The sequence below is a fragment of the Dehalococcoidia bacterium genome (assembly GCA_035310145.1).
Lineage (GTDB): Bacteria > Chloroflexota > Dehalococcoidia > CAUJGQ01 > CAUJGQ01 > CALFMN01.
In genome coordinates this window covers 1-53402 of record DATGEL010000084.1, presented here as the reverse complement: position 1 = coordinate 53402, position 53402 = coordinate 1, and the positions used below count along the sequence as shown (strand labels likewise).

Sequence of the window (53402 nt, the reverse complement as noted above, 5' to 3'; positions counted from 1 at the left end):
CCCAGCGGGGGTGACAGGGGGCGTGTCCCCTACGCCCAGCGGAGCTGGCCGGCGAAGGGCGGAAGCCCGACGGTGCAAGCACCGCGGCCACCGGCCGCGCCAGATTTGGGGGTGACAGGGGGTTCGCCCCGTACGACCAGCGGAGCTCTTCGAGGCAAGCGTGAGGCCCGCAGTGAAATCATCGTCCGCGCAGCGGACTTCACATTCGGGGGTGACAGGGGGCGTGCCCCCTATGACCAGCGGAGATCTCAAATGAAACTCGTCACGAGCGAGCAGATGCGCGGGCTGGAGCAGGCCGCCGAAGCCGCCGGCGTCTCTGCCGCCGAGCTGATGGAGAACGCCGGCCTGGCCGTGGCGCAGGAGGCGTGGATGCTGCTCGGCTCGCTGGAAGAGCGGCGCATCGTCGTGCTCTGCGGGCCGGGCAACAACGGCGGCGACGGCCTGGTGGCCGCGCGACACCTGGGCGACTGGGGCGTCAATGTCGGCGTCTATCTGCTGAAGCCGCGCGAGGACGACCCGCTGGTCGAGGCCGTGCGCGGGTTGGAGGTGCCCGTTACCAGCGCCGAGGACGACGCCGATCTGGCGACGCTGCGCTCCTGGCTCACCGGCAGCGACCTCGTGATCGACGCGCTGCTCGGCACCGGCCGCGCCCGGCCGATCGAGGGCGCACTGGCCGGCGTGCTGGACGCCGTGCAGGCCGCGCGCGCAAGCGTGCCGCCGCCCAAGATCCTCGCCGTCGATCTGCCCAGCGGTCTCGATGCCGACAGCGGCGCCGTCGATGCGCACACCGTCGCCGCCGACCAGACCGTCACGTTTCAATATCCCAAGCTCGGCCTCTACACGCCCGAGCGCGAGGTAGCCGGCCGTCTGCAGGTCGTGGAGATCGGCATTCCGCCCGCGGCGGCGCAGGAGCTGCCGCTGGAGCTGCTGGAACGCTCGTGGGTGCGCAAGCACCTGCCCGAGCGGCCGGCGAGCGCCAACAAGGGCACGTTCGGCAAGGTGCTCTCGCTCACGGGCTCGTTGCAGTACGTCGGCGCGGCCTATCTCTCGACGGCGGCGGCGGCGCGGGCCGGGGCCGGGCTCGTCACCTTCGCCTGCGTGCACTCGATCCTGCCGATCCTCGCCGCGAAGTTCTCCGAAGGCACCTTTCTGCCGCTGCCCGAAGAGGACGGCTTTCTCGCCGTGGGCGCCGCCTCGCGCGTGATCGCGGAGCTTGAGCGCTACGACGTGCTGCTGGCCGGCTGCGGCCTCTCGCACCGCGACTCGACCTCCGTGGCGTTCACCGATCTGCTCGGCCGCATTCCCATGAACTTGAAGGGCTTCGTCTTCGATGCCGATGCGCTCAACATCCTCAGCGAGGTCGACGGCTGGTCCGCGCTGGTGCCGCCGGGCGGCGTGCTCACGCCGCACCCCGGTGAGATGGCGCGCCTTCTCGGCACGAGCGTGGCCGAGATCCAGGCGAAGCGCATGGAGACGGCGGCGAACGCCGCGCAGCGCTGGCAGCAGGTCGTGGTGCTGAAGGGCGCCGGCACGATCGTCGCCGCGCCGGACGGCCGCACCTGGCTTTCGCCGTTCTCGAATCCCGCGCTGGCCAGCGCCGGCACCGGCGACGTGCTGGCCGGCACGATCGCGGGGCTTTTGGCGCAGGGGCTGCCGGCGCCGGAAGCGGCGGCCTGCGGCGTCTTCCTGCACGGCACCGCCGGCGACCTGCTGCGCAAAGAGCTGGGCGACGCCGGCGTGCTCGCCTCCGACGTGCTGGAGGCGCTGCCGCGCGCCCGCCAGGACGTGCTCGGCCTGACGCCGGCGCCGGCCGCGCCCTTCCCCGGTCTTGGCGGAGGCATGGGCGCAATGGGCGGCATGGGCGGGCTTGCGGGGCTGGGTGGACTCGGCGGGCTCGGTGCGGGCGGCGCGGCGGGCGGGGGCGCGTGGCCCTCATAACCCCGACCCCCTTCTCTTGCTACCACATGACACATGAAACACATGAATCGTGTACACCGCGGGACCATAGTGGCCAGCACGGGGAGAAGGGGGCGATCGTTGGCAGGAACAGCGCACTGCAGCCGGGTCGCCTCGCTTGCAGAGACGGCCGGCCGGCAAGCGGCAGATCGCTCACACGGGTTCCGCGGCGCTGCGCGCCGCGAGGAATGGCGAGATGCGGCGCGGTCTGGTATATCTGCGCCAGCGTGTGCTGCGCTGATATAACCTTGTGCACCGTGCGGGCGACTATTCAGTGGAAGCTTCTCAGCACCTGGGAGCCATGACAGCGACAGCCGCGGCGGCGGACAGCACACTGGTGCGTGCTGCGCAGCAGGGCGACCGGGGGGCGTTCGGCGTGCTCGTCGGGCGCTACCGGCCGATGACGCTTGCGCTTTGTGCCCGGCTGCTCGGCGACCCGGACGAAGCTGAGGATGCGGCCCAGGAGGCGGCGCTTCAGGGGCTGGTGCATCTCAACTCGTTGCGCACGCCGGGCCGCTTCGGCGCCTGGATCACGGGCATCGGGTTGAATATCTGCCGGCGCTGGCTGCGGCAACGGGCACGCGCGGCGCTGTCGTTAGAAGCGCTGTTCGCCGCCGGCCGCCTGCACGAGCCGGTGGCGCCCTACGCCACGCCGGAGGAGGAGGCCGTCGCCGGTGACCTGGTTGAGCGCGTGCGCCGCGCGATCGCGACCTTGCCGCGCGGCCAGCAGGCGGCGGTGCAGCTCTACTACCTCGCCGGGCTGACGCTGGCGGAGACGGCGGCGCAGCTTGAAGTGGCGCCGAACGCGGTCAAGGCGCGGCTGCACCAGGCGCGGGCGAAGCTGGGCCGGCAGTTGCAGGAGCTGTGGCAGGAGATCGAAGAGGCGATGTCCAACTGGGCCGCGGCGCAGGGCGAAGAGGCCGACGCCTGAGCGGGCCAGTGCCGCGATGAAGCGTACGTACGGCTGTTTCTGTCCGCGCACTGCTGGGACAACGGCGGCGAACTGCCGCTCGACGTGCCGCACTTGCGGATCGACACCAGCGATCTCAGCGCCGAGACCACGGCCCGACGCATCCGCGAGCACTTCGCCCTGCCGTAGCCGCACCGAGGAGCTACCCTAGCCACCCGCCCCGCTCACCCCGCGGATCTATCGAAAGGTTTACGAACGGGCAATCCTCTGTGACAATGACGTAAAGCAGCGTCCGCGGCCGGGCGGCCGGCCATATCCCGGAAGGAGACTCGATGGCTACAACCAGGCGCGTGGTGCTCGTGCAGCCACGCTCGACCGGCGGCAACTTCGAGTATGTCGCCATTCCCCGGCAGGGCATGCTCTTCCTCTCGCGGGCGCTGGAGATCTGGAGCAAGCGCGACGGCGCGCCCTACCGCTACGAGCGCGAGATCTGGTTCGAGGACCGCAGTGGCAAGATCGACCCCGACAAAGACCTGGTCGATGCCGATATCCTGCTGGTCACCGCCCTGATCAACGAGACCCCCCGCGCCTACGAGATCGCCCGGCAGGCGAAGCTCTATCACCCGAACATCGTGGTGCTGGGCGGCGGGCCGCAGATGGGGCCGCTGCCAGAAGAAGCGATGCGTCTCACCGGCATGGACGTCATCGTGCAGCGCGAGGGCGAGGACGTGATTGGCCCGCTCTGCGACCTGCTAATGACCTATGACGGCGCCGATCGGGCGCGCGAGCTGCACAAGCTTGACGGCCTCGCCTTCTTAGCGGACGGCCGCCTGGTGCAGCGCCCCTTCCGGCGCATGATCAAGTCCGACTACGTCGAGCTGCCCGATTACGAATCGATCCGCGACCTCAACCCGCAGAACCCGATGGCCGCCGGCGTGCTGGAAACCTCGCGCGGCTGCACGGAAAGCTGCACCTACTGCGAGGTGATCGAGCAGTTCGTCGGCTACCGCATGGTCGAGCCGGAGACCGAGCTGAAGCGGCTGATGCAGCTGCAGCGCATGGCCGCCGACGGCCTGATCTACAAGTGGCCCGACGGCAACGTGCGCGTCTTCGTCTCCGACGACCTGCACTCACCGCCGAAGCGGGCGATCAAGTTCCGCAACGACCGGCTGCAGCGCGCCCGCGGCTGGAGGAGCCTGACCGAGGGCATGCGCTTCATCACGCAGAACCGCGCCGAGCTGGGCTCCGACCCCGAGCTGGCCGAGGCCTTCCGCGAGGCGGGCATTGAGATGCTTTACGTCGGCGTCGAGTCCTCCTCCGCCGAGAACCTGAAGGCGATCCACAAGCGGCAGGAGCCCGACCAGATGCACAAGGATCTGATCGCGCTCAAGGAGTGGGGCTTCCGCGTCGTGGCGATGACGATCATCGGCTTGCCCTTCGACACGGAAGACTCGATCATGCAGCTCGCCGAGTGGGTCACCGGCGTCAGCCACTACCAGACGGCGAACCTGCTTACGCCGTTGCCCGCTACGATCAACTGGCCCGACGGCCACGGCGGTGGCCTGGCGCTGCTCGACCGCGACGGCAGCCTGCTGCCCGAAGGCAAGCTGCCGCCCTACGACCTCTTCACCGGCCGCCAGTTCGTGCACCACGACAAGCGCTGGACGATGCAGGAGTCGCGCGAGATCTATACGCGCTACACCGACCGCCTCAAGCCGATCGACCGGCTCTACGAGGCGATCTTCCGCCGCATGGAGCAGAAGAGCCGGCGCGGCGGCGGCGCGATCCCGGTGCGCGTGTAAGCGGCACGCCCGCCCCTGGCCCTGCGCACGTAGGCCGTCTCCGCAAGGCTCCGCTGGTTGTATTGCCCTCTGGCCCGCACCGGGAACGCATCCCCGGCGCGCGCTTCACTCGCCGCGCGAGGGGAGCGGTATCCGAGTGCGCGCGCGATCCACGGCGCGGCCCACGCCGTGCGGTCGTCGCTCCCTCAGGCGAGCCAGTCGGCAAGCTCGGACAGCGATGAGCATTCGTGCACCGGCCGCGCCGTGCCTGCTGCTGCTTCGCGCGTGCGGTTGACCCAGGCCGCGGAAACGCCGAGCGCCGCGGCCGGGGCGATGTCATGAAACCAGCTCTGCGCCACGTGCAGCCAGGCGCGCCCGCCGATCCGCTCGCGCGCCGCGAGGAAATGCCCCGGCGCCGGCTTGTATGAGCCGACCTGCTGCGCCGTGACGACAAACTCGAACGGCACACGGAGCTGCTGGCGCGTGCCGGCGAGCAGATCGTCGTCCACGTTGGAGAGGATGCCGAGCCGGCAGCCGGCGGCGGCCAGCCGCTCAAGCGCCGGGTTCGTGTCGGGGAAGACGGGCCAGCGCGGCAGGCTCTCGGCGAGGAAGCCGGCGCGATCCTCCGCGAGCGGCCAGCCGAGCCGCGCCGCCACGCGCCGCGCCGTCTCGCCCAGCACGGCGCGGTAGGAGCGGAACGCCTCGGCCTCGACCTCCGGCTCGATCGCGTGATAGGCCGCGAGCACTGCCGCGCCGTCGAGGGCGCCGCCGTCCCGCCGCGCCGCCTCGGCGAAAGCGCCGGCGATGCCGCTGTTCCAGTCGATCAGCGTGCCGTAGCAGTCGAACGTGACGACCTCGTACGGCCTCGCGCGCGTGCTCGTCATGGCGGGGCGATCGTAGCACGGCCGTGCTTGCCGGGCCGCGAACCGCGCCGTTGGTGTGCCCGGGATCGAGCCAAACGGCGCCGCGAAGGGCGCACGCGGTGCGGCCCTATGCCCGGCAGGGGACGCGCCCGAGCGCGCGCTTGACAGGGCCGCTACGCTGTTCATACCCTACCCGGAGGGGATGGGTTTACTTCGGGAGGCGAACCATGCAGGCAGAGCGCGGCGAGGTGCTCAAGCGCCTCGCCTACATCGAGGGGCACATCAAAGGCATCCGCAAGATGGTCGAGGAAGACCAGTACTGCGTCGACATCCTCAAGCAGACCTACGCCGTCAAGCGGGCGCTGGACAAGTTCGACGCGCTGCTGCTGCGCACGCACCTGGACGGCTGCGTGCGCGAGGGCTTCGCCGAGGGCCGCGGCGACCAGGTCATCGCCGAGCTGGCCGACCTGTTCGCGCTCTCGCAACGCTAGCCGAGCGCACCATCGCAAGCGAACGCCGCACACGCCGTCCCGGCATTATCTAGAGAGAACAGCAGCCATGACCGCAGCACACCAGCACGCACCGCCGCAGCAGCACGGCGCGCCAATAACCGGGGCCTTCCACGCCGATTTCGCCTGCCTGGAATGCGCCGAGGCAGCGGGGCGTGCCCTGCGCGCCAACCCGCAGATCACCGGCGTGCACGTCGATTACGCCGGCAAGACCGTCCACGTCACCTTTCACGCGGGCAGGATCGACGCCGGTCAGATCAGCGCCCTGATCTCGCGGAGCGCCCGCGGCTGCCGCTGCGCGCCGGCCGGCAATACAAACGCCGGCACGGGCGGCGGGCTGGAAGCGCTTGCCCACCACGCCGATATGGCCGCCGTCACCATGAATACGGCCGCCGACCGCATGCAGTACGAGTTTCCCTCGACCGCGGCCGGCGCCCGGCACGCCGCGGACCATGCAGGCCACGCGGATCATATGCAGCGCGAGGGCCATGCCGCCGCGGCCGTGATGGCGCCCGAGCACGCCGGTCACGCAGTGGCTGAGCACGCCGGCATGCCGATGCCGGCGATGGACCACGGCGCACACGCGGCGCACGGCGGCATGGGCCACGACATGTCCGACCCGGCGATGGCGAAGGCGATGGAGGCGGACATGCGCCGCCGCTTCTTCGTCGCTCTGCTGCTCACGATTCCCACCGTGCTCTTCTCGCCGCTGGCGAAGAACACCTTCGGCATCGAGATCGTGCGCATGAGCGCGGCCAACTGGCTGGCCCTCGTCTTCTCCACGCCGGTCGTCTTCTGGGCGGGCTGGCCCTTCATCGGCGGCGCGGCCAGCTCGCTGCGCTACCGGCAGCTCAACATGAGCGTGCTGATCGCCACCGGCGTGCTTGCCGCCTGGGGCTTCAGTCTGCTGATCACCGTGCTCGGTCAGGGCGAGACCTTCTACGAAGCGGCGGCGATGCTCGTCACCTTCGTGCTCTTCGGCCACTGGATGGAGATGAAGAGCCGCCGGGGCACCACGGATGCCCTGCGCGCCCTCTTCGACCTCGTGCCGCCCAGCGCGATCGCCCTGCGCAACGGTGAAGAGCAGGAGGTGCCGACCAGCGAGCTGGTCGCGGGCGACCGCATCCGCCTGCGTCCGGGCGCCAAGGTGCCGGTCGACGGCGTGTTGGTCGAGGGCAGCACCAGCATCGACGAGTCGCTGGTCACGGGCGAATCGGTGCCCGTGGAGAAGCAGCCGGGCGACACGCTGATCGGCGGCTCGATCAACCGCGCCGGCTCGGTCGTGATGGAGGCGACGAAAGTCGGCAGTGAGACGGCGCTGGCGCAGATCGTGGCGCTGGTGCAGCAGGCGCAGGCCTCGAAGGCGCCGGGCCAGCGGCTGGCGGACAAGGCGGCGGCCTATCTCGTGGTGCTGGCCGTGGGCGCGGGGCTGCTGACGTTCATCCTCTGGTACACGCTCGGCGGCGCCTCGGCGCTCACGGCGCTGACTTTCGCCATCTCCGCCGTGGTGATCGCCTGCCCGGACGCGCTGGGGCTGGCGACGCCGACCGCGGTGGCCGTGGGCACGGGGCTGGGCGCCAGGCACAACATCTTGATCAAAGATGCGGCCACGCTGGAGGGCGTCTCGGAGATCAATGCGATCGTGCTGGACAAGACCGGCACGCTGACCGAGGGCAAGCCGGCGCTCACGGATGTCGTCGTCTCCGGCGCCGGCCCCTGGCAGCCCGGCCGCGAAAACGACCTGCTCGCGCTTGTAGCGTCGGTGGAGCAGGGCTCGGAGCACCCGCTGGCGGCCGCGATCGTGCGCGGCGCAAGCGAGCGCGGCCTGGCGCTCGCCTCGGCGCAGAACTTCACCGCGATTGCGGGCAAGGGGCTGCGGGCGGAGGTCGGCAGCCGGCAGCTCCTCGCCGGCAACGCGGCGCTTCTGGCCGACGCGGGCATTGCGCCCGGCTCACTCGCAGAGACAGCGGCAACCCTTGCAGCGGCGGGCAAGACGCCGATGTACGTCGCCGTCGACGGCGCGGCCGCTGGGCTCGTGGCCGTGGCCGACACGATCAAGCCGAGCGCCCGCCGGCTGATCCCGCTGCTCAAAGAAGCGGACATCGAGGTGGCGATGCTGACGGGCGACAATCGCCGCACCGCCGAGGCCGTGGCCGCCGAGCTGGGTATCGCACGCGTCTTCGCCGAGGTTTTGCCCGAGCAGAAAGCCGGCTACGTGCGGCAGTTGCAGAGCGAGGGCAAGCGCGTGGCGATGGTCGGTGACGGCGTCAACGACGCGCCGGCGCTGGCGCAGGCGGAAGTCGGCATCGCCATCGGCGCGGGCACCGACGTGGCGATCGAGACGGCGAAAGTCGTCTTGATGAAGAGCGACCCGCTGGACATTATGCGGGCCTGGCGCCTCTCGCGCGCCACGGTGCGCAAGATGAAACAGAACCTCTTCTGGGCGAGCATCTACAACCTGGCCGCGATCCCCGTGGCCGCTGGCGTGCTCTTCCCGCGCTTCGGCATCATGTTGCAGCCGGAGTGGTCGGCGCTGCTGATGAGCGCCAGCTCGATCATCGTGGCGACGAACGCCGTGCTGTTGAAGCGCGAGGACGGCGATTTGGTGCGCGTCGGCCAGGCCGCGGCCTGAGCGGCGCCCCGCCGGGCATGGCGAAGCGGGCGCTCTCTGTGCTATGCCGTGTGTGGCCTTCAGGCACGGGACCAAGACATGGTTTCAAAACCTGCACGCATACCGGCGGATGCGCGTGCGGGAGCGCGAGACTGCCGGTTTTGAAACCATCTGTAGGACCGGCTGTTGTGGACCGCCGCGCGGTCCGCGGCAGATCGCAGGAGCAGCAGATGCACCGCAGCAGCGACCGTATCCTCACCACCCACCCCGGCCGCCTGCCCAACCCCGACAACCAGGCCGAAGTGCTCGCCGCGCGTCAGCGGGGCGATCGGCAGGCCTTCGATGCCCAGGTGCAGAGCGGCATCGCCGCCATGGTGCGCCGCCAAAAGGAGATCGGCGTCGACATCCTCAGCGACGGCGAGTTCTGGAAGGTGCGGGACCAGGGATACTACGACAGCCGCGCCTCCGGCATCGAGACGCGGGAGGCGAAGCCCGGCGAGCCGGCCTCCGTGCTCGTCTTCCAGCGGGAGCGGCGCACGCCGGAGTTCCGGGCCTTCTGGGAGATCTACGACCGGGTGGGCAACACGCCGATGCCCGGCGCCGAGATCCGCGGCTTCGGCATCCAAACGCAGCGCTCGGCGATCACCGGACCGCTCACGCCTCGCGCGGCGGACGACATCGGCACGATCACGCACGAGATCGCGGTGTCGAAGGCGGCGATGACGGCCGCCGGCGCCCGGCTGGAGGACTGCTTCTTTCCCGTGCTCAGCCCGAACTGGCTCAGCCACTTCGTGCTCAACGACTACTACAAGAGCGAGGAGGAGTACATTTACGCCCTGGCGGCGTTCTTCAAGAACGACTACCGCGCCGTCGTGGACGCCGGCTTCATCCTGCAGATCGACGACCCGGCGCTGGTCACCCGCTACGGGATGCTCGAGCCGGCGCTGAGCATCGAAGAGTACCGCCGCTTCGTGCAGCCGCGCGTCGAGGCGCTCAACTGGGCGCTGGAAGGGATCCCCGAGGACCGCGTGCGTTACCACACCTGCTGGGGCAGCTGGCACACGCCGCACACCACCGACATCCCCTTTGAGCACGTGATCGACCTGATGCTGATGGTGAAGGCCGGCGCCTACTCCGTCGAAACGGCGGACGCGCGGCACGAGCTGGACTGGCACGTCTGGGAGACGCATAAGCTGCCGGAGGGGAAGGTCTACATTCCCGGCGTGATCTGCCACAAGACGACGACGATCGAGCCGCCGGAGCTGGTGGCCGACCGCATCATCCGCTATGCGAAGCTGATGGGGCGCGAGAACGTGATCGCCGGCGTGGACTGCGGGCTGGGCGGCCGCTGCTACCCGGACATCGGCTGGGCGAAGCTCAAGTCGCTGGCCGATGGCGCCGCGCTCGCCAGCCGGCAGCTCTGGCAGTAGGCGACGCGCGCCGGCCGGCAGCAGTCGTGACGGTGTGTAGACCGCCCGTCAACGCACCCCGGCCGTCTCGTGGCGCGCGGCGTCGGGATCCATCTCCGGCAGCAGCGCGTCGCGCCAGGCCGTGCCGCGCGGCAGGATCGCCTCCCAGGCGCGCAGGGCGTAGTAGCTGTCGCCCGTACCGGGCGGGTCGCCGCCCTCGCGCACCATGCGCACGGCCTGCAGAAGCAGTTGGCGCATGGTGATGATCGCGCGGTCGGCCGGGCCGAGGTGCTCGCGGCTGCGATCGACGATCGGCCCCATGCTCTCCTGCACGGCGCGGTCCTGCTGGTTGATGCCCTCGATGCCGGAGAAGTTGACCGTGCGCTGGCGGGCGCGGTCGATGCCCCAGTCGTTCCAGCGGCCCTGGCGCGAGCGGTAGTCGTTGGCCGCGTCGACGAAGTCCGGGCCGTTGCCGGTGCCGCGCTCCAGCCGCTCCTCGTCGGTCAGCGGCTCCTCGCCCACAACGAGCAGCCAGTTCCAGACCATCGTGTTCTCGTCGTCCATCGGCACCCACATGTGGCCGGCGATCATCGGGTGGCGCGGGCCGCCGCCGAGGCCGCGGTTGGGCACCTGCTGCGGCCGCAACTGGTGGAAGGGCATCACGTAGTGGTAGCCGCGCACGTAGATCTTGTCGCCGTCCAGCTCGCGCACGCCGGCGTAGCGGAAGCCGTAGTCCGTCGTGTCCACTTCGAGAATCGGCGCCTTGCCGCGCACGAAGGGCGAGTCGGGGGAGATGCCGGCGCCGTTGGCGGCCAGCGCCCGGTGCAGGATCGGCGCGTGCGAGGTGTCGATGCCGCCTTCTAACGCCTGCACCCAGTTGCATTCCTGCCAGACCTTGGAGACGTGGCGTTGCGTGGCAGCGGCCCGCGCCCATTCGAAGTGCGGCGGCGGCGGCATCGCCTCGCGCGGGCCGAGGTAGGCCCAGACCACGTCGCCGGCCTCGCAGGTGGGGTAGGCGGTGAGGCGGATCTTTTCGGCGAAGCTCTCCGGCTCGTTCATCTGCTCCAGGCAGTCGCCGTCGGCGTCGAACTTCCAGCCGTGGTAGATGCAGCGCAGGCCGCAGCCCTCGTTGCGCGCCAGCCAGAGCGAGGCGCCGCGGTGCGGACAGTATTCGTCCACCAGGCCGACGCGGCCGCTCGTGTCTCGAAACGCGACCAGCTTTTCGCCGAGCAGACGCACGCGCACGGGCGCGCCGTCCGGCTCCGGCAGCTCCGCGCGCATGGCGACGGGCAGCCAGTAGCGGCGCAGCGTCTCGCCCATGGGCGTGCCCGGTCCCACACGGCTGATCAGCTCGTTTTGCTCGACGGACAGCATCGCTCTGCCTCCCGTGGCGAACTGGATGCGCATCGGCGTTCGGCGTTCATCCTACTCCCGTGCGACGGCGGCCGTGCCTCAGCCGGCCTCCATGCCCATCGCCTGCCGGTAGGCGCGCATCACCTCCGGCGGCTGGCCGGCCTGGAAGACGAAGTCGCGGCCGTAGAAGAGACCGGCCACCTGCTCGTTCAGCAGCTCCGCCTGCGAGAAGCCGTTGACGTAACGCTCACGGTCGATGATCGGCAGCCGTACGCAGGCGTTCTCGGCCGGATCGCGCACCAGCCCCTTCGGTTCGCCGCCGTCGGCAACGCTGCGCGCCTGCTCCAGCAGCTTCTTGCGCATCAAGATGATGCCGCGGTCGCTCTCGCCCAGGTGTTCTTGCGTACGGTCGGCGATTGCGCCCTGGCCAACCCAGGCGATGAAGTCCTGGTTCATCACGTGCGAGCTGATCCAGCGGCCGGTCTTCTCGTCCTTGATCGGCCCGTACCAGTAGGGGATGCGGTCTTGAACGAACGGCTCCTGCTCTTTGGGCACCCGGTTGAAGAACCAGCCGACGCTGAGCATGTGGTCGTCGTCTATGGGCACGCGCCACTCGAAGTGCTCGCCGGTGAACAGCGCATTGGGCCAGAGACAGACGCGGCCCACGGTCCAGAGCGGGTCCGCTTCGGTCGTGTCCTCGCGTACGCGGCGGTAGGTGAAGCCGTACTCGAACTCGTCGAAGCCGAGCTTGAGATGCGTGGGCGAGTAGGCGCCGTGTTCGCCGCGCAGCCGCGCACCCCAGTTGGAGTGCAGCCATTCGAAGTGCACGGGGTCGATCGAGTTCTCCTGTCCCTGGAACCAGCTGCAGGGGACTTCGGCGAAGACGATCTGCACGAAGCCGTTCCGCCAGGTGAACGGCTCCCAGGTGGGCACGAGCGGCGCCGGTGGCGGGCCGAGATAGGCCCAGAGCAGGCCCGCTTTCGCCTCCACGGGGTAGGCCTTGATCGTGACGCGCTCCTTGAAGCGCGCCTCCGGCCGGGCGACCTCCTCGAAGGGCTGCTGGCGGCAGGCGCCGGTTTCATCCCAGAGCCAGCCGTGGTAGTTGCAGCGCAGGCCGCCGTCTTCTGGGATGCCGTAGGAGAGATCGGCGCGGCGGTGCGGGCAGTGCTGATCGATCAGGCCGTACGTCCCGCTCCTGTCCTTGTAGAGGACGAGGTCTTCGCCCAGCAGGCGCACGTTCTTGATCGGCTGGTCGTCCAGCTCGGCCACGGCGGCGATCGGCTGCCAGTAGCGGCGCAACAGCTCGCCCATCGGCGTGCCGGCGCCGGTCTCGATCAGGGCGCGGTTCTCCTCTTCCCTGAGCACGGCCGTGCCCTCCATTCGCAGAATGCTGATCCGTGTCCCCGATTGTACGCCCGGGCTCGCCGGTGAGCCGATCGTCTCGTAGGCGGGCCGCGCCGGCGCAGCACTTCAGGGCAGCCGGGCGCTGACGGCGGGCAGTTGAACGATGACCCTCGTGCCCTCGCCCGGGGCGCTCTCGACCCGCAGGTGCAGCCCGACGGCCGTGGCTCGCTCGCGCATCGAGCGCATGCCCTGCCCGCCGCGGGCGCCGTCGGCTGACGGCACCACCGGCGCGCCCGGGTCGAAGCCGCCGCCGTTGTCAGCCACGCTTACCCGCAGTCCCGACTCGTCCATCGCCAGCTCGACGGCGACTTCGCTCGCCTGGGCGTGCTTGGCCGCGTTGCTGAGCGCCTCCTGCACGATGCGGAAGACGGCCAGCTCGATGTCCGGCGAAAGCCGGAGCGCCTCGGTCGCGCGGTAGCTGATCGCCAGGTTTGTGCGGGTTTGCACCGCCTCCACCAGCTTGGCCAGGGCGCCGACGAGCCCCTCTTCCGAGAGGCTGGTGGGGCGCAGTTCGAACAGCAACGCCCGCATCTCGACCAGCGCCTCCCGCGCCAGCGTGGCGACCCGGTCCAGCGTCTCGCCCAGCTTCGCCGAGCGCTGCTCGTGCTGCGCCTGTGCCGCGCGCGACAGCATCCCCAGGCTGAAGACCGTTTGCGTCACCGAATCGTGCAGGTCCTGGGCAAGGCGGGTGCGCTCCTCGAGGGCGGCCTTCTCGCCCGCGGCGTCGAACAGCCGTGCATTCTCCACCGCCACCGCCGCCTGGTCAGCGATCGCGGTGAGCAGGGCGAGCTCACGCTCGTCCGGTTCCTCGCCGGCGCGGTAGTAGGTCGCCAGCGTGCCCACGGGGCGCTCGCGGGTGACCAGCGGCACCAGCGCGATCGAATCCCAGCTCACCTGCTTGGCGAAGGGGTGAATGGGCCGGTACGCCGGCCGCTTGAGCAGCCCCCGCCACACCTTGCGCGAGACGCGGGGCCGGCGCTCCAGGAAGACGCTCACGTTATCCGAGGGTTCCTCGCCGCGCACGATCCGGTTGTAGGCCGCCGCATAGCCCCCCGGCAGGCCGTGACTGCCGGCGATGCGCAGCCGCGGCGGATCGCCGTCCGCCAGCAGGACCGCGCAGGCAACGGCGCCGCTCGCCTGCACCACGCGGCCTGCCAGCGCGTCGAGCACCGTGTCCAGCGCCCCGCCCAGCGCGACGCTGGCGGCGATCCGCGCCAGGGCCGTCGCTCGTCTCACCGCCTCCTGGGTTTGCTCGTACAGCCGGGCGTTGTCGATGGCGACGGCGGCGTGATTAGCGATCGCGGCGGCGAAGCTGGCATGCTGTGCGGTATAGAAGCCGGGGGTGCCATGCGAGAGGGCGATGAAGCCGGCCACCTCCCCGCGGGAGATCAGCGGCACGGCCATCCAGGCGCGGATCGCCTGCAGCCGCTCGCCCAGCAGCCGGCCAACCACGGCCCGGTAGGCGCGCGAGTAGGTCGTGTCCTCCTGCATGTCCGCGACCAGCACGGGCTTGCCGCGGCTGAGCGTCCGCCAGATCGCTTTGCCCCGTGACAGCGGGATGCGTCTCCCTTCGATCTCCGCGCCCAGCGAGCTGCCCGCCCGCGATCCGGCGCGGTTGGCGAGCACGACCAGCACATCGCCGTCGCGCCGGGCGACGGTGGCGCCGGCATAGTCGGCGACGTGGCGCAGCTCCTGGAGGATGAGGTCCAGCAGCCGCCGCAGGTCCAGGGTCGAACTGAGGCTGCGGGCGACCGACAGCAAGGTCGTCAGGTGCGCCGCCTGCTCGTCTTCGCCGCGCGGCGTGCCGAGGTCGCGGATCAGCGCGATCAAGAACGCGCCGCCGGCCGCATCGTCGCGGCTCAGGGTCACGTCCACGGGCAGATCGACACCGGAGGCATGACGCATGACCAGGCGGAGCGGCTGGCCTTCCGGCGTTCCTCCATCCTGGCCGGCCGTCGTGGCGCCGGTCAGCACGGCGCGAACCAGTGCCGGGGTGCGCCCGGGAAAGAGTGCGGAGAGACGCAGGCGGGCGGCTTCCTCCGTCGCGTAGCCAAAGAGCGCCGCGGCCGCCGGGTTCCAGAGGACGATGCGACCCCTGGGCGCGGTGGTGACGACGATGGCACCCCGGCCCTGCCACAGAATGCGTCCGATGCCGAGCAGATCCAGGCCGGATGGCCCGGCAATCGCCGCCGATCGGCGCGAGGATGAGCCGCTCATGGAGCCTTCCACGCAGCACAGAACATATGCGCCATTATCGCGCCCGCTGCCTGCATGATAAAGCGGTTCGTCAACTGGCTGTGCCCCTCGCGCCAGCATCGCTCTGCTGAGCGCGGCCTGCCAGGAGAAATCGCCGTTTCCGGCCGCTGGAGTGAGTCTGAGGCAGCATTCAGGCAGGATCGTCGAGCTCAGTGGCGCTGAGCACGCTGGAAAAACGGCGCCGGCTGTGAGACCATTGATCTTACCGAAGGCACGGCGACGTGCCCGAGGGACGAAGCCCGGAGCGGCCGCGAGGTTGCTTCGGGCTTTTCGTATGCCTCGCGGGATGCCGCCGCCCGCCTCGACCAGCCCTTGCGGGCCTCGATCGGGCGCGGCGGGACCAGCACGGGTGCAGATCGGCCGGCGCGCCGTCTTCATCCAGCCGGACGAAGCTTGCGGTGTGAGGACCAGGCGCTTGGCGGGCCGCGCCAACAGACTCGCCATCTGCTGACGCGCCCCAGGAGATCGCCCCGCTCCCTCCCTATTCCTGGGGGAAGGAGCGGGGCCGCGCCGCCCGGCGTCAGTGGCCGACGGCCTGATTGTACTGCTGAATCTCGCCCGTCACCGTGCCGGCCGATTTGTCCAGCGCCTGCTGCGGCGTGGCCTGGCCGGCGAAGACCGACTCAAAGGCCGACTGATTGTCCTGCCGCGCCTGCACGAAGATGCCGAGCAAGGCTCCCTGCGTCGCCGGGTTCAGCGGGCTGGCGTGCAGTTGGTCGATCGCCGTCTGGAACTGCGGGTACTTCGCCAGCCAGTCCTTGTCCGACTGCACGTCGTAGGCGGCCTTATTCGGCGGATAGTAGCCGGTGCTCACGTGGAAGAAGGCCATCTGCTCCGGCTGCATCAGCCACTTGATGAAGTCCCAGGCGGCGTCCTGCTCCGCCTGCGGGTGGTCCTTCATGATCCAGAGTGAATTGCCGCCGATGATTGTGCCCGCGGCCTTCGGGTTGTTGGCCGGGCGTGGGTAGAAGGTCGTGCCCACCGGGAACGTGCCCTGCGTCGAATCGATCACCTGGCGCAGCGCCGCGGTCGAGTCCACGACCATCGCGATCTTGCCGGCGAAGAAGGCGGCCTTGGTGTCGCTGGAGTTGCGGCCCAGGTTCGCCGCCGTGCCGTCCTTGATCATGTTCGCCCACCAGGTGAGAAAGGCGACGCCCTCCGGCCCGTTGAAGGCCGCCTTGTCCGCCGGCTTGTCGCCGCGGCCGTTGCTCGGGTCGGCGAAGTAGGCGCCCTGCGTGGCGAGGCTCTGCTCCATGTACCAGTCATCGATCGGCAGGGCGATGCCCTTGACGTCGCCCTTGGTCAGCCTCTTGGCGGCGTCGGCCACCTCTTCGAACGTCTTCGGCGGCTTGTCCGGGTCCAGCCCGGCCGCTTTGAACATGTCCTTGTTGTAGTAGAGGATCGGGTTCGACGTGGCCATGGGCATCGAGTAGAGCGTGCTGCCGACCTTGTAGTAGCCGAGCACGTTCGGCTCGAAGGTCGAAAGATCGAACTTGTCCTTGTCGACGAAGGTCTGCACCGGCGTCACGTCCTTGCTGTCGACCATGAAGCGCGTGCCGATGTCGTAGATCTGGATCAGGTCCGGCGTGGTCTTCGTCTGCAGCGCCTGGCGCAGTTTGTTGATCGTGTCGTCGTAGCTGCCCTGGAAGACGGCATCGACGTGCACCTTCTGCTGCGAGCTGTTGTACTTGTCCACCAGCGCGTTGAGCGCGTCGCCGTTGGTGCCGCTGAAGGCGTGCCAGAAGCTGATCTTGACGGCGCCGGGCGCGGCGGCCACGGTGGGCCGCGGCGTGCCGCTGGGCGAGGCGGCCGCGGCGGCGCCGCTGCTCGCGGCAGGGGCTGCCTGCGTGCTGCTGGCGGCGGCTGCCGGCGCCGTGCTGCCGCCGGCCCTGCTGGAGTTCGTCTTGTTGTTGTTGCTCGAACAGGCGACGGCCAGCAGCGCCGCCAGCAGTACAACGATTCCGAAACGGTGTTTCATCGAGTTCGCCTCCTCACTGATTCGAGTTCCGCCGGGCGCTCGCGGCGTACGCTCACCCCTTCACCGCGCCGCCCGTCAGGCCGCGCACGATGTGGCGCTGCGCCAGGATCAGCAGCAGCATCGTCGGCAAAAGGGCCATCACCGTGCCGGCCATCGCCAGGCCGGGATCGGACGCCTCGTTGCCGACAAGGGCCTTCAGGCCGATCTGCACCGTCTGCATGCTTGGCTTGTTCGTGGCCAGCAGCGGCCACAAATACTGGTTCCAGGCGGCGAGAAAGGCGTAGGCGGCCAGCGTGGCGAAGGCCGGCCGCGAGAGCGGCAGCACCACGCTCCACAGCGTGCGCAGGTGGCCGCAGCCGTCCACGCGCGCCGCGTCGAGGATCTCCTTCGGCAGGCTGAGGAAGAACTGGCGCAGCAAGAACGTGCCGAAGGCCGTGGCGGCAAAGGGCACCGCCAGCCCTTGATACGTGTTGATCCAGTGCAGGTGCAGGATCGTCTGGAAGTTGGGAACGATCGTCGCCTCGGCCGGCACCATCAGCGTGGAGAGGAAGAGGAAGAACAGGATGCGCCGGAAGGGGAAGCGCAGGAAGACGAAGGCGTAGGCCGCCAGCGCCGCCGTGGCCATCTGCGCCAGCGTGATGCAGCTGGCCACGACGGTGCTGTTCAGCAGGAAGCGCCACATCGGCACCACGCGAAAGACGTGGCGGAAGTTGTCGAAGGTCGGGTGCAGCGTGACGAAGTGCGGCGGCACCGTCGCCACTTCGTTGGCCGGCAGGATGCTGGTGATCATCGCCAGGTAGACCGGCAGGATGATCACCAGCGCCGCCAGCGTCAGCGCGAGGTAGCGCAGCAGCGTGCCGACCCGCAGGCGGCGGCGCGCCGGCCGCCGCAGCGTTTGTGTCTGGATGGCAGGAAGCGCGGCCGTCATCCGTAAAACACCTTGCGCTCGGCCACGCCGAACTGAACCGCCGTGAACAGCAGGATGATCACGAACAGGACGACAGCCTGCGCCGACGCGACGCCCGTGGCGCCGAAGTTGAAGAAGGCGTTGCGGTAGATCGCGTAGACCAGGGTGAAGGTGGCGTTGTTCGGCCCGCCCTGCGTCAGCAGATCGATCTGGCCGAACGACTCGAAGGCGCGGATGCTGGCGATCACGATCACGAAGAAGAGCGTGGGCGAGAGCATCGGCAACGTAATGCTGAAGAACTGGCGCACGGGGCCGGAACCGTCCACGCGGGCGCTCTCGTACAACTCCTCGGGAATGCCCTGCAGGCCGGCGAGCAGCACGATCGTGTTGAAGCCGAGCTGCAGCCAGATCGTGGCGATCGAGACGGAGAACAGCGCCCAGTGCGGCGAGGTCAGCCAGTTGATGCGGGCGATGTGCAGCAGCGAGAGCGCCCAATTGAGCACGCCGATGCTGGGGTTGAACAGCAGAATCCACATCAGTGAGGCGACGGCGACCGAGGTGGCGATCGTCGAGGAGAAGATCGTGCGGAAGATGAAGATGCCCCGCAGCCGCGCGTTGGCGAGCAGCGCCAAAAGCAGCCCCAGGACCACGCCGCCGGCGACGGTGTAGAGCGCGAACAGCGCCGTGGTCACCAGCGCCGTGTGGAACTGGTCGGAGCTGAGCACGCGGCGGTACTGGTCCGTGCCGACGTAGACCTGGCCGGTGCCGAAGGGGTTGCTCACATAAAAGCCGAGATAGACCGACTTGACCAGTGGATAGAAGACGAACGTGCCGAAGACGAGCAGCGACGGCGCCAGGAAGAGGTAGCCCGTCGCAGCCTCGGCGGCGTAGGACAACCGCCGGCGCAGCGCCGCGCCCAGCGCCGGCCGCTCCGGCGCCGCCACCGTGGCGATATTGGACACGCCGCCTCCCTGTTCCGGTCCGCTTCGCTCCGGTCGCTCGCCCGCGGCCGGCCGATCCTGCCGCCCGACCACCCCGCGGCAGTATATCCGCGAGGTGTTAGCGCATCATAAACAGGGCGTCTGTTGCTGGCAACGGCAGCACGGCGCCGCAACGCCGCCCGCGGTTCGCTCGCGCTCCGATATCTCTGTTCCCTATTTCCTGACCCCGATACCCTGAGCACGTGGCGCCGCTTGTCTACATCCTGATCGTGCTGCTCGTCGCCGTGGCGGCGGGGCTGCTCGGCTCGCTGCTGGGGTTGGGCGGCGGCATCATCGTCATTCCCGCGCTCACCACGTTCCTCGGCGTCGATATCCGCCTGGCGATCGGTGCCAGCATCGTCTCCGTGATCGCCACCAGCTCCGGCGCCGCCGCGGCCTACGTGCGCGACCATCTCTCCAACATTCGCGCCGGCATGTTTTTGGAGCTGGGCACGACGACGGGCGCGCTCAGCGGCGCCTACCTCGGCGGTGTGCTGGCCGGACGGGCGCTCTACCTGATCTTCGCCGTTGTGCTCGGCTACTCGGCGCTGGCGATGTTCCGCAAGCGCCGGGAAGAGGCGCCGGCGCCGTTCGTGCCGGATCACATCTCGCAGCGCCTGCGGCTGGCCAGCAGCTACGAGGACAAGGCGCTGGGCCGCGTGGTCAGCTATCAGGTGACCGGCGCCCTGCCGGGGCTGGGGTTGATGTACATCGCCGGCGCCGTTTCCGGCCTGCTCGGCATCGGCAGCGGCGCGCTGAAGGTGCCGGCGATGGACCTGGCGATGCGCTTGCCGATCAAGGTCAGCACGGCCACCAGCAACTTCATGATCGGCGTAACCGCGGCGGCCAGCGCCAGCGTCTATTTCGCCCGCGGCCAGATTCACCCGGTGCTGGCGGCGCCGGTGGCCGTGGGCGTGCTGCTGGGCGCCACGGCGGGCAGCAAGCTGCTGGGCGGCCTGCGCGGCCGCACCGTGCGCAAGGTCTTCCTCGTGATTCTGCTGATCATCACCGTGCAGATGTTTCTCAAGGGCCTGGGAGGCTGACCGATGCCCGACGCCGAGCGGCCGGCCCCTATCCCCCGAGCCATCGCTTCGCCCCCAATACCAGGGGAAGGGGAGATCGATCGCGGGGCGAGTGAGGCTGCGGGCGGGGCTGATGCAGCAGTTGTGGACGCGGACGGAGCGCAACGCGACCGCCAGGGCCCGCCCGTGTTGCGCCCGCCCGGCGACAGCGCCGTCGAGTTGATCATCTCCTGGTTGCTGCGCATCGGCGTCTGGAGCAGCATCGCGATCATCCTCTTCGGCTTCGCGTTGCTGGTCGGGCAGGACCACGCCGCGCTGCTGCGCGCGCACAAGGGTGGCCTCGAAGGGCTGCTGAAGGACGGCCTGCCAGGCGAGCCGCTGCCCGCCGCGAGCTACGGCGGCGTGCTCGACTCCGTGCGCCGCGGCCAGGCGTTCGGCGTGATCTCACTGGGTCTGCTGGTGCTGCTGTTCACGCCGGTGATGCGCGTGGCGATCTCGATCGTCGCCTTCGCCGTTGAGCGGGACCGGCTCTATGCGCTGCTCACCAGCGTCGTCCTGCTGCTGCTGCTTGCCGGCATCGTGCTGGGCAAGGCCGGCGGATAGGGGATAGGGAACAGAGGGAGGAAGGGCCAGGGTTCGCGGGCGTTCGCAGCGCCTGGCACATTAGCACACTCGCGCGCCGCACGTGGGGTGGGGCGGCCAGGCGCTGCACACCCGGCAAGCGTGCGCGCCTCATCCGCCCGTCCCCCTCACCGGTCCCCTGTTCCCTGTTCCCTCGTCCCTCATCCCTGCAAAGATCTGACACCGATCCGACGGTTATGCAAATTTTTAGGGCAAACCCCTAATCACAACCAGGGGAGGCCGCGCAGACAATCGGGAACGAGGCCGAATCGGTGCGCCGCTGCCGAAACACGACAGGAACGGCGATCGACGCACCGGGTCCGAGGCAGGAGCGGTATGGATACTGCAACGATCCGCGTCGTCCCGATCACGTCCCCGGCACCGCCCACACGAGAGACCCTGGACGCCGAAGACGCCGCCGCGCTGAGCGCCGCTGCCGATGCCCTGATCGCCGCCGCGGACGCCGGCGCCGATCCTGATGCCGACGCCAACGAGTCCGAAGCCGGCACGACCATCGCCGAGAATGCGCCGGCGCGGCGCCGCGCCGAACGGTACGCGCGCATCGCCGCCCTCAGCCCGCAGCAGCAGGCCGAGCGCCAGGCGATGATCGCCCGACATCTGCCGCTCGCCCGCTACGTGGCCAACGCGATGTCGCGCCACACGGGCCAGAGCGTGCTGCTCGACTACGACGATCTGCTTTCGTACGGCATCGAGGGGCTGATCGCCGCCGTCGATACCTTCGACGCCGATCGTGGCCTCAAGTTCAGCACCTGGGCGGTGATGCATATCCGCACCACGATCCAGGATGCGCTGCGCACCCTGGACCCGTTGCCGCGCAGCCTGCGTGCCAAGGGCAAGGAGATCGACCGCGTGGCCGCCGACCTGGCGCACGCCAGCGGCCGCTGGCCCGAGCTGCCCGAGCTTGCGGAGGCGCTCGGCCGCCCGCTCGACACGCTGCGCCGCACCATGCAGGCGCTCGGTCACACCGTCGTTTCGCTCGAACAGGTAGACGACGGCCACAACGGCGCCGCGACCGGCGGCGACGAGGCCGGCTTCAGCCTGTTGAACCTGCTGGCCGACGAAGACCCCGACGTCAGCCCCAGCGAGCGGCTGGAGCAGCGCGAGCTGAGCCGCCTGCTGATCGACGCGATTCGCTCCCTGCCGCCGCGCGAGGAAGTGTTGATCGACGCGCACTACTGCCGGGGCAAGAGCATGCGCGAGGTCAGCCGCATGCTGTTCATCAGCGAGTCGCGTGTCAGTCAGCTGCACGCCCGCGCGATCAAGCTGCTGCGCGAGTTCATGCAGCGTGCCCTTGCCGTTGATCCGGCGCCGGCGGCCGCCGCGAAGCGCGGCCGGCGCGCGGCGGCCCAGCTCGCCGCCCGGCGGCCGGAGATGCTGCCCGTCGCCGCCACGCTGGACAGCCGCGCGGCGTAAGCACTCCACGGGGCGTCTCCGCATTCCGCTGCAGGCCGCCGGCAATGCTGCCGGCGGCCTGGTTTGTGTCCACGTTCCGCGGCGCGCCCGCGCAACTGTCCGCCAGCCGACAATGCCACCGTCCGCCGGACGACAACCCGCCGCGCCGCCCGGCCGCACACTCAACACAGCGGTAGGCAGGCGCGGCCGCCAGGCGGCCCGCGCGGTTCGCAGCGATACCGGAGGACGGCCATGAACTTCTACGATGTCGAGTGCCGCCAGCTGGAACACCAGCTCCTGATCGCGCGCATGAGCCGTGAGCTGACCGCCTCCGAGATCGAAACGGGGCGGCTCAAGAACCGTCCACTCGTGCGCCTGCCGGCCCGCCTGCGCTCGCTGCGGCTGCCGCGGGCGGTGCGCGGCCTGCCGCTCGTTGGCCGGCTGGCGTAGGCAGCGTCTCTCGGCCCCGCCAACCCTGCGCCGCTGGAGCAAGTCGCTCCAGCGGCGCTTTTCGCGCGCTGCGCCGCCGGCGCCTCTGATCACTCCCATGGTCAGGCGAAGCCGTTTGCTTCGCGCTGTAACATGAAGATGGCGCGGCGCTACTGGGCAGGTATGTCATGCGCCTTGCGGCGCTGAGCGGTACGATCATCCGGGCGCGAAGCGAATCGCGCATACTGGTAGGCAGCGTACACACGGCGAAGCGAACAGACGGGCGCCCAGGCGCCGGGGCAGGAGCGACCGTGGCAACCGCGACGAGCATCGACCAGCTCTGCATCAATACGATCCGCGTGCTTTCCGCCGACGCGGTGCAGAAGGCCAACTCCGGCCACCCCGGCCTGCCGATGGGCGCCGCGGCGCTGGCCTACGCCCTCTGGCAGAACCACCTGCGCCACAACCCGAAAGATCCCAACTGGCAGGGCCGCGACCGCTTCGTGCTCTCCGCTGGCCACGGCTCGATGCTGCTCTACAGCCTGCTCTACCTGACCGGCTACGACCTCTCGCTGGATGACATCAAGCAGTTCCGCCAGTGGCACTCGAAGACGCCCGGCCACCCCGAGTACGGCGACACGCCCGGCGTCGAGGTGACGACCGGGCCGCTCGGCCAGGGCTTCGCCAACGGCGTCGGCATGGCGATGGCGGCGAAGCACCTCGCCGCCGTCTACAACCGCCCCGGCCACGCGATCGTGGACGACTACATCTACGGCATCGTCTCCGACGGCGACCTGATGGAAGGGATCTCGCACGAGGCCGCTTCGCTCGCCGGCCATCTTGGCCTGGGCAACCTCATCTACCTGTTCGACGACAACCACGTGACGCTGGACGCCCCGGCCGACTGGTCGGTGAACGACGACCAGCCGAAGCGCTTCGAGGCCTACAACTGGCACGTGCAGTGCGTGGACGGCATGGATGCCGACGCCGTGGACGCGGCGATTCGCGCCGCGCAGGCGGTGAAGGACAAACCGTCGCTGATCGCCTGCCGCACGATCATCGGTTACGGGGCGCCGCACGTGCAGGGCACGAGCGAGGCGCACGGCAAGGCGCTGGGCGAGGACGAGCTGCGGCTCGCCAAGCAATTCTTCGGCTTCAACCCCGACGAGCATTTCGCCGTGCCCGCCGAGGCGCTGGCGCACATGCGCCGTGCCGTCGATCGCGGCGCGCAGCTGGAAGCCGAGTGGAACGAGAGGTTCGCCGCGTACGAGAAGGCCTTCCCCGAGTTGGCGGCGCAGTTCAAGCGCGTGATGGCGGGCGGGCTGCCGCGGGGCTGGGATGCGGATGTGCCGCTGTTCACGCCGGCCGACGGCGCCATGGCGACGCGCTCGGCGCAGGGTAAAGTGCTGAATGCGCTGGCGCCGAAGCTGCCGGAGCTGTTCGGCGGCTCGGCCGATCTCTCCGGCTCGACCGACACCGACATGAAGGGCATGGGCGTCTTCCAGAAGAGCAGCCTCGACGGGCGCAACATCTACTTCGGCGTGCGCGAGCACGCGATGGGCGCCGCGCTCAATGGCATGACGCTGCACGGCGGCGTGCGTCCCTTCGGCGCGACCTTCCTGGCCTTCTACGACTACATGCGCCCGCCCGTGCGCCTGGCCGCGCTGATGGGCATCCCCGCGACCTTCGTCTACACACACGACAGCATCGGCCTCGGTGAAGACGGCCCCACGCACCAGCCGGTCGAGCAGCTCGCCGGCCTGCGCTCGGTGCCGAACCTGGTGATGCTGCGCCCCGGAGACGCCAACGAGACGGCCGAGGCCTGGAAAGTCGCGCTGCAGCACAAAGACGGCCCCTGCGCGATCGTGCTGTCGCGGCAAAAACTGCCGATCATCGACCAGGCGCAGTATGGCAAGGCGAGCGGTGTGGCCAGGGGCGCCTACGTGCTGGCCGAGGCCGACGGCGGCCCGCCGCAGGTGATCCTGATCGCCACCGGCTCGGAGGTGCAGCTTGTCGTCGAGGCGCGCGCGAAGCTGGCGGCCGAGGGCATCCGCGCCCGCGCCGTCTCGATGCCGAGCTGGGCGCTGTTCGAGCGGCAGCCGCAGAGCTACCGCGACGAAGTCCTGCCGCCGCCGGTCACGGCCCGCGTCTCGATCGAGGCCGGCTCGCCGCAGGGCTGGCGCCGCTGGGTAGGCGACCGGGGCATCGTCATCGGCCTCGATCACTTCGGCGCCTCCGCGCCCGGCGAGATCGTGATGGCGCAGTTCGGCTTCACCGCCGACCACGTCGTCGCGGCCGCAAAGAGCCTGGTCCGCGCACCGTAGCGCGGCGGCGGCTACTGGAGGGCGCACTATCATGGCTGTGGAACAGGCATCTCCAACCAACTGCGCCCTTCGCGACGAGAGCCTCGACAGACGGCGCCCCGGTCTGTAGATCCAGAAGGAGCAAACCCGATGGCCGCGAAGAAACTGAACCCGCTGCAGCAGCTCGCCGTGCACGGGCAGGGCTTCTGGTACGACAACATCCGCCGCAAGTTTCTGCAAGACGGCACGCTCGCCGGCCTGCGCGACAACGACGGCCTGCGCGGCGTCACCGCCAATCCGACGATCTTCCAGCACGCGATCGCGGCGGGCGACGACTACGACGACCAGATCCGCGAAATGGCGCGCAAGGGCGCCGATCCGAACGCGATCTACGAGCGGCTCGCCACGGACGACGTGCGCACGGCCTGCGACATCCTGCGCCCCGTCTACGACGCGACGCACGGTGAGGACGGCTTCGTTTCGCTCGAAGTTGCGCCCGGCCTGGCGCGGGATACGGACGGCACGATCAAAGAGGTCAAGCGCTTCTGGCAGATCGTGAACCGGCCCAACCTGATGGTGAAGATTCCCGCCACGCGCGAGGGCGTGCCCGCGATCGAGCACTGCCTGACCGAGGGCATCAACATCAACATCACGCTGATCTTCGCCGTCGAACGCTACATCGACGTGGCCCGCGCCTATGTCCGCGCCCTGCGCCTGCGCGCCACGCGCGGCCAGCCCGTGGACCGCATCGCCTCCGTCGCCAGCTTCTTCGTCAGCCGCGTCGATACCAAGGTCGACAAGATGCTCGACGAGAAGATCGCGGCGGCGAAGGGCGAGCAGAAGCGCGAGCTGGAGGCGCTGAAAGGCAAGGCGGCGATCGCCAACGCCAAGATCGCCTACGAGGACTTCAAGAAGATCTTCTACGGCGACGAGTTCCGCGACCTGCGCGAGAAAGGCGCCCGCGTGCAGCGCCCGCTTTGGGCCAGCACCAGCACCAAGAACCCCGCCTATCGCGACGTGATGTACGTCGAAGACCTGATCGGCCGCGACACCGTGGACACGATGCCGCCACAGACGATCGATGCCTTCCGCGACCACGGCGTTGTCGCCGACACGCTCGATACGGGCCTGGCCGAGGCGCACGAGGCGATGCGCCGGCTGGCGCGGGCCGGCATCAGCATGACGCAGGTGACGCAGGAGCTGGAGGACGAGGGTGTCGCCTCGTTCTCCGCCTCGATCGACGAGCTGTTCGCCGGCATCGCCGCCAAGAGCGACGTGATGCGGGCAAACCTCGCGGCGCGGCAGTCGGCCTCGCTCGGCGCCTTCGAGAGGAAGGTCGATGGGGCGCTGGCCGCGGCCGAGAAGAGCGGCGCCGCGGGCCGCGTCTGGAAGAAGGACGCGACCTACTGGAAGCCGAACGCGAAGCCGGACGACCAGGAGCTCTCCGGCTGGCTCGGCTGGCTCACGGCGCCGGAAGCGGGGCTGAAGGCGCTGGACGATCTGAACAGCTTTGTGGAAGAGGTGCGGCAGGAAGGCTTCAGCGACGCCGTCGTGCTCGGCATGGGCGGCAGCAGCCTGGCGCCCCTCGTCTTCGCCGAAACGTTCGGCAAGCGCGAGGGCTATCCACGCCTGCATGTGCTGGACAGCACCGACCCGGCCAACGTGTTGGCGGTTCAGCAGACCGTGAACCTGCCGAAGACGCTGTTCATCGTCTCCAGCAAGTCCGGCAGCACAACGGAGCCCAACACCTTCCACGCCTACTTCTGGGAGCAGGTGAAGCGGGCCGGCGTGCAGGAGCCGGGTAAGCAGTTCGTGGCGATCACCGATCCGGGCAGTTCGCTCGAAGCGGCGGCGAAGCAGCAGGGTTTCCGCCGCGTCTTCTACGGCGACCCCGAGATCGGCGGGCGCTACTCGGCGCTCTCGCCCTTCGGCCTCGTGCCCGCGGCGCTGGCCGGCGTGGACGTGAAGACGCTGCTGGAGCGAGCGCACGTGATGGCCGAGGCCTGCGCGGGCGCCGCCGCCCCGAGCAACCCCGGCCTCTGGCTGGGCACGATCCTCGGCACGCTGGCGCAGAACGGCCACGACAAAGTCACGTTTCTCGCTTCACCGAAGCTCTCCAGCTTTGGCCTCTGGGGCGAGCAGCTCCTGGCCGAGAGCACGGGCAAGGAGGGCCGCGGCCTGATCCCGATCGCGACCGAAGCGCCGGGCAAGCCGGCGGACTACGGCGCCGATCGCCTCTTCGCCCTGATCGAGCTGAAGGGCAACCGCGATGCCGCGCTTGAGCGCAAGGTCAAGGCGCTCGAAGCGGCCGGCCAGCCGGTGGTGCGGCTCACGCTGAACGATGCGCTCGACCTGGGCGCGGAGATGTTCCGCTGGGAGTTCGCCACGGCCGTCGCCGGCTCGATCCTCGGCATCAACCCCTTCGACCAGCCGAACGTGCAGGAGAGCAAGGACAACACGAAGCGCCTGCTGGCCGAGTTCGAGACGAAGGGCAGCCTGACCGAGCCGGACCCGACGGCGCGGCGCGACGGTCTGGCGCTCACCGCCGGCACCAGCAACGGCGCGAGGGCCGGCGGCGCGAACGGCGCTTCGGGCGAGCACGCCTTTGCGGAGACGCTGGCCGGCTTCCTCAAGGGCGTGAAGCCGGGCGACTACCTGGCGATCATGGCCTATCTGCCCTACGACGAGGCGATCGAGCACGAGCTGCAGAAGCGGCGCATCGTCCTGCGCGACGCACTCAAAGTCGCGACGACGCTGGGCTACGGGCCGCGCTTCCTGCATTCCACCGGCCAGTTGCACAAGGGCGGGCCGAACAGCGGCGTCTTCGTGCAGATCACGGCGACGGCGAAGCGGGACGCGCCGGTGCCGGGCGAAAAGTACAGCTTCGCCGTGCTCGAAGCGGCGCAGGCGCTGGGCGACCTGCAATCGCTGGAGAAGCACGGCCGCCGCGCCCTGCGCCTGCACATCGACGGCGACGTGGTCAACGGTCTCGCCGCCCTCACCGAATCGCTGACAGCAGTGAAGTAGGCATTCTCCCAGCCGCCGGCCATGCGGCACAAACCACAGATCTCCCCCTCTCCATGAAATGGAGAGGGGGCCGGGGGGTGAGGCCACGATGCAACTGGGAATGGTCGGCCTGGGCCGGATGGGCTTCAACATGACGGAGCGGCTGATCCTCGGCGGGCACCAGCTCGTCGTCTACGACCGCAACCCGGACACGGTGAAGTCGGCCGTGGACAAGGGCGCCACGGGCGCGGGCTCGCTTGCCGAGCTGGTGAGCAAGCTCTCGCCGCCGCGCGCGGTCTGGATCATGGTGCCCGCCGGCGCGCCGGTGGATCAGACGATCGACGAGCTGTTGCCGCTGATGGCCGGGGACGACGTGATCATCGACGGCGGCAACTCGATGTACAAGGACACGAAGGCGCGAGGCGAACGCGTCTCCGCCGCCGGGCTGCACTACCAGGACTGCGGCACCAGCGGCGGCATCTGGGGCCTGGCGAACGGCTACTGCCTGATGATCGGCGGCGAGAAGCCGATCTACGACCGCATCGAGCCGATCTACAAGACGCTGGCGCCCGAGGACGGCTACGCCTACATGGGGCCGAGCGGCGCCGGCCACTTCGTCAAGATGGTGCACAACGGCATCGAGTACGGCATGCTCCAGGCCTACGGCGAGGGCTTCGAGATCATGCACGCCTCGGAGTACAGCCTCGACCTGCACCGCATCTCGCAGATCTGGCAGCACGGCAGCGTCGTGCGCTCCTGGCTGCTGGAGCTGGCCGAGCTGGCTTTCGCCGCCGAACCGGACCTGAAATCCGTGCGTGGTTATATCGACGACTCGGGCGAAGGCCGCTGGACGGTGCAGGAGGCGATCGACCGGAGCGTGCCCGCGCCGGTGATCACGCTCTCGCTGCTGGCGCGCTTCGCCTCGCGGCAAGACGAGTCGTTCGGGGCAAAAGTCATCGCCGCGCTGCGCAACGAGTTCGGTGGCCACGCGATTCATAGGGAATAGGGGGAGAGGAAATAGGAATAAGCAAATAGAAAATAGGGGCGCGTCGCTTCGTTCTCCTATCTCCTATTTCCTCGTTCCTATTTCCTCGTAACGACCGGCATGACGACACGCACCACCGAACGCCGGCCGCGCGGGTCGCGCGCCAATCCGCTGCGCGAGGGCTTGCAGCGCCAGCGCACCGCGCCGCCGGCGACGATGATCATCTTCGGCGCCTCCGGCGACCTGACCAAGCGCAAGCTGGTGCCGGCGCTCTACAACCTCGCGCTGGAGCACACGATCCCCGGCGAATTCACGGTCGTCGGCGTCTCACGCAGCACGCTGAGCGATCAACAGTTCCGTGGCGGCATGCGCGACGGCGTGGACCAGTTTTCGCGCACCGGCAAGGCGAAGCCCACCGTCTGGGACGGCTTCGCCCAGGGCCTCTACTACATCCCCGGCGACACCAGCGATCCGGGGACGTTCCACAAGCTCAAGACCGAGCTGGACACGCTCGACAAGCAGCGCGGCGCCAGCGGCAACCGCATCTTCTATCTCTCCACGCCGCCCGGCATCTTCGGCGAGATCATCGAAGGACTCGGCGCCGCCGGCCTCAACAAGCAGGACGAAGGCTTCTCGCGTATCATCATCGAGAAGCCGTTTGGCCGCGACTACGACACAGCGCGCGAGCTGAACGAAGAGATCGCCGGCTGCTTCGCCGAGAGCCAGGTCTACCGTATCGACCACTATCTCGGCAAAGAGACGGTGCAGAACCTGATGGTGCTGCGCTTCGCCAACGGCATCTTCGAGCCGGTCTGGAACCGGCGCTACATCGACCACGTGCAGGTCACGGTGGCCGAGAGTATCGGCATCGAGGGGCGCGGCGGTTACTACGAGACCTCCGGCGCCCTGCGCGACATGCTGCAAAACCACCTGATGCAGCTCATGACGCTGGTGGCGATGGAGCCGCCCGCCCGCATCGACGCCGACGGCGTGCGCGACGAGAAGGTCAAGGTGCTGCGCTCGATCCGGCCGCTCTGCAACGGCGGCAAGGTGCGCGACGTGGTGCGCGGCCAGTACGGCCCCGGCTGGGTTGAAGGCGCGCAGGCCGGAGGCTACCGCGAAGAGCAGGACGTTTCGGCCACCTCCGCGGTCGAGACCTACGTGGCGGCGCGGCTGTTCGTGGACAACTGGCGCTGGGCCGACGTGCCCTTCTATCTGCGCACGGGCAAGCGCATGCCGCGCCGCGTGAGCGAGATCGCGGTGCAGTTCAAGCAGGCGCCGCACCTCGCCTTCGCCAGCCAGGCGGTGACGCAGTTCCGGCCGAACGTGCTGGCGCTGCGCATCCAGCCGGACGAGGGCATGTCGCTGACGATCGGCGCCAAGGTGCCGGGCTCGCAGATGCAGATCCGCTCGGTGAACATGGACTTCTCCTACGGCGCCGGCTTCCTCGTCGACCCGCCGGAGGCGTACGAGCGGCTGCTGCTCGACTGCATGCTGGGCGACCAGACGCTGTTCAAGCGCCGAGACGAGGTCGAAGAGGGCTGGAAGATGTTCGATTGCGTGCTCGATGCCTGGGCGCAGGAAGAAGAGCCGCCGACCTTTCCCAACTACGACGCCGGCACCTGGGGGCCGCGCGACGCCGACCGCCTGATCGAGCGCGACGGCCGCCGCTGGCGCACGCCGTAGGGAGGAACGAGGAAATAGGATAGAGGAAGTAGAAAATAGGGTGCCAAGTTTCGCTATTTTCGACCGTCTACATGCTATCCCCTCGTTCCTTGTACAAAGAGGCAGTTTGTGACGACGAGTCAGACGACAATCTCCGCAGATGGCCGCGAGCCGGCGGACGAAGGCTTCTGGCAGACCGAGGCCAGCGACGTGCCCGGCATCGAGAAGGCGCTCGCCTCGCTGCGCAAGCAGTACGCCAGCCCCGCCGCCGCGAGCGAGGGCCAGGCCGGCACGCGCAACAGCGTCGCCAACCTGGTGATCTACACCGGCTCGGAGGAGGACGCGGCGCGGGCAACAGCGGTGATGACCGAGCTGGCGGGGCGGCATCCTTCGCGCACGATCCTGCTGATCGCCGACCTGGCGCCCGGCACGCCCGGTGTCCATGCCAGCGTCTCCGCCAGTTGCCGCCTCGGAGCCGGCCGGCGCATCTGCTACGAGGAGATCCGCCTGCGCGCCGCCGGCGCTTCCGGCCCGCACCTGCGCAGCATCGTCGATCCGCTGCTGATCTCCGATCTGCCGGTGTTCCTCTGGTGGACCGGCGATCCGCCCTTCAGGCACGACGCCTTTCTTGCGCTGGCCCGGCTCAGCAGCCGTGTGCTGATCGACTCGGGCAGCTTCCGTACGCCCGCCGCCACGCTGCAGCGGCTCGGCCGCTTCATGGAAGACGACACGATCGACGTGCCGGTGGGCGACCTCAACTGGAACCGCCTGGCTCCCTGGCGCGAGATCCTGGCGCAGCTCTGCGACCCGCCGACAGTGGGCGAGCTGTTGCCGCAGATCCGCCGCGTGCGCATTGAGCGCGCGACACGCGGCGAGAGCAACGAGGCGCCCACCGCGCAATCGTTGCTCCTGGCCGGCTGGCTGGCGTCGCGGCTCGATTGGGAGCCGGGGCGCGCGGCGGAAGAGACGTTCTCCGGCGCCTACCGCCTGCGCTTGCGCTCCGCCGCCCGGGACGTCGTGGTCGAGCTGCGCGGCGAATCTGCCCGCGACGCAAGGCCCGGCGACGTTCAGGGCACCTACATCGAGGCGGACAGCGGCGAGCATCGCGCGGCGATTGACATAACCTTAGCCGGGGAGCAGGAGCACGCCTTCACCAGCGTCAGTCTCGACGGCGCCAGGCCGAACGAACGCAGCGTGCGTTTCCCCGCGCCGGACGACGCCACCTTGCTCGGCGACGAGATCGACCGGCTCGACGCGGACCGCATCTTCGAAGAAGCCGCCGAGATGTCCGGTCGCCTGGCCGCCCTGCTGCCCGCGAACGCGGACGAGGGCCCGGCGTGAGCGAGCGCGAGCTGTGCCTCTTCGACACCCCGGCGGCGATGGCCGCGGCCGGCGGAGATCTGTTTGTGCGGCTTGCGGCCGAGGCGAGGGCGGCCGATCGGCCGTTCAGCGTCGCGCTCTCCGGCGGCTCGACGCCGCGGGCGATGTTCGCGTGGCTGGCGCAGCCGGATCAGCGCGATCAGGTAGATTGGGCCAGAGTCGAGGTCTTCTGGAGCGACGAGCGCGCCGTGCCGCCAGGCGATCCGCAGAGCAACTACGGCATGGCGAAGGCGGCGCTGCTCGACCACGTGCCCGTGCCCGCGGACCGGATTCACCGCATGCCGGCCGGGCAGACGCCGCTCGTCGCCGTGGCCGACGCCTACGCCGCCGAGATCCGCCATTCGCTCGGCGTCGGCCGGGCGCGCACGCCGCGCCTCGATCTGGTGATGCTCGGCATGGGGCCGGACGGGCACACGGCTTCGCTCTTTCCAGAGACTGCAGCCTTGGAAGACCGGCATCGCCTCGTCGCTGCCAACCACGTGCCGAAGCTCGGCGCCGAGCGGCTGACCTTCACGCCGAAGCTGATCAATGCCGCCGCGCACGTGCTCTTCTTGGTCGCCGGCGAAGACAAGGCCGCGGCGCTGCACGAGGTGCTGGAGGGCGAGCGCCGGCCGTCGCTCTATCCGGCGCAGCTCGTAGCGCCGGAGAACGGCACGCTGCACTGGTACGTGGACGGGGCCGCGGCGGCGCGGCTGGCAGGATGAGGAGGCCGCCCATGCCCCGTGTGCCGTACCGCGACCGCGACGCCGTGCCCGACGACATCGCCCAGATCATGGACCGGCAGCAGGCCGAGCGCGGCTACGTGCTCAATCTCTACCGTGCCCTCGCCAACTCGCCGGGGCTGCTGCGCGGCTTCGGCGGGCTCGGCGGCTACCTGCGCAACGGCTCGAAGCTCGATGCGGCGCTGCGCGAGCTGGCGATCCTCACGGTCGGGCGGCTGGCGAACGCGCCCTACGAGTTCGAGCACCACGTCGAGTGGGCGAGGAAGGCCGGGATCAGCGCCGAGCAGATCGCCGCACTGGGCGAGTGGGCCTGCTCGCCGCTGTTCGACGAGCGGCAGCGCGCGGTGATGCGCTATGCGTGGCAGGCGACGGAGCAGGTGCGCGTGGCCGACGAGGTGGCCGGGGCCGCCAAGCAGTTCCTGGACGACGAGCAGTTCACCGATCTCGTGGCCGTCGTCGCCTTCTACAACATGGTCGTGCGCGTGCTGGAACCGCTGCAGATCACGCTGGAAGCGGCGTTCCTGGCGAAGGCGCACTGAGCGAGCCGCGTTACTCCAGCACCAAATCGTCGCGGTGCACCACGGCGTCGCCGTAGCTGTAACCGAGCAGCGCCTCGATCGCATCGGAGCGTTTGCCACGGATCAATTCCACGTCCGCGCAGGCGTAGCGCGCCAGGCCCACGGCCAGGCGGCGGCCGTCGCGCCCGGCGATCTCGACCAGGTCGGCCGGCTGGAAGCTGCCCTCAGCGGCAATGACGCCGGCCGGCAGCAGGCTCTTGCCCGCCGCCAGCGCCCGCGCCGCGCCCACATCCACCACAATTCGTCCCTTCGGCGCCACCGCCGCGCGTATCCAGCGGCGACGGCTCTCCAGGTGGTCCACCGTGGCGGGAAAGAGCGTGCCGATGCCCTCGCCCGCCGCGAGACGCGGCAGCACGTCGGGTGCGTGGCCGTTGGCGATCACGACATCGACGCCAGAGGCGGTGGCCAGCTTGGCGGCCTGCAGCTTGGTGACCATGCCGCCGCGCGATCGCTCGCTGATCGCCTTACCGGCCATCGCCTCGGTCTCGCCGCTGATGTGCGGCACGACGGGCACAAGCGCCGCGTCGGCGTGCAGATGCGGGTCTTTGTCGTAGAGGCCGTCGATGTTGGTGAGGATGGCGAGCAGGCCGGCGTCGGTGAGGTTGGCAACGTAGGCCGAGAGGTTGTCGTTGTCGCCGATGCGCGCCTCGGCGATCTCGTCCGTGGCGACCACGTCGTTTTCGTTCACGATCGGGATGGCGCCGGCTTCGAGCAGGCCGAGCAAGGCGTTGCGCGCGTTGAGATAGCCGAGCCGGTCGAAGATGTCACGCCGCGTGAGCAGCGTCTGGCCGACGACCAGGTCGTGCCAGGCGAAGAGCGAGTCCCAGCTCTGCATGAGCTGCGTCTGGCCGATCGAGGCGAGCACCTGCTTGAAGGTCAGGTCGCGGCGGCTGCGCCGCTCGCCGCCCAGGCGGTGCTGCCCGGCCGCCACGGCGCCCGATGTGACGACGATCACCTCGGCGCCGCGCTGCACCAGCCGCGCCACCTGTCCGACCAGCGCGGCCATCATCTGCAGGTCGAGCCGGTCCGTGCCGCCGGTCAGCAGGTTCGTGCCGAACTTGGCCACGATGCGCCGGTAGCGCAGCGGCGCCTGCTCCTTCGCTCCGCCTTCGGCCGCGGATCGCTTCCCTGCGCTCTGCATCACGTATTACACGGCAACGGGACGGTTCGCCTGAAGATCACCTATTCCTTTTCCCCATTTCCCTATTCCCTCGAATGATACACTCGCGCCGATGCGACGCCCCATCGCCGCCGGCTACGTCAGCGCCTGGACCTCGATCGTCGGCGCCCTGGCCGGTACCCTGCGGGCGCTCGGCGCCGAGCATGCTCCCGCCGAAGTCGCCGTGCTCTCCGGCCACGCCTTCCGCTTTGCGTTGACGGCGGCGCCGGAGGGGAGGATCGGCGCCGGCGGGCCGAACGCCTTCGCTGCCGGGAGCGCCACGGCGCTGTATGAAGGGCTGGGCTGGCGGTTCAGCGCCTTCGAAGCCGCCGCGGACGATGCGGCGTATGCGGCGAACCGCGCCGAGGCGCTGCGGCTGCTGCGGCGCAGCCTTGACCATGGCCGCTCGGCAATCGCCTTCGGCCTGCACCTGCCCCAGTTCGGCATCGTGCGCGGCGCCCTGGGCGAGGACCTGATCGCCGGCACCGCCGTCAGCTCGCAGTACGGCGAACGCCTTCCCGCGGCACAGTGGCCGGCGCCCGGCCGCCCGCTGCCGATCCGCGTCTTCCTGCCGGAACGGCGGGTCAAGGTAGATCCTCGCGCGGCGCTGGCCCACGCGCTACGCTTCGCCGTCGCCTACGCGGGGCAGGGCGAAGCCGGCGCCGTTGTGGCCGAGGAACCGGTCGAGGCGGCCGGCCTTGCGGCGTACCGGCGCTGGCTCGCGATCCTGGAGAGCGATGCGCCGATCGCGGCGCATGGGCAGGCGTACTGCATCCAGGCGCTGCAGGAGGCGCGGGCACAGGCGTCGACGTACCTGGCCGGCGTTGCGTCGCGGTCGCCGGAGGCGAACGCCCTGGCGGCTGCCGTCGCCGCATACCAGCGTGAGCGCGTCGCGCTCTCGCAGCTCGCCACGCTCTTCCCCTACCCGAACGGCGGCGCGGCGGCGGCGCCGGGCATTCGTCGCGCGGCCGCCGGGTCCGTACGCCGGGCGCTGGCCGCGGAGGAAGAGGCGATCGCCGCGCTGGACGCGGCGACCACGTAGCGATTCCGCGCTATACCCGCGGCATGGTCAGCTCGGCGACGAGCAGCTCGATCGCCGCGTCCTCGTCCTGATCGCCGCGCTTGACCGCCAGATCGGCTTCGAGCAGGCGCTCGTAGATCGCCTCCAGCCGGCCGGGCGGGAAGCGCTGCGCCTGGTTGATCACGTTCGTCACGCGGAAATCGGGCACCTCGGCGCGGCGGGCAATCTCGGCGCGGGGGGCGCCGCGGCGCTGCAGATCGCGCGCAACCAACAGTTGCCGGTACTGCCGAGCCAGCATCGTCAAGAGATACGGCCCGGCGGCGCCGCCGTCGAGCAGCAGCCGCGCCAGGCGCAACGCCTCGCCGCCGCGGCCGGCGAGCACAGCGTCGCAGAGCTGGAAGACGGTGCCGCCTTCGGCCGTGTGGACCATCGCCGTCACGTCGCTCACCTCGATCGGGCGGCCGTGGGCGTAGAGCGCCAGCTTCTCCAGCTCCGAGTTGAGCTGCCAGAGGTTGGCGCCGACCGCTTCGGCCAGCGTGGCGGCGGCGCGCGCCGTGATCGGCGCCTGCACGGCGTGAGCGCGGGCCTGCACCCAGCGTTGCAGCTCCTCCTGACCAAGCAGCGGGAACTGGCGCAGCTCGGCGGCGTCGCGCAGCGCGGCCAGCAGCCAGGTGTCGGCGCGCAGCTCACCCTCGACCAGCACCAGCTCGGTGGTGGGCGGCAGGCGCCGCGCGTATTCGGGCAGCGCCGCCCAGGGTGAGCCGTCGCCGGCTGCCGGCTCCGCCGCACTTGCGCGGGCGCGCCCCGCTCGGCCCCGGCGTACGCGCCCTTCCTGCGCGCCAAGCAGCCCGTCGACCAGCACCAGGCGGTGTTCGGCCAGGAAGGGCACGGTGTCGCAGGCGGCGAACAGCTCATCGGGCTTCACGCTCTTGCCGTCGAAGAGGGCGGTGTTGGTGGCCAGCATGCCGTCGCCGTCGAGCGAGCGGCGCAGCGCCGCCAGCGCCTCGCCGCGCGAGAAAGTGTCGGGGCCGTAGAAGATCCGCAGCATCTCATCCCGGCAGTAGCGCCGGGTGCGCCCGGCTTGGATTCAGCGCCTTGCGATCATTCGAGGTCGAGCGCCCAGCCCAGCCAGCAGACGGCGAGCACCGCGGCGGCGATCGCCGCGCCCGGCCAAAGCGTGCCGGCGAAGAAGAGGCCGGGGCCGCGGCTGCCGGCGGCGCTGATCAGGTGCCAGGCGCCGCTGCCCAGCGCCGTGAGCAGCGCGATCAGCCAGATCCACCACGGCGGCGGCGCGACGTACCACCACGGCTTCGGCACGGCCGGCTGCTGGTGCTCGGACACGATCGTTTTCCTCGCCGCGGCCGCGAGCCACGGCGCGCCGCCGGGCCGGCGCGGTTCGCCGATTGAACACCCTCGCCCATTCTACCGTTGCGGCGGACTGGCGCCAGCGCGGCGGCAGTCCTGCTGCGCTTGAGCGGACTCGTATACTGGTGGGCGCGACGGGTGCGCGGCGGCAGCCGCGGGAGGGAGCAGGCCGTGAAAGTCGTGATCAATCTCGATCTGTGCGAAGGGAACGCCCGCTGCCAGGAGGCCGCGCCGCAGGTGTTCGAACTGGGCGAGGACGACCGCGCCCATCTACTGGTCGCGGAGCCGGACGAGTCGCAGCGCGCCGGCGTAGAACGCGCCGTGCGTCTCTGCCCCCGCCAGGCGATCACGATCGTGGAGGAGAAGTAGGGCGCTTACTGCCGGAGCGCGCGGGCCACGACGCGGACCGCCGCTGATTAGACCCTGTTCGGCGCGGGTTCTATCATCGAGGGCAGGGCGTTGACATAGCCTCGTCCGGCGGGAGTCTCGTGCGCCGTTCGCCGCTCGCGGTCGTCTATCTGACCGTCTTCATCGATCTGCTGGGCTTCAGCATCATCCTGCCGCTGCTGCCCTTCTACGCCGAGCATTACGGCGCCACCGGCGTCTGGGTGGGGGCGCTGCTCTCGGCCTACTCCGCCGTCCAGTTCGTCAGCGCGCCGATCCTGGGCCGCGTCTCCGATCGCGTCGGCCGGAGGCCCGTGCTGCTGGCGAGCCTGGCCGGCTCGGCGGCCTCGCTGGCGCTCACGGGCGCGGCGCACTCGCTCTGGCTGCTGCTGGCCGGCCGGGCGCTGGCTGGGCTGTTCGGCGGCAGCATCGCCACCGGCCAGGCCTACGTCGCCGACGTCACCAAACCGGCGGACCGCGCGAAGTACATGGGCCTGCTGGGCGCCTGCATCGGCCTGGGCTTCGTCTTCGGCCCGGCGATCGGCGCCGGGCTCAGCCCGCTGGGCTTCGGCGCGGCGGCCTTCTTCGCCGCCGGGCTGGCGGCGTTCAACTTCGGCTTCGCCTGGTTCAGGCTGCCCGAGTCGCGGCCGGCGGCCCCCATCCCGCGGGGTATCTCTGGGCCGCGAATGCCAGGGGAAGGGGAGACCAATCCGCGGGGCATCGGGGCTGTTGGCGCGGTCCGGCGGTGGCGGCGTGGTCGACTCGGGGCGCTGCGCCGACCGGCGCTTGGGCGCTATCTGGCCGCGATCTTTCTCACCAACTTCGCCTTTGTGGGGTTGGAGGCGACGTTTGCGCTGTTCAGCGAGAAGCAGTGGGGACTCGACGCCGCGGGCTTCGCGCTGCTCTTCACCTACATCGGCGTGATCGTGATCGTGGTGCAGGGCGGGCTGATCGGCCGCCTGCGCCGCCGGCACAGCGAGGGTACGCTGGCGACGGCCGGCGCCGGGCTGCTGGCGCTGATGCTCCTGCTGCTGGCGGTAACACCGAACCTGGCGTTCGGCCTGCTGGTGCTGACCGGCCTCGGCCTGGGCCAGGGGTTGGTTTCTCCGATGCTCTCCACGCTGATCTCACACGCCGCCGGCGCCGACGAGCAGGGCGGCACGCTGGGGCTGGGCCAATCGTTCGCCGCGGCGGCCCGCGCCGTCGGCCCACTGGCGGCGGGCGGTCTCTACGACCTGACGCGCTCGCTGCCCTATCTCGTCGGCGCGGCGCTGACGCTGGGCGCGGCGCTGTTGCTCTCGCAGGCAGCGGTCGCGGCTCGTGCGCGCGACGCGGCGGCCCCGATCGGCGTGCAGGTCGAAGCCGGGCCCCCATCCCCCGAGATCTCCCTTGACCGCCGATAACAGGGAAAAGGGAGATTTCGGCATGGGCGCTTGGGGCCGAGGGCGATCTGCACGCCTCCCCGGCTCCATGTCGAAGCTCCCCTCGCCCAGGATTGGGACCGTGAGCTTGACCGGGGGTGAGGGCCGAAAGGCTGGGGCCACACGCCTACGCAGGTTCGCGTTCCCGTACTGCCGGCTCCGGCACGAAGCGGCGGCGGCCGTCGGACTCTTGCAGGCGGCCGGCGCCGGGGAAGGGCGCATGCACACTGACGATCAGCCAGCGCTCGCGCAGGGCGCGGTCGAACAGCGCCTTCTTCGTCGCAAGCGTCAGCAGCGGCAGCACGTCGTAGGCGGGGATCCAGGCGGTGCGCTCGATCTGCGCCGCGTGCTGCACCAGGTCGCCGATGTAGATCGCCGTCTCGCCGCCGGAGGCGATGGCGACGCTGCAGTGATCGGCCGTGTGGCCCGGCGTGGGCAGCAGCGTGATCTCCGGCGTGATCATGTGCTCGCCCTCCACCAGCTCGAGCCGGCCGGCCTCGGCCAGCGGCGCGTAGTTGTCAAGCAGGTAGGCGCCGCGCGTGCGCTCGTTCGGGTGCGTCGCCGCCTCGTACTCGCCGCGCTGGATGTGATAGGTCGCGTTCGGGAAGGTCGGCAGCGCGCGGCCGTGCACGTTCGCCGTGTTCCAGCCGCAGTGGTCGAAGTGCAGGTGCGTGTTGATCACGACGTCGACGTCTTCCGGCTGCACGCCCATGCCGCGCAGCCGGCGCAGCAGGTGGCCGTAGTCGCCGGGAAAGTGGCGCGTGCGCTGCGTCTCGTTCAGCTTGGCGCCGATCCCCGTATCGACCAGCACCAGCTTGCCTTGCGAGCGCAGCAGCAGGCAGTTGAGCGCCAGCGGCGTCAGGTTGCGCGCGTCCGGCGCGCCGATCACCGGCTCCCACAGCGTGCGCGGCACCACGCCCATGATCACGCCCGCGTCCTGCATGAAGACGCCATCGCTGACGATCGCCAGCTCGACGCCGCCGAGGCGAAACCGCGCCGGGCGTTCCTGATCCATCGTTTCTGCTCCCGGACGGCCGCCGGGTTATGGTCCACCTGCGGAACCAATCGCGTTGCCGGCCGCAAATTGCTGGTTGGTATTGGTTGGTATAATGGAGCATCGACGGCGTTACGGGGAGGGCCGCGCGGTGACGCGACCGCCTGCCTGTAACCGTTTTGTATCCTATCGATCGCTTCGGAAGGGCGGGGAACGAGAGGAGTCCGGGGAATGGGAGAGCCGTACGCCTACTTGCGTAAGCAGATCGTGCCGCTGGCCGAGGCGAAGATCGGCGTGATGACGCACGCCTTCAACTACGGCACGGCCTGCTTCGAGGGCATCCGCGGCAACTGGAACGCCGCGCATGAACAGCTCTACCTGTTCCGCGTACGCGATCACTTCCGCCGCCTGCGCGACAGCGCCAAGATCCTGCACATGGAGCTGCCCTACACGGAGGAGGAGCTGGCGGAGATCACGCTCGAGCTCTGCCGCCGCGGAAACTGGCGCGAAGATGTCTACATCCGTCCGATGGTCTACAAGTCGGGCGAGGTCGTCGGCGTGCGCCTGCACAACCTCGAGGACGACCTGCTGATCTTCGTCACCACGCTGGGCGCCTATCTCGACTTCGATGCGGGCGTGCACTGCGGCACCTCGTCCTGGCGGCGCGTAGACGACCTCGGCATTCCCGCGCGGGCCAAGGTCACCGGCATCTACGTCAACTCGGCGCTCGCCAAGACCGAGGCGAACACGAACGGCTTCGATGAGGCGATCATGCTCACGCACGACGGCCACGTCTCCGAAGGCAGCGGCGAGAATATCTTCATGATCCGCGACGGCGTGCTGATCACGCCGCCGTCCTCGGACAACATCCTGCTCGGCATCACGCGCAACACGGTGATAACCCTGGCGCAGCAGGAGTGGAGCCTGCCCGTGGTGGAACGGTCGATCGACCGTTCCGAGCTGTACGTGGCCGACGAAGTCTTCATGACCGGCACGGCGGCGCACGTCTCGCCGATCATCAAGATCGACCACCGGCCGATCGGCGACGGCCAGGTCGGCACGATCACCAAGAAGATCCAGCAGCTCTACTTCGAGGCGGCGAAGGGCAACGTCGAGCGCTACGTGAGCTGGGTCACGCCCGTGAACGTGAAGGCGCCCCAGCCGAGCGCGGCGGTGCGCTCGTGATCTTCCAGCCGCCGCGCAGCCGCGGCGCCGCCATCGCCCTGCTGTTAGCCGCGCTGGCGGCGGCGCTGGGCATCGCCCTGCTGGTACGCGGCCTCACGCTGCATGTGACCTTCGGACAGTTGCTCTGCTACACCTTTGCGGCGGTGCTGCTGGCGCTGGCGGCGCTGCTGGGCTACTGGGGCTGGGCGGGCGCCATGCTGCGCTACGAGCTGCGCGGCGGCGCGCTTTCGATCCACTGGGGACTGGTCGAGCACGTCGTGCCGCTGGCCTCGATCGAGCGCGTGGTGCTGGGCCGCCACCTGCCGCTGCCCGCGGTCGACGGCCTGCGCCTGCCGGGGCTGCTGATCGGCCGCGCCGCGGTCAGCAGGGTGGGCGCAGCCACGGTGTACGCACGCGGCAACTCGCCCGAGCAGATGGTCTATCTCGTAGCCTCCGCCGGCGCCGTCGGCCTGAGCCTGAGCGACGCGCAGCCGTTCGTACGGGCGCTGCAGCAGGCGCAGGCCGAGCAGGACAGCACGGCGGTTGCCCCCGGACTGCGCCGTGACGGCGTCGCGCGCTTCGGCGGCCTACTCGCCGACGCACGGGCGCGGCTGCTGACTGGAGCGGCGCTGCTGCTCGCCTGGCTGAGCGCGGCGGTGGTCTACGCGCGCTACCAGGGCCGGCCGGCCGCGCTCACGCTGCACTTCCCGCCGACCGAGCCGGCGCACCTGGCATCGCGCGCCGAACTGCTGCACATCCCCGAGAGCGCGATCGCCTGGTGCGCGGCCGCGCTGCTGCTGGCGCTGTTCCTCGTCGGCCGGGCGCGCCCGGCGGCGTTCATGCTGCTGACCGGCGCCGTGATCGGCGGCGCGATCTTCCTCATCGCCGCCCTCGGCGCTGTCGGCTAGCGCGTGGCCTCACCCCCCGCCCCTCTCCATGGAATGGAGAGGGGGGCTACGGCCTGCGCCCTCGATCCCCTGGAATGGAGAGGGGGGCTACGGCCTGCGCCCTCTATTCCCTATTCCCTGTTCCCTGTCCCCTACAAGTCCCCCCAGTCGCGCGCGTCCATGTACTGCGCCCAGCGACCGTAGAAGCCACGCTGCGCCTGCTCGCTGAAGGCGGGCGAGAGGCGGCCGGGCAGCGGGCCGTTCGTGTATTCGTGGCCCATGCCCATCTGGTAGTTGTAGGGCAGGCGCCGCGCGATCGTGCCGCGGCTGGCCGCCGTCGCGTAGTTCCAATTCTCCATGTCGTCCTGCTCGGTCAGGCCGGCAGGACCGGAGTAGCGAATGTAGTAGTGCCGCAGCACGTCCTTGACCTCCTGCGGCGCGTCCTTGTCCACCAGGAACCAGCGCCAGCCCTCGCACCTGGTCGCGGCGCGCGGGTGCCAGATGCCGATGCTGCGCGGCTGGCGGGCGAGATAGGTCATGTTGGGGAAGACGGTGCCGACGCTGCCGAGAATGCGCGCCGCCTCGCCCAGTCGACGCTGCCGCTCCTCGTAGCAGTGGCGCATGTACTCCTCGACAATCGGCGTGTCCTGGTAGGTCGCCGTGTAGGGCACGTCCGTCTGCTGCTGGTAGACGAGACAGCTATGGCCGAACTCCGGGAACGAGGCCTGGTAGCGTTTCGTCGCCTCCCACTCGCTGTCACGCCGGCCCTTGCCGCTGGGGCCGATGCCGACCACGTCCACCGAGCGGTGGCTGATGTTGTGGTAGGCGTCGCCGGCGAAGTTCTCCGCGGCGAACTTCCAGTTGCAGGGGATCTGCCACTTCTGCACGCCGCCCAGCACCTCGGAGCCGCCCTCGCGCCCGTCGCGGCCGTCGAGCAACTGGTCGAGATACAGCTTGTAGCCGCCGATGTACTCGAGGAACGGCGGCGCGTCCTTCGCCCAGGTCGCCCAGATCGTGCCCTTGTAGTTCGCCATCTGCGGCACCTGCACGAGGCCCCACTTGGACTTGTCCAGCTCGGAATAGTAGGCGTCGCGGAAGTGCGGCACGCCGATCAGCTCGCCGGGCGTACTGACGAGCTGGCCGTCGACGCCGAAGCTCCAGCCGTGGTAGGGGCAGGTGAAGCTGCCGGTGTTGCCCTCGTCGTAGCGGCAGACCTTCATGCCGCGGTGCGTGCAGGTATTGAGCAGCACGTGGATCGACAGGTCGGAGTCGCGTGTGAGGATCACGCTCTCCTCGCCCATGCAGGAGACGAAATAGTCGCCGGCGTTGGGGATCTGGCTCTCGTGGCCGACGAACAGCCAGGCGCGGGCGAAGATCTGCTCCTGCTCCTGCCGGTAAATCTCGTCGGAGACAAAGATCTCGCGGGCGACGGTGCCCTCGTCCATATTGATGAAGCGTGCCGCCGGGTTGCGCCGGAAGTCGAGCGCCATCGGTCCACCTCAGCCTCGGTTCGTTGACAGCTATCAGGTGACAGGCGACGGGTGATCGGTCACAGTATAGGCCGACGGGCGGTGGCAGTTGGCGCGAGGCGCGCCGGACAGGGTCCGGCGGGGAAGGTCGAGGAGGCTTGGCGATGGCGACCACGGCGAAGAGCGGCACGGCAGAGCTGGCGGCGCGCATGGCGGAGGCGGCGGCGAATCTGCTCGCCGCGCTCTCGTCCGAACAGCGGGCGAAGGCGGCCTTCGGCTTTCCCGACGAAGAGGAGCGTCGGCGCTGGTACTACACGCCGACCGATCACGGCGGCCTGACGCTGGGAGCGATGACGCCGGCGCAGCAGCAGCAGACGCTGCGGCTGGTGGCGAGCGGCCTCAGCGTGCCGGGCTACAACGTGGCCAGCACGATCATCGGCCTGGAGAACGTGCTGGACCAGAGCGAAGGCTGGCGCGTGCGCTTCATGCGCGACCGCGACCCCAACGGCCGCGGGCGCGACCCGCTGCTGTACTACATCAGCATCTTCGGTGAGCCCGGCGGCACGGCGGCCTGGGGCTGGCGCTTCGGCGGCCATCACATCTCCCTGCATTACACCGTCGTGGACGGCGGCATCGTCGCGACGCTGCCCAGCTTCTTCGGCGCCAACCCGGCCGAGGCGCCGCTGGTCGGCCCCGGCACGCTGCGCCCGCTCGCCGGCGAGGAAGACCTGGGGCGCGAGCTGCTGCACGCGCTCGACGCCGAGCAGCGCGCCGTCGCGGTGATCGCGCCCGCGGCGCCCTGGGATCTCGTCATCGGCAACCGGCCCACGGTGGCAGAGGGCATGACGCCGCCGCTGGGCTGGGAGATCTTCCGCGAGCAGTACGACGATGCGGGAATGGAGGAGCGCCGCCGCCGGCACGAGCGCACGATCGCGGCGCTGGGCGTCACCGCCGAGCAGATCGAGGCGTTCCGCTACTCGAAGACGGCGAAGGGGCTGCCGGCCGCGCGCATGAACGCGGCCCAGAAGCAGCTGCTGGCCGCGCTGCTGCACCAGTACACGGACCGCATGCCCGAGGAGATCGCGGCGCGCGAGCGCGAGCGCGTGAGCGGCGTGCTCGATCAGGTGTCGTTCGCCTGGGCGGGCGGAGCGGAGCGGCGGCAGCCGCACTACTACCGGCTGCAGGGTCCGCGCCTGCTGGTGGAGTACGACAACACGCAGGACGGCGCCAACCACATCCACTCGGTCTGGCGCGACCCGGAGGGCGACTTCGGCGCCGACCTGCTGGCGCAGCACTACGCCGTGTCGCACTGAGGCGCGTGCCCTCACCCCCTGCCCCCTCTCCCAATGCTGGGAGAGGGGGTGCTGCACGGTATGGAGGTTGGGGACGTGGCTGATTCGGCGAGCAGGCGCCTGCGCGAGCTGTTGGCCGGGCCGGAGATCGTGCAGGCGCCGGGGGCCTACGACGCGCTCAGCGCCCGTATCGTCGAGGCGGCGGGCTTTCCCGTCGTCTACATGACGGGCTTCGGCAGCTCGGCGGGGCTTTTGGGCCGGCCCGACGTGGGCCTGCTCTCCGCCGCCGAGATGGTGGAGAACGCCCGCCGCATGGCCGCCGCCATCTCCGTGCCGCTGATCGCCGACGCCGACACCGGCTACGGCAACCCGCTCAACGTGATGCGCACGGTGGAGCTGTACGAGGCGGCGGGGGTGGCCGGCCTGCACATCGAGGACCAGGTGGCGCCGAAGAAGTGCGGGCACATGGAAGGCAAGCAGGTGGTGCCCGCCGAGGAGATGGCGCAGAAGCTGCGCGCCGCCGTGCACGCCCGCCGCGACCCGGATTTCCTGATCATCGCCCGCACCGACGCCCGCGCCGTGCTGGGCCTCGACGAGGCGCTGCGCCGCGGCCGCCTGTACGCCGAAGCCGGCGCGGACATGCTCTTCATCGAGGCGCCGGAGAACGAGGCCGAGTGCCGCGCCGTGGGCGAGGCGTTCGCCGGCGGGCCGCCGCTGCTGTTTAACTGGGCGGACAGCGGCAAGACGCCGCCGCTGCCGCTGGCGCAGATCCAGTCCTTCGGCTACAAGCTGGTGATCTACCCGATCAGCGCGTTGCTGGCGGCCACGCGGGCGATGCAGCGTGTGGTGGAAACGATCAAGCGCACGGGCACGCCCGCGTCCTTCAACGGCGAGATGCTGACCTTTCCCCAGTTCAACGAGTTCATCGGCCTGCCCGCCGTGCGCGAGCTGGAGCGCGAGTTCGTGGAGCGGGCGTAGAACGGGTTCGCGGCGGGCGGCGCGACGATGGCCGCGCCTTTCCCGGCGTTTCAGTGCCGGGAGAGGCGCGGGAAAGTCCGGCGTCTCGAAGAGGCGGGCCGCGCCTACCTTTCGATCGGCAGGCCGACGCCGTTGCCCCACTCGGTCCAGCTGCCGTCGTAGTTGCGCACCTGCGGGTAGCCCAGAAGCTCGTGCAGCACGAACCAGGTGTGGCTGCTCCGCTCACCGATGCGGCAGTAGGCGATCACATCCTTCTCCGGCGTCACGCCCTGGCCGCCGTAGATTTCGCGCAGCGCCGCGGCGCCCTTGAAGGTCGCCGTATCGGGATCGGCCGCCTTCGCCCAGGGGATGCTCTCGGCGCCGGGGATATGGCCGCCGCGCAGCGTGCCTTCCTGCGGATAGTCTGCCATGTGCATCAGCTCGCCCGAATACTCGCCCGGCGAGCGCACGTCCACCAGCGCTTTGCCGGCGCCCAGCTTCGGGTTCTCCCGCCCGCCGATGTGGGCGAGCACGTCGTCGCGGAAGGCGCGGATCGCAGGGTTCGGCCTGCCGGCCTTGTAGCCGCTGCTGCTGAAAGACGGCACCTCCTTCGTCAGCTCGCGCCCCTCGTCGATCCACTTCTTGCGACCGCCGTCCATGACCTTCACGTTGTCATGCCCGTTGAGCTTGAAGATCCAGTAGGCGTAGCAAGCCCACCAGTTGTTGCGGTCGCCGTAGAAGACGACGGTCGTGTCGTTCTTCACGCCGATCTGGTCCATCAGCCGCGCGAACGCCTCCGATCCGATGAAGTCGCGCCGCACCGGCTGGTTCAGATGCTGCTGCCAATCCACCTTCACCGCGTTGGGAATGTGGCCGGTGTCGTACAGCAGCACGTCCTCGTTGACCTCCACGATGCGCACGTTGGCATCGCGGAGGTGCTGCGCCACCCAGTCGGTGGAAACCAGCACCTCCGGATGGGCGTAGCCCCGCTGCTCGATCGGGGTGACCGTTTGCTGTGTCATGACGCTGCCCTCCTTCGGACCCACTATCGCTGAAACTATGCACGCTGTCAGGCGGAAAAGTACTCAATCGTGGCGAGATGGACGGGCGGCGGTACTCACGCGGCGCGGCGACATTCAGGCGAGGCCGTGGCGGATGGCGTAGGCGATCGCCTCGGCGCGGCCGCGTGCGCCGATGCGCGTGTAAATGCGGAAGAGGTGATTCTCGACCGTGCGCTCGCTCAGCACCAGCTCCTGTGCGATCTCTTTGCTGGTGCGCCCGCCGCTGGCGAGGCGCAGCACCTCCAGCTCGCGCCGCGTGAGCCGGGCGCCGGGTCCGCAGGGCGGCGCGCCGGCCGGCGCGTTCGAGACGCCGCGCCCCGCGCTTTCCGGCCGGCCGGATGATGCGGCCGGGGCAGCCGTGATCCCTGTGTCGCGACCGTCGGGCGAAAGCGCGAGGGCCACGGCTTCATCGGCGGTCATGGTGCTGCCCTCGGCCCAGGCGGCCTCGAACGCTTCCGCGCCCAGCGCCATGCGCAGGTCAGCCGCCCGGCGATCTACCTCCATCGAGATCGGCTCAACACGGGCGGAGCCCGTGGCCGCCAGCAGCGCCGCCGAGGCGCCGAAGAGCCGCGCGGCCCGCTCGCCCTGCTGCTTGCCGTACGCCGCGAGGCCGAAGACGGCGATGCCGTGCGCCAGCACGAGATGCAGACCGTTCGCCTGGCAAAGCAGCACGCCTTCGGTGGTGGCGGCTCGCGCCTCGACGTCTTCGGCGAGCGCCAGCAGCACCCAGCCGAGGTTGACGAGCGCCAGGCTGAGCCAGCGCATCTGGCCGCCGGCACGGCTGAGCTCCACGCAGTCACGAAAGCAACGGGCCGCGAGTTCGTGATGGCCGGCAACCTTCTCCAGCACGCCGCGGTTGTTCAGCGCCATCGGCAGGCCAGCGGGGTCGCCGAGCTCGCGGCAGAGAGCCTCGCACTCCGCGAACAGCGCGCGAGCGGCGGCCACATCGTCTTCCGCGAAGGCGACGATGCCCAGACTGCTCAGCGTGCGCGCCGTGCCCTGTGCGTCGGCGAGTTCGCGATACAGCAGCAGGCTCTGCTCGAACTGGGCGCGGGCGGTTGGCACATCGCCCTCGCGCAGCGCGAGCGCGCCCAGCTGCGCACGGGCGCGAGCGAGGATCCGCCTATCTTCGCTCGGCTCGCCGGCGAGCGCTGCTTCCACCCAGGCGCGGTCCTCCTTGTACTCACCGCGCATCTCCCAGTAGCGGTCGAGCGCGATCACCAGGCCAAGGGCCAGCGTTCCGGCATCGGCCGCGTCGGTGGCGTAGGCGAAGGCCGCCCGCAGGTTGTCGTATTCGCGCGCGATCCGCGCCAGCCACAACGCCTGCTCGGAGCCGTCGAGCGCCATCCTCCCGGTCTCGGCGAACTGCAGGTAGTAGCGGGCATGTCCGCTGCGCGTCGCCTTCAACTCGCCCGCGCGTTCGAGCTGCTCAAGGGCAAACGCGCGGATCAGCTCCAGCATGCCCAGGCGCACCTCTCCGTCGGCCAGTTCCGTGCGTTGCAACAGGCTGGCGCCGATCAGGGCAGAGATACCCTCCAGCACGTCGCCGTCCACGTCGGCGGCCACCGCCTCGGCCGCCTCGAGCGTGCAGCCGCCCACGAAGACGCCCAGCCGGCGGAAGAGCGCCTGCTCCCGAGCGGAGAGCAGATCGTAGCTCCAGCCGATCGCCCGGCGTAACGTCTGCTGGCGTTCAGGCAGGTCGCGGGCGCCCGCGCCGAGCAGCGAGAGGGCGCCGTCACCGGCCGGACCCGCCGCCTCAGACGACGCCTTCAGCCGTTCCAGCAGGCTCTGCGGCGAGAGCACGGCGATCCTGGCGGCGGCCAGCTCGATCGCCAGCGGCACCCCGTCCAGGCGGCGGCAGATCGCCGCGACGGCTTCAGCGCTGTCCGCCGTCAGCGCGAACTCGGGCCGCACGGCGCGGGCGCGTTCCATGAACAGCGCCACGGCCGGCGCCGAGCCGACCACCGCGACGTCCGCGGCATGCTGCCGGTCGGGCAGGCCGAGGGGCAGCACCGGCAGTTGCTGCTCCCAGCGCAGCCGCAGCGCGGCGCGGCTCGTCGTCAGCAGGGTCAGTCGCGGACAGGCTGCCAGCAGATCGGCAAGCGCCGGTGCGGCGCCGAGCAACTGTTCGAAGTTGTCGAGCACGAGTAAGACGTGCTGGCCGCCCAGGAACGCGGCCAGGCGCTCGGTTCGGGGTTTGTGCCCGTCGCGCACGCCCAGCGCCTGAGCGATGGCGGGCAGGGCAAGCGCTGGGTCAGTGACCGGCGCGAGGGCGATGAAGCGCACGTCGTCGAAGGCGTCGCGCAGCGCCTCGGCCACGGCCAGCGCCAGGCGCGTCTTGCCGACACCCGCGGGGCCGGTGAGCGTGACGAGCCGCACCCCGCTCTCCGTGAGGTGCCGGCAGACGACCGCCAGCTCCGCCTCGCGCCCGATCAGCGCGTTCGGCGCGGAGGGCAGCGGCGCGGCTCCGCGTCGTGAGCGCTGCACTCGCCCGCGCATGGCAGATGGTTCTGGCATCGGTCTGGCTCGTGCCATTCCCACTCGAACGATGCGGATCATTGTAACAGGCGTGGCTGCACGCCATTCCTCCGGTCGTGGCGCTCTTGCCCCTCTCGGGCCCGGATCGCGCGGGCGCGATTGCGAAAGCCGGCGAAAGGGACGGATGGGAAGGCCGGAAGGCGCGGCGTCGATCGACGGCCGAGGCGCGATAGACCGTCGCGGGCGCCCTATCGGGGACGCCATAGGGTACGAGTCCTCTTCGCCTGCGCAGACCTGCACACGCCGCCCGCGCGGAGCCGCCACGAGGAGTAGGAAACGGCGCTCGCGGCGGCATTCCTATCGCTGCTATAGGCTGCTTCAATCACCAGGCGACCGTGGCGCACTGTACAGTAATAGCTACATCGTGGGACGTACCACTGCGGTGACCTCGCCACCGGCGGCGGTCCACGAGGCGGACGGTGAAGGCGGTGGCCTTCGACCAGCACGGCGGCTTCGCGGCGCTGAGGGTGCAGAGCGTGACCGAGTCAGCGCCCGGCCTGCTCAAGGTCCGCGTGAGCCGGAGTAGCGCCGCCAGGTTCTATGCCAGCTATTGATGCTGTCGATAGCAGGAGTGCGTTTTCGCGCGTACACGTGAAGTATTGCTGGACTGGATCGCGATCGGCAGCCGCGCAGGCTCAGGGAATCCCGTGGCCACGCCGCGGCGGGAACCCGAGCCGGTCTAGAAACCATCTGTCAGCTGTCATCTGAAATGCGTAATGACCGCGAGGGGAAACGATGACAACGATCACAGCCAGGGACCTGTATCCGCTTGGCGAGGCGCCGCCGCTGGGCTGCGTGCCGACGACGATGCACGCGCAACTGATTCGGCCGGAGCGGTACGGCCTGCCGCGCACCGCCTTCCGGCACGAGGTCATTGATACCCCCGGCATCGGTCCCGACGACGCGCTCGTCTACGTGATGGCGGCGGGGGTGAACTACAACAACGTCTGGGCCGCGCTGGGCGTCCCGGTCGACGTGATCGCTGCCCGGCGCAAGGCGGGCGAGCCGGAGAACTTCCACATCGGCGGCTCGGACGCCTCGGGCATTGTCTACGCCGTCGGTGAGAACGTCACCAACGTGCGGGTTGGCGACGAGGTCGTGATCCACTGCGGCCAGTGGGATGTCCACGCGCCCGAGGTGCTGAGCGGCAAGGATCCGATGTTCAGCCCCTCGTTCCGCATCTGGGGCTATGAGACGAACTGGGGCTCGTTTGCGCAGTTCACCAAAGTCCAGGCGCACCAGTGCATGCGGAAGGCGCCGCACCTGACCTGGGAGGAGGCGGCCGCGCCCACGCTCGTCGGCGCCACCGCCTACCGCATGCTGTTTGGCTGCCCGCCGCACGATGTGCAGCCCGGCGATGCTGTGCTGGTCTGGGGCGGGGCCGGCGGTCTCGGCTCGATGGCGATCCAGCTCACCGCGCTCAAGGGCGCCAGACCGATCGCCGTCGTCTCCAACGAGTCGAAGTTTGCGTTCTGTGAGCGCCTGGGCGCCGTTGGCAGTATCAACCGCACGCAGTTCTCGCACTGGGGCCGACTGCCGGACTGGACCGACACCGAGGCAATGGCGGCCTTCACCAACGGCGCTCGCGCCTTCGGCAAGGCGATCTGGGACATTCTGGGCGAACGGCGCAGCCCGCGCATCGTCTTCGAGCATCCCGGTGAGGGCACGATCCCGACCTCGATCTTCGTCTGCGATACCGGCGGCATGGTGGTGATCTGCGCCGGCACCACGGGCTACAACGCCGACGTCGACCTGCGCTACCTGTGGATGCGGCAGAAGCGGCTGCAAGGCTCGCACTTCGCCAACGACGAGCAGGCGAACGCGTTCAACGACCTCGTCCTGCAGGGGAAGGTCGATCCCTGCCTGTCGCGGGTCTTCTCCTTCGACGAGACCGGCGAGTGCCACCAGCTCATGTACGAGAACTGCCATCCAGACGGCAACATGGCGATCCTGGTCGGCGCGCCGCGCGAGGGCATGAAGACGGTAGACTGAGAGACGAGGCAGCCGGCGAGGTGACAGGTTACTGGTGACAGGTGGCAGGACGGTAGGGGCGCATGGCGTGCGCCCTTCGCGGCCGCAGCCGCGATACCCAGCGCGCCGCGCGAAGAAGAAAAGCGAGGTTGAAAAGGGGCCTATCCTGTCGACTGCCACTATCAGGAGGTTCGCCATGTTCGATCGAGAGGCGCTTGAGCGCATTCGCGCGGCGAACCTGCAGTGGCAGCAGGGGCCAGTGGCGAAGACGCTGAAGCGCGGCCCGGAACGTGAGCAGGCCTTCGCCACCAGCTCCGGCCCTGTGCAGCGGCTGTATACGCCGCTCGACCTCGCCGAGCTGGACTACGTGCGCGACCTCGGCTTCCCCGGCGAGTTCCCCTTCACCCGCGGCGTGCAGGCGACGATGTACCGCGGCCGGCTGTGGACGATGCGCCAGTACGCCGGCTTCGGCACGGCCGAGGAGTCGAACGAGCGCTTCAAGTACCTGCTGGCCGAGGGCCAGACCGGCCTCTCCGTCGCCTTCGACCTGCCTACGCAGCTTGGCTACGACTCCGACGACCCGCTGGCGCTGGGCGAGGTCGGCCAGGTCGGCGTGGCGATCGACTCGCTGCGCGACATGGAGACGCTGTTCGACGGCATTCCGCTCGACCGCGTCTCGACCTCGATGACGATTAACGCGCCGGCGCCCGTGCTGGTCGCGATGTACGCCGCCGTGGGCGAGAAGCAGGGCGTGCCGCTGGAGAAGCTCGCCGGAACGGTGCAGAACGACGTGCTCAAGGAGTACGTGGCGCGCGGCACCTATATCTATCCGCCGCGGCCCTCGCTGCGCCTCGCCGCCGATCTGATCGCCTACTGCGCCCGCGAGATCCCGCAGTTCAACAGCATCTCGATCTCCGGCTACCACATCCGCGAGGCGGGCAGCACCGCCGTGCAGGAGATCGCCTTCACCTTCGCCAACGCCATGGCGTATCTCGACGCGACGCTGGAGCGCGGCGTCTCGATCGACCAGGTCGGCCAGCGCATCTCCTGGATCTTCAACACGCACAACCACTTCTTCGAGGAGATCGCCAAATATCGCGCCCTGCGCCGCATGTGGGCGCACATCACCCACGACCGCTACGGCGCGACGGACCCGCGGGCGATGATGCTGCGCACGCACACGCAGACCGGCGGCTCGACCTTGCAGGCGCAGCAGCCGGAGAACAACATCGTGCGCGCCGCGTTGCAGGCGCTGGCCGCGGTGCTGGGCGGCGTGCAGTCGCTGGCGCTTTCCTGCTACGACGAGGCGCTGGCGCTGCCGACCGAAGAGGCGCAGCGCATCGCCCTGCGCACGCAGCAGATCATCGCCCACGAAACGGGCGCCACGGACACGGTCGATCCGCTGGCCGGCTCGTTCTTCGTCGAGGCGCTGACCAACGAGCTGGAGCAGCAGGCCTACGCGCTGATGGACGAGGTGGCGCGGGCCGGCGGCGCGGTGAGCGCGATCGAGAGCGGCTGGATGCAGCAGGCGATCCAGAACGCGTCGTACGCCTACCAGCAGGATGTGGAGACCGGCAAGCAGGTGGTGGTCGGCGTCAACCGCTACCGCGCCGAAGGCGAAGACCCGAAGCTGATCTTCCGCGTCGATCCGCGCCTGGCCGCGGCGCAGGCGAAGCGCCTCGCCGCCGCCCGCGGCGAGCGCGACGAGCGGGTCACCCAGGCCGCCGTCGCCAACCTTAGCGACGCCGCGCGCGGCACGGACGACTTGATGCCGCCGATCATGGCCGCGGTGAAAGCGTACGCCACGCTGGGCGAGATCTGCGGCGCCCTGCGCGGCGTGTTCGGCGACTACCAGCCGCCCACCGTCGTCTGAGGCCGGGCGGGGATCGCTAGTTTCGAATATCGGGTCATCGAGAGACAGCAACGAAACCGCAGCTTGCTGGCAGCTTGCAGTACCCGCCGCCAAGCGTGAGGTTCGACGGCAAGCGGCACCCGGGTCGCTATGCGAATCGTCCGACGCGCCAGCGATTCGCCGGTACGAAATATCGGCGACCGGCTCGCGAGCCACGCCACTGGCGACTACAACGCCTCGATCGCCTGCACCGCGGGGTCGAGCGGCGTTGTCGCGGGGTCGCCGGTCATGAAGAACCAGATCGCCTTGTCGGCCCAGGCCGCGCAGCTCAGGGGATGCTGACCTCCAGCCGAAACCGTACCAAATGCAATAGGCAATGCCGCACCTGGTATGGGCTGCGAGCGCTGCGCGGGGCATGTGCTGAAATCGGCGAAGACCGGGCCATTCAGGCCCGCAGGCTGTTCTTCTAGCGTCAGACTCGATCCCGTGCCACTGTAGACAGCAGTCACGACGAAGAGGTTGCTCAATGCCAGGTCTGCGGTCGGCAGGGTAACTCGAGCTAGACCGTAGCCGCCAGGGAGCGACTGCGGCATCAGCACGTCGTAGGGAAGATACGGCCGTGCGACCTGCAAAGAGGGAAAGCTGGTCGGACTCCCGACCAGCCAGAGCGCGGCGATCTGAGGACTGAACCGCCCCGGGTTTAGTGGAGACTCGAGTTATTGGGAAGCAGCCAAGGGAAGCTGCTGCTCCGCATAGTAGAGCGCCTCGAACTCCGCTGGCGGGAGCATGCCGAGCTCACCGTGGAGTCGGCGCTGGTTGAACCAGT

The 53402-nt window shown here is 69.7% G+C and carries 42 protein-coding genes; 27 read left to right on the top strand and 15 right to left on the bottom strand.

Annotated features, from left to right (window positions below; genetic code table 11):
• Positions 1 to 252: 252 nt before the first annotated feature.
• From VKV26_16100 to VKV26_16090, 3 genes are all read left to right on the top strand, one after another.
• Positions 253 to 1938, top strand: coding sequence for an NAD(P)H-hydrate dehydratase (locus tag VKV26_16100; protein ID HLZ71424.1), 1686 nt, complete (start codon positions 253 to 255; stop codon positions 1936 to 1938).
• A gap of 319 nt (positions 1939 to 2257) precedes the next feature.
• A complete protein-coding gene (locus VKV26_16095; protein ID HLZ71423.1) occupies positions 2258 to 2887 on the top strand; it encodes an RNA polymerase sigma factor in 630 nt (209 codons plus the stop codon).
• Between the two features lie 311 nt (positions 2888 to 3198).
• Positions 3199 to 4668 (top strand): radical SAM protein, encoded by a 1470-nt coding sequence (locus tag VKV26_16090; GenBank protein ID HLZ71422.1) that lies wholly within the window; start codon positions 3199 to 3201, stop codon positions 4666 to 4668.
• 185 nt (positions 4669 to 4853) lie between these two features.
• Here VKV26_16090 and VKV26_16085 read toward each other — a convergent pair whose 3' ends face one another.
• A complete protein-coding gene (locus tag VKV26_16085) occupies positions 4854 to 5531 on the bottom strand; it encodes an HAD-IA family hydrolase (GenBank protein ID HLZ71421.1) in 678 nt (225 codons plus the stop codon).
• Between the two features lie 206 nt (positions 5532 to 5737).
• Between VKV26_16085 and VKV26_16080 the strand changes: the two genes are divergently transcribed.
• The 3 genes from VKV26_16080 to VKV26_16070 all read left to right on the top strand — a co-directional run bounded on the left by VKV26_16080 (position 5738) and on the right by VKV26_16070 (position 10060).
• Positions 5738 to 6001 (top strand): metal-sensitive transcriptional regulator, encoded by a 264-nt coding sequence (locus tag VKV26_16080; GenBank protein HLZ71420.1) that lies wholly within the window; start codon positions 5738 to 5740, stop codon positions 5999 to 6001.
• Between the two features lie 67 nt (positions 6002 to 6068).
• A complete protein-coding gene (locus tag VKV26_16075; protein ID HLZ71419.1) occupies positions 6069 to 8651 on the top strand; it encodes a copper-translocating P-type ATPase in 2583 nt (860 codons plus the stop codon).
• 209 nt (positions 8652 to 8860) lie between these two features.
• Positions 8861 to 10060, top strand: a complete 1200-nt coding sequence (locus tag VKV26_16070; protein HLZ71418.1) for an epoxyalkane--coenzyme M transferase — start codon at positions 8861 to 8863, stop codon at positions 10058 to 10060.
• A gap of 48 nt (positions 10061 to 10108) precedes the next feature.
• On the opposite strand, the gene VKV26_16065 is transcribed toward VKV26_16070, so the two are convergent.
• From VKV26_16065 to VKV26_16040, 6 genes are all read right to left on the bottom strand, one after another.
• Positions 10109 to 11413 (bottom strand): Rieske 2Fe-2S domain-containing protein, encoded by a 1305-nt coding sequence (locus VKV26_16065; GenBank protein HLZ71417.1) that lies wholly within the window; start codon positions 11411 to 11413, stop codon positions 10109 to 10111.
• A 78-nt stretch (positions 11414 to 11491) separates the two neighbouring features.
• Positions 11492 to 12757: an aromatic ring-hydroxylating dioxygenase subunit alpha gene (locus VKV26_16060; protein ID HLZ71416.1), complete on the bottom strand. Its 1266-nt coding sequence runs from the start codon at positions 12755 to 12757 to the stop codon at positions 11492 to 11494.
• A 105-nt stretch (positions 12758 to 12862) separates the two neighbouring features.
• The gene (locus VKV26_16055) at positions 12863 to 15013 is read right to left on the bottom strand and encodes a GAF domain-containing protein (GenBank protein HLZ71415.1); all 2151 of its coding nucleotides are present in this window, start codon (positions 15011 to 15013) and stop codon (positions 12863 to 12865) included.
• A gap of 559 nt (positions 15014 to 15572) precedes the next feature.
• Entirely contained in the window at positions 15573 to 17030 is a 1458-nt protein-coding gene (locus VKV26_16050; protein ID HLZ71414.1) for an ABC transporter substrate-binding protein, read from the bottom strand.
• Positions 17031 to 17082: 52 nt separating this feature from the next.
• On the bottom strand, positions 17083 to 17958 hold the full coding sequence (locus VKV26_16045) for a carbohydrate ABC transporter permease (GenBank protein ID HLZ71413.1): 876 nt from the start codon (positions 17956 to 17958) through the stop codon (positions 17083 to 17085).
• Positions 17955 to 18899, bottom strand: a complete 945-nt coding sequence (locus VKV26_16040; GenBank protein HLZ71412.1) for a sugar ABC transporter permease — start codon at positions 18897 to 18899, stop codon at positions 17955 to 17957. Before VKV26_16040 ends, VKV26_16045 begins: the two co-directional genes overlap by 4 nt.
• Positions 18900 to 19120: 221 nt before the next feature.
• Between VKV26_16040 and VKV26_16035 the strand changes: the two genes are divergently transcribed.
• From VKV26_16035 to VKV26_15985, 11 genes are all read left to right on the top strand, one after another.
• On the top strand, positions 19121 to 19960 hold the full coding sequence (locus VKV26_16035; GenBank protein HLZ71411.1) for a sulfite exporter TauE/SafE family protein: 840 nt from the start codon (positions 19121 to 19123) through the stop codon (positions 19958 to 19960).
• A 123-nt stretch (positions 19961 to 20083) separates the two neighbouring features.
• Entirely contained in the window at positions 20084 to 20542 is a 459-nt protein-coding gene (locus tag VKV26_16030) for a DUF1634 domain-containing protein (protein ID HLZ71410.1), read from the top strand.
• 354 nt (positions 20543 to 20896) lie between these two features.
• Positions 20897 to 21994, top strand: coding sequence for a sigma-70 family RNA polymerase sigma factor (locus VKV26_16025; protein HLZ71409.1), 1098 nt, complete (start codon positions 20897 to 20899; stop codon positions 21992 to 21994).
• A gap of 231 nt (positions 21995 to 22225) precedes the next feature.
• Positions 22226 to 22423 carry a hypothetical protein gene (locus tag VKV26_16020; protein HLZ71408.1) on the top strand — a complete coding sequence of 66 codons (198 nt, stop codon included), beginning with the start codon at positions 22226 to 22228 and terminating at the stop codon, positions 22421 to 22423.
• 290 nt (positions 22424 to 22713) lie between these two features.
• Complete coding sequence (gene tkt, locus VKV26_16015) at positions 22714 to 24726, top strand: transketolase (GenBank protein HLZ71407.1); 2013 nt, start codon at positions 22714 to 22716, stop codon at positions 24724 to 24726.
• Between the two features lie 129 nt (positions 24727 to 24855).
• A complete protein-coding gene (locus VKV26_16010) occupies positions 24856 to 27732 on the top strand; it encodes a bifunctional transaldolase/phosoglucose isomerase (protein ID HLZ71406.1) in 2877 nt (958 codons plus the stop codon).
• An 88-nt stretch (positions 27733 to 27820) separates the two neighbouring features.
• On the top strand, positions 27821 to 28717 hold the full coding sequence (gene gnd, locus VKV26_16005) for a decarboxylating 6-phosphogluconate dehydrogenase (GenBank protein HLZ71405.1): 897 nt from the start codon (positions 27821 to 27823) through the stop codon (positions 28715 to 28717).
• A 99-nt stretch (positions 28718 to 28816) separates the two neighbouring features.
• On the top strand, positions 28817 to 30382 hold the full coding sequence (zwf, locus tag VKV26_16000) for a glucose-6-phosphate dehydrogenase (GenBank protein ID HLZ71404.1): 1566 nt from the start codon (positions 28817 to 28819) through the stop codon (positions 30380 to 30382).
• Positions 30383 to 30490: 108 nt separating this feature from the next.
• Positions 30491 to 31702 (top strand): glucose-6-phosphate dehydrogenase assembly protein OpcA, encoded by a 1212-nt coding sequence (locus tag VKV26_15995; GenBank protein ID HLZ71403.1) that lies wholly within the window; start codon positions 30491 to 30493, stop codon positions 31700 to 31702.
• Positions 31699 to 32445 carry a 6-phosphogluconolactonase gene (gene pgl / locus VKV26_15990; protein HLZ71402.1) on the top strand — a complete coding sequence of 249 codons (747 nt, stop codon included), beginning with the start codon at positions 31699 to 31701 and terminating at the stop codon, positions 32443 to 32445. Before VKV26_15995 ends, pgl begins: the two co-directional genes overlap by 4 nt.
• An 11-nt stretch (positions 32446 to 32456) precedes the next feature.
• Complete coding sequence (locus VKV26_15985) at positions 32457 to 33002, top strand: carboxymuconolactone decarboxylase family protein (protein HLZ71401.1); 546 nt, start codon at positions 32457 to 32459, stop codon at positions 33000 to 33002.
• A gap of 10 nt (positions 33003 to 33012) precedes the next feature.
• Here the strand turns inward: VKV26_15985 and proB are convergent, their stop codons facing one another.
• Positions 33013 to 34182, bottom strand: coding sequence for a glutamate 5-kinase (proB, locus tag VKV26_15980; protein HLZ71400.1), 1170 nt, complete (start codon positions 34180 to 34182; stop codon positions 33013 to 33015).
• A 91-nt stretch (positions 34183 to 34273) separates the two neighbouring features.
• Here proB and VKV26_15975 point away from each other — a divergent pair, with 91 nt between their 5' ends.
• Positions 34274 to 35242, top strand: coding sequence for a hypothetical protein (locus VKV26_15975; GenBank protein HLZ71399.1), 969 nt, complete (start codon positions 34274 to 34276; stop codon positions 35240 to 35242).
• Positions 35243 to 35252: 10 nt separating this feature from the next.
• Here the strand turns inward: VKV26_15975 and holA are convergent, their stop codons facing one another.
• Both holA and VKV26_15965 read right to left on the bottom strand, forming a co-directional pair.
• Entirely contained in the window at positions 35253 to 36269 is a 1017-nt protein-coding gene (gene holA, locus VKV26_15970; GenBank protein HLZ71398.1) for a DNA polymerase III subunit delta, read from the bottom strand.
• Positions 36270 to 36322: 53 nt separating this feature from the next.
• Entirely contained in the window at positions 36323 to 36562 is a 240-nt protein-coding gene (locus VKV26_15965) for a hypothetical protein (GenBank protein HLZ71397.1), read from the bottom strand.
• 195 nt (positions 36563 to 36757) lie between these two features.
• Here VKV26_15965 and VKV26_15960 point away from each other — a divergent pair, with 195 nt between their 5' ends.
• Both VKV26_15960 and VKV26_15955 read left to right on the top strand, forming a co-directional pair.
• Positions 36758 to 36955 (top strand): ferredoxin, encoded by a 198-nt coding sequence (locus tag VKV26_15960; protein HLZ71396.1) that lies wholly within the window; start codon positions 36758 to 36760, stop codon positions 36953 to 36955.
• Between the two features lie 119 nt (positions 36956 to 37074).
• Positions 37075 to 38373: an MFS transporter gene (locus VKV26_15955; protein ID HLZ71395.1), complete on the top strand. Its 1299-nt coding sequence runs from the start codon at positions 37075 to 37077 to the stop codon at positions 38371 to 38373.
• A 145-nt stretch (positions 38374 to 38518) separates the two neighbouring features.
• On the opposite strand, the gene VKV26_15950 is transcribed toward VKV26_15955, so the two are convergent.
• On the bottom strand, positions 38519 to 39406 hold the full coding sequence (locus VKV26_15950) for an MBL fold metallo-hydrolase (GenBank protein HLZ71394.1): 888 nt from the start codon (positions 39404 to 39406) through the stop codon (positions 38519 to 38521).
• 210 nt (positions 39407 to 39616) lie between these two features.
• Between VKV26_15950 and VKV26_15945 the strand changes: the two genes are divergently transcribed.
• Both VKV26_15945 and VKV26_15940 read left to right on the top strand, forming a co-directional pair.
• A complete protein-coding gene (locus VKV26_15945) occupies positions 39617 to 40570 on the top strand; it encodes a branched-chain amino acid transaminase (GenBank protein ID HLZ71393.1) in 954 nt (317 codons plus the stop codon).
• The gene (locus tag VKV26_15940; protein HLZ71392.1) at positions 40567 to 41457 is read left to right on the top strand and encodes a PH domain-containing protein; all 891 of its coding nucleotides are present in this window, start codon (positions 40567 to 40569) and stop codon (positions 41455 to 41457) included. Before VKV26_15945 ends, VKV26_15940 begins: the two co-directional genes overlap by 4 nt.
• A 131-nt stretch (positions 41458 to 41588) precedes the next feature.
• Here VKV26_15940 and VKV26_15935 read toward each other — a convergent pair whose 3' ends face one another.
• Positions 41589 to 42926: an aromatic ring-hydroxylating dioxygenase subunit alpha gene (locus VKV26_15935; GenBank protein ID HLZ71391.1), complete on the bottom strand. Its 1338-nt coding sequence runs from the start codon at positions 42924 to 42926 to the stop codon at positions 41589 to 41591.
• 143 nt (positions 42927 to 43069) lie between these two features.
• Between VKV26_15935 and VKV26_15930 the strand changes: the two genes are divergently transcribed.
• Positions 43070 to 44218 carry a DUF3500 domain-containing protein gene (locus tag VKV26_15930; protein ID HLZ71390.1) on the top strand — a complete coding sequence of 383 codons (1149 nt, stop codon included), beginning with the start codon at positions 43070 to 43072 and terminating at the stop codon, positions 44216 to 44218.
• 75 nt (positions 44219 to 44293) lie between these two features.
• Positions 44294 to 45175: an isocitrate lyase/PEP mutase family protein gene (locus VKV26_15925; protein HLZ71389.1), complete on the top strand. Its 882-nt coding sequence runs from the start codon at positions 44294 to 44296 to the stop codon at positions 45173 to 45175.
• Between the two features lie 104 nt (positions 45176 to 45279).
• Here VKV26_15925 and VKV26_15920 read toward each other — a convergent pair whose 3' ends face one another.
• Entirely contained in the window at positions 45280 to 46176 is an 897-nt protein-coding gene (locus tag VKV26_15920; GenBank protein ID HLZ71388.1) for a sulfurtransferase, read from the bottom strand.
• Between the two features lie 114 nt (positions 46177 to 46290).
• The gene (locus VKV26_15915; GenBank protein HLZ71387.1) at positions 46291 to 48732 is read right to left on the bottom strand and encodes a LuxR C-terminal-related transcriptional regulator; all 2442 of its coding nucleotides are present in this window, start codon (positions 48730 to 48732) and stop codon (positions 46291 to 46293) included.
• 440 nt (positions 48733 to 49172) lie between these two features.
• Between VKV26_15915 and VKV26_15910 the strand changes: the two genes are divergently transcribed.
• From VKV26_15910 to VKV26_15900, 3 genes are all read left to right on the top strand, one after another.
• Positions 49173 to 49307: a hypothetical protein gene (locus VKV26_15910; GenBank protein HLZ71386.1), complete on the top strand. Its 135-nt coding sequence runs from the start codon at positions 49173 to 49175 to the stop codon at positions 49305 to 49307.
• Positions 49308 to 49488: 181 nt separating this feature from the next.
• The gene (ccrA, locus tag VKV26_15905; protein ID HLZ71385.1) at positions 49489 to 50745 is read left to right on the top strand and encodes a crotonyl-CoA carboxylase/reductase; all 1257 of its coding nucleotides are present in this window, start codon (positions 49489 to 49491) and stop codon (positions 50743 to 50745) included.
• 175 nt (positions 50746 to 50920) lie between these two features.
• On the top strand, positions 50921 to 52597 hold the full coding sequence (locus tag VKV26_15900) for a methylmalonyl-CoA mutase family protein (GenBank protein HLZ71384.1): 1677 nt from the start codon (positions 50921 to 50923) through the stop codon (positions 52595 to 52597).
• A gap of 206 nt (positions 52598 to 52803) precedes the next feature.
• Here the strand turns inward: VKV26_15900 and VKV26_15895 are convergent, their stop codons facing one another.
• Complete coding sequence (locus VKV26_15895) at positions 52804 to 53169, bottom strand: hypothetical protein (protein HLZ71383.1); 366 nt, start codon at positions 53167 to 53169, stop codon at positions 52804 to 52806.
• Positions 53170 to 53402: the final 233 nt, after the last annotated feature.

Excerpts from the sequence above, each read along its gene's own strand:
- VKV26_16100 (HLZ71424.1), top strand. The coding sequence starts at position 253 with ATGAAACTCGTCACGAGCGAGCAGATGCGCGGGCTGGAGCAGGCCGCC.
- VKV26_16095 (HLZ71423.1), top strand. The coding sequence starts at position 2,258 with ATGACAGCGACAGCCGCGGCGGCGGACAGCACACTGGTGCGTGCTGCG.
- VKV26_16090 (HLZ71422.1), top strand. The coding sequence starts at position 3,199 with ATGGCTACAACCAGGCGCGTGGTGCTCGTGCAGCCACGCTCGACCGGC.
- VKV26_16085 (HLZ71421.1), bottom strand. The coding sequence starts at position 5,531 with ATGACGAGCACGCGCGCGAGGCCGTACGAGGTCGTCACGTTCGACTGC.
- VKV26_16080 (HLZ71420.1), top strand. The coding sequence starts at position 5,738 with ATGCAGGCAGAGCGCGGCGAGGTGCTCAAGCGCCTCGCCTACATCGAG.
- VKV26_16075 (HLZ71419.1), top strand. The coding sequence starts at position 6,069 with ATGACCGCAGCACACCAGCACGCACCGCCGCAGCAGCACGGCGCGCCA.
- VKV26_16070 (HLZ71418.1), top strand. The coding sequence starts at position 8,861 with ATGCACCGCAGCAGCGACCGTATCCTCACCACCCACCCCGGCCGCCTG.
- VKV26_16065 (HLZ71417.1), bottom strand. The coding sequence starts at position 11,413 with ATGCTGTCCGTCGAGCAAAACGAGCTGATCAGCCGTGTGGGACCGGGC.
- VKV26_16055 (HLZ71415.1), bottom strand. The coding sequence starts at position 15,013 with ATGAGCGGCTCATCCTCGCGCCGATCGGCGGCGATTGCCGGGCCATCC.
- VKV26_16050 (HLZ71414.1), bottom strand. The coding sequence starts at position 17,030 with ATGAAACACCGTTTCGGAATCGTTGTACTGCTGGCGGCGCTGCTGGCC.
- VKV26_16045 (HLZ71413.1), bottom strand. The coding sequence starts at position 17,958 with ATGACGGCCGCGCTTCCTGCCATCCAGACACAAACGCTGCGGCGGCCG.
- VKV26_16025 (HLZ71409.1), top strand. The coding sequence starts at position 20,897 with ATGGATACTGCAACGATCCGCGTCGTCCCGATCACGTCCCCGGCACCG.
- VKV26_16020 (HLZ71408.1), top strand. The coding sequence starts at position 22,226 with ATGAACTTCTACGATGTCGAGTGCCGCCAGCTGGAACACCAGCTCCTG.
- VKV26_16010 (HLZ71406.1), top strand. The coding sequence starts at position 24,856 with ATGGCCGCGAAGAAACTGAACCCGCTGCAGCAGCTCGCCGTGCACGGG.
- gnd (HLZ71405.1), top strand. The coding sequence starts at position 27,821 with ATGCAACTGGGAATGGTCGGCCTGGGCCGGATGGGCTTCAACATGACG.
- zwf (HLZ71404.1), top strand. The coding sequence starts at position 28,817 with ATGACGACACGCACCACCGAACGCCGGCCGCGCGGGTCGCGCGCCAAT.
- VKV26_15985 (HLZ71401.1), top strand. The coding sequence starts at position 32,457 with ATGCCCCGTGTGCCGTACCGCGACCGCGACGCCGTGCCCGACGACATC.
- proB (HLZ71400.1), bottom strand. The coding sequence starts at position 34,182 with ATGCAGAGCGCAGGGAAGCGATCCGCGGCCGAAGGCGGAGCGAAGGAG.
- VKV26_15975 (HLZ71399.1), top strand. The coding sequence starts at position 34,274 with ATGCGACGCCCCATCGCCGCCGGCTACGTCAGCGCCTGGACCTCGATC.
- holA (HLZ71398.1), bottom strand. The coding sequence starts at position 36,269 with ATGCTGCGGATCTTCTACGGCCCCGACACTTTCTCGCGCGGCGAGGCG.
- VKV26_15950 (HLZ71394.1), bottom strand. The coding sequence starts at position 39,406 with ATGGATCAGGAACGCCCGGCGCGGTTTCGCCTCGGCGGCGTCGAGCTG.
- VKV26_15945 (HLZ71393.1), top strand. The coding sequence starts at position 39,617 with ATGGGAGAGCCGTACGCCTACTTGCGTAAGCAGATCGTGCCGCTGGCC.
- VKV26_15935 (HLZ71391.1), bottom strand. The coding sequence starts at position 42,926 with ATGGCGCTCGACTTCCGGCGCAACCCGGCGGCACGCTTCATCAATATG.
- VKV26_15930 (HLZ71390.1), top strand. The coding sequence starts at position 43,070 with ATGGCGACCACGGCGAAGAGCGGCACGGCAGAGCTGGCGGCGCGCATG.
- VKV26_15920 (HLZ71388.1), bottom strand. The coding sequence starts at position 46,176 with ATGACACAGCAAACGGTCACCCCGATCGAGCAGCGGGGCTACGCCCAT.
- VKV26_15915 (HLZ71387.1), bottom strand. The coding sequence starts at position 48,732 with ATGCCAGAACCATCTGCCATGCGCGGGCGAGTGCAGCGCTCACGACGC.
- ccrA (HLZ71385.1), top strand. The coding sequence starts at position 49,489 with ATGACAACGATCACAGCCAGGGACCTGTATCCGCTTGGCGAGGCGCCG.
- VKV26_15900 (HLZ71384.1), top strand. The coding sequence starts at position 50,921 with ATGTTCGATCGAGAGGCGCTTGAGCGCATTCGCGCGGCGAACCTGCAG.
- VKV26_15895 (HLZ71383.1), bottom strand. The coding sequence starts at position 53,169 with ATGCCGCAGTCGCTCCCTGGCGGCTACGGTCTAGCTCGAGTTACCCTG.